The sequence below is a fragment of the Nonomuraea fastidiosa genome, assembly GCF_042751225.1.
GTDB lineage: Bacteria > Actinomycetota > Actinomycetes > Streptosporangiales > Streptosporangiaceae > Nonomuraea > Nonomuraea fastidiosa.
The window spans coordinates 4,430,245-4,485,184 of record NZ_CP170570.1 but is presented as its reverse complement, the minus strand read 5'-3'; the positions used below and the strand labels follow the sequence as shown (position 1 = coordinate 4,485,184).

Sequence of the window (54,940 nt, the reverse complement as noted above, 5' to 3'; positions counted from 1 at the left end):
ACGACGTCAATCTCGAATTATCCCCTGGAATGACGACCCTGATCGGCCCGATGACGGCGGGGAAAACGACGTTGATGCGGGTCGCCGCCGGATTGCAGACCCCCGATTCAGGCCGTGTGCTGGTGAACGGACAAGACGTCACCGGAATGTCGGTGCGAAAACGTTCGGTCGCCTTCGTCTATCAGCAATTCATCAATTATCCGTCGCTGACCGTCTACGAGAACATCGCATCCCCGCTCCGCCTCGACCCCCGTTTCCGCCGCGACGGCGTGGACCGCCGCGTACGCGAGGTGGCCGAGCTCATGGGCATCGCCGGCCTGCTCGGCCGCCGCCCCGCCGAGCTGTCGGGCGGCCAGCAGCAGCGCACCGCCATCGCCCGCGCGCTGGCCAGGCCCGTCGATCTGCTGCTGCTCGACGAGCCGCTCGCCAACCTCGACTTCAAGCTGCGCGAGCAATTACGAGCCGACCTGAAGAGCATGTTCGCCGGCTCACCCGGCGTCGTGCTCTACGCCACCTCCGACCCGGCCGAGGCGCTGATGTTCGCCGCGCCGACCGTGGTGCTCGGCGAGGGCCGGGTGCGGCACGTCGGCGACGTCGCCGGCATGTACGCCCGCCCGCCCACGCTGGCCGTGGCGACCACGCTCAGCGACCCGCCGCTCAACCTGCTGCCCGGCCTCGTCAGGGAGGGCAGGATCGAGGTGCTCGGCAGGTCGATCCCCGCGCCGGGAGCCCACGCCACAGCGCAGGAGGTCGTGCTCGGCGTACGCCCCCACCAGGTGACGATCGGCCACGGCCGTCCCGGCGCGCTCGAACTGCCCGCCGAGATCAGGCTCGCCGAGGTGACGGGCAGCGCGACGTTCCTGCACCTGCGCCTCCAGGACGGCCGTCACCTGGTCGCCCACCTGCCGGGCACCCGGCAGTACACGCCGGGCGAGCCCGCGCTCGCCTACGTCGATCCTGCCCACGTGCTCGTCTTCGACGCGGACGGCGGGCGGCTGCTCGGCACCGGGGCGGCGGAGGTGGGCCCGCATGGCTGACATCCGCCTTGAGGGCGTGGGCCACAGCTACGACGGCGGCAGGACGTGGGCGGTCAAGCCGATGACCTGGACGTGGCGCAGCTCGCGGGCGTACGCGCTGCTCGGCCCGAGCGGCTGCGGCAAGACGACGCTGCTGAACATCATCTCCGGCCTGATCACGCCCACCGTGGGCCGCGTCTACTTCGACGACCGAGACGTCACCGGCGTGCCCACGGCGGGCCGCGACATCGCGCAGGTCTTCCAGTTCCCCGTCCTGTACGAGGAGATGTCGGTCTACGACAACCTGGCCTTCCCGCTGCGCAACCGCAAGGTGCCGAAGCAGGAGGTCGACCGCAGGGTCCGGCAGGTCTCCCACCTGCTCGGTCTCGACCAGGTGCTCGGCCGCAGGTCGCGCCGGCTCGATCCGGGCCGCCAGCAGATCGTCAGCCTGGGCAGGGGTCTCGTACGCTCCCAGGTGGCCGCCGTCCTGCTGGACGAGCCGCTGACCGTGGTGGACCCGGCGCTGAAGTGGACGCTGCGCAGCAAGCTGAAGGAGATCCACCGCGACACCGGACACACGCTCATCTACGTCACCCACGACCAGACCGAGGCGCTGACGTTCGCCGATGAGGTCGTGGTGGTCAAGGACGGCGAGATCGTGCAGGCCGGCGAGCCCGCCGAGCTGTTCCTGTCGCCCGCGCACGAGTTCGTCGGCCACTTCATCGGCTCCCCCGGCATGAACGTGGTGCCCGGCGAGGTCGTCAGCGGCGTCGTCCGCGTCGGCGGCACCGACGTGGGCAGGGCGGGCGGCGGCCTGCCTCCCGGGCCGGTGCGGATCGGGGTGCGGCCGGAGTTCGTCGAGATCGCCAAGGCCGGCGAGTTCCGCGTCTTCCCCGGCCTGCCCGCCCGGGTGACCGGGGTGGACCGCATGGGCGCCTACGACCTGGTCCACACCGAGGCCGGCGGGCACAAGGTGATCGCCAAGACCGAGGCCGGCGCGCCCTACCGGCCGGGCGACGGCGCGTACCTGCACTTCCCGGCCGAGCGCACGTTCCTGTTCAGGGACGAGGTGCGTTGCGGCTCGCTCGCGCCCATGAACGGAAGGGGCCGCGCGTGATCGAGCAACCCGCGACTGACACCACGGACGCCACGGACGCCACGGACGCCACGGACGCAGCCGACGAGCCCCGCGTCACCCCCAAGCGCCGCGACAACCGGGCCTGGTGGCTGGTGCTGCCGGTGGTGGTGTCGGTGGCGTTCACGGCGGTGATCCCGCTGATGACCGTGGTCAACTACTCCGTCCAGGACGTCTTCGGCCCGCACGAGCGGGTGTTCGTCGGCCTGGAGTGGTTCCGGTCGATCTCGCGCGACCCGGAGGTGCGCGGGGCGCTGCTGCGCACGCTGCTGTTCTCCGCGCAGGTGCTGCTGCTGGAGATCCCGCTCGGCGTGGCGCTGGCCGTGGTGATGCCGCGCAGGGGCGTGTGGGTCTCGGTGGCGCTGGTGCTGGTCGCGCTGCCGCTGCTCATCCCCTGGAACGTGGTGGGCACGATCTGGCAGATCTTCGCCCGCGGCGACATCGGCCTGGGCGGCTGGGCGGTCAACAACGTGCTGGGCGCCGACTTCAACTACACGCTCGACGCCACCGACGCCTGGATCACGGTGCTGGTCATGGACGTGTGGCACTGGACGCCGCTGGTGGCGCTGCTCGCGTACGCGGGGCTGCGCTCGATCCCCGAGCCGTACTTCCAGGCCGCGCAGATCGACGCCGCCTCGCCGTGGGCCACGTTCCGTCACGTGCAGCTCCCCCGCCTGCGCGGGGTGCTGACGATCGCGATCCTGCTCAGGTTCATGGACAGCTTCATGATCTACACCGAGCCGTTCGTGGTGACCGGCGGCGGCCCCGGCAACGCCACCTCGTTCCTCAGCATCCTGCTGTCGAAGATCGCGGTCGGCCAGTTCGACCTGGGCCGGCGGGCGCGTTCTCGCTGCTCTATTTCCTCATCGTGCAGGTGTTCTGCTACGTCTTCTTCTCCGTGCTCACCAGGTCGGGGAGGTGAGGGTGATGGCTCGCACCACCGGCCGGCGGCTCCCCTGGGCGCGCACGGTCTTCTGGCTGTACGTGGCCACGCTGATGCTGCCGCTGCTGTGGATGTTCGGCATGTCGATCAGGCCCAACGAGGACATCCTCGGCAGTTTCTCGCTCATTCCGCAGCGGGTGACGTTCGACAATTACGCGGCTTTCTTCAGCGACCCCGCGTGGTATTCGAGTTATCTCAATTCCATCATCTACACCTCGATGAACGCGGTGCTGTCGCTGGTGATCGCGCTGCCCGCGGCGTACGCTTTCTCGCGTTTCCGGTTCGCCGGCGACAGACATCTGTTCTTCTGGCTGCTGACCAATCGCATGGCGCCGCCGGCGGTGTTCCTGCTGCCGTTCTTCCAGATCTATCAGAGCGTCGGCCTGTTCGACACGCATCTCGGCGTGGCCATCGCGCACATGCTGTTCAACGTCCCGCTCGCGGTGTGGATCCTGGAGGGATTCATGTCCGCGATTCCGCGGGAAATCGACGAGACCGCGGCCGTGGACGGCTATTCGCTGCCGCGCTTCTTCATCAAGATCTTCCTGCCGATGATCCGGTCGGCCATCGGCGTCACGCTGTTCTTCTGCTTCATGTTCAGCTGGGTCGAGCTGCTGATCGCCAGGACGATCACCTCGGTCGACGCCAAGCCCATCGCGGCGACGATGACGCGCACGGTGAGCGCGGCCGGCGTGGACTGGGCACTGCTGGCGACGGCCGGCGTGCTCACCATCGTCCCCGGCGCGGTCGTCATCTGGTTCGTGCGCAACTACATCGCCAAGGGCTTCGCGCTGGGGAGGGTCTAGATGTTCGAGTGGATGGTCTGGACCGTCCCGACCGCCCTGGTCTTCGCCGGGCTCGCCCTGCTGCTGGTGATCATGGCGATCTGGGCGCGCATCTCCCCTCCCGTGGCACGGCGGGGCTTCCTGCGCATCGAGACCGATCGCGGTGACCGGCTCTACATCGGCCTGATCAGCGCCGCCGTCGTGCTGGCCGGCTGGATCGCGATCACCGACCTGTCCATGTGGCTCGCGCTCGGCTGCGCGCTGCTCGTGGCGGTCGTGATCGGCATATGGGGATGACAGAAGAGGAGCCGAACGATGAGGCATCGGGCAGGCAGATCCGCGGTCGCGGCCCTCACCGCGATGGTGGTGATGGCGGCCGGCTGCACGCAGAGCGCCGAGCGGCCGGCGACCGACTACACGGAGGCGGAGGGCAGGGCGGCGGCCGAGCGCTGGGTGTCGCAGGAGTTCACCCCGAGCACGCTGACCAAGGAGCAGCAGCTCGCCGAGATGGACTGGTTCATCAAGGCGGCGGCGCCGTACCGGGGGATGCAGATCAACGTGGTCTCCGAGACCATCACCACCCACGAGTACGAGTCGCGCACGCTGGCCAAGGCGTTCACCGAGATCACCGGCATCCGGATCAAGCACGACCTGATCCAGGAGGGCGACGTCGTCGAGAAGCTGCAGACCCAGATCCAGGGCGAGCAGAACATCTACGACGCCTACGTCAACGACTCCGACCTGATCGGCACCCACTCGCGCGGCGACTACGTGGTGCCGCTGTCGGACTACATGGCCGGCGAGGGCAGAGCCGTCACCTCCCCCACGCTCGACCTCGACGACTTCATCGGCATCAGCTTCACGACCGGCCCGGACAAGAAGATCTACCAGCTTCCCGACCAGCAGTTCGCCAACCTCTACTGGTTCCGCTACGACTGGTTCACCGACCCGGAGATCAAGAAGCAGTTCAAGGACGCCTACGGCTACGACCTCGGCGTGCCGGTCAACTGGGCGGCGTACGAGGACATCGCCGACTTCTTCACCAACAAGGTCAACGGCAACGGCACCATCGACGGCAAGAAGGTCTACGGCCACATGGACTACGGCCGCAAGGACCCGTCGCTGGGCTGGCGCTTCACCGACGCCTGGCTGTCGATGGCGGGCAACGGCGACCCCGGCATCCCCAACGGCCTGCCGGTGGACGAGTGGGGCATCCGGGTGGAGAACTGCCGCCCGGTCGGCTCCTCGGTCACCCGGGGCGGCGACACCAACGGCCCCGCCGCCGTCTACGCGCTCACCAAGTACGTGGACTGGCTGAAGAAGTACGCCCCGCCCGAGGCCGCCGGCATGAACTTCAGCGAGGCGGGCCCGGTGCCGGCCCAGGGCCACATCGCCCAGCAGATCTTCTGGTACACCTCGTTCACCGCCGACATGACCAAGCCGGGCCTGCCGGTGGTCAACGAGGACGGCACGCCCAAGTGGCGGATCGCGCCCAGCCCGCACGGCGCGTACTGGAAGGAAGGGCACAAGCTGGGCTACCAGGACGCCGGCTCCTGGACGCTGCTGAAGAGCACCCCGCAGGACCGCCGCGCCGCCGCCTGGCTGTACGCGCAGTTCGTCACGTCGAAGACGGTGTCGCTGAAGAAGTCGATCGTCGGCCTGACGTTCATCCGCGAGTCCGACATCAAGAGCGACTACTTCGCCGAGAACGCGAAGAAGTACGGCGGCCTCATCGAGTTCTACGGCTCGCCGGCCCGCGTGCAGTGGACGCCGACCGGCACGAACGTGCCCGACTACCCCAAGCTGGCCCAGCTGTGGTGGCAGAACGTCGCCACCGCGGTGACCGGCGAGACCACGCCGCAGCAGTCGATGGACAACCTGGCCAGGCAGCAGGACGAGATCCTGTCCCGGCTTGAGCGGCTCTCGCGCGAGCGGCAGGGCTACGGCGGCCAGTGCGCGCCCAAGCTGAACCCCGAGCGGCCCGCCCAGTACTGGCTCGACCAGCCGGGCGCGCCCGTGCCGAAGCTGGCCGACGAACGGGGCAAGCCGCAGACGGTGGACTACGACAAGCTCATCGCGACGTGGAAGCAGGGGAACTAGCGAGGTTCGCGGCCAGCCAGGCGAAGGCCCGCTCCTGCATGGGCACGTCGAAGCAGTGCGGCACGTCGGCGAAGACGGCCTCGTACGCGCCGGGCGCCTCGCGGTAGCGCTCGCCGATGATGGCGTGCGCCCGCCGGATGCCCTCATCGGGGAAGAGGCGGTCGCGGGTGGCGTACTGGACCATGAGCGGCGCGGGTGCGCGGGCGGCCACCAGGTCGGGGTAGTCGCCCAGGCGCGGCAGGCCGGGCGGCCACAGCATCCAGGTGTGCAGCTCGACGTGCCCGCCGAGCATGTCGCGGTAGGAGGAGGCCATGGCGGCCACCACGACCGCGCGCATCTCCGGGTCGAACGCGCCGAGCAGCGCGGCCCGCAGCCCGCCGCCCGACAGCCCCACGCAGCCGACCTCGGCCACGTCGGGGCGCGAGCGCAGGTAGGCCGCCGCCGCGAGGTCCTCACCCGCGACGACGCCCGCGAACGAGGTGCCGAGCGCGGCGCAGTGCTTGGCCACGACGTGCTCGTGGTCGCGGGCGGCCAGGTCGTACCTGTCGGCCTCGCTCAGCCCCTCCCGCTCGGGGAGCTCCAGCGGGAAGCGGCGGCTGCCCCACACGAACACGTCGTGCGCGAGCACCACGAAGCCGCGCCTGGCGAGCTCGTTGGCGAAGGCCCGGCCGCCGTAGAGCTCGTCGCGCAGCCGGCGCACCTCGGGGCTGGGCTCCCCGGGGCCGTCGGCGATCTTCTCCTTGCCCGCCCACTTCATGCCGGCGTGGCAGTGCAGCGCCACGACACCGGGCAGCGGGCCGCCCGCCGCGCGCGGGCGCAGCAGGTACGCCCGCGTGCGCGGCCCGAAGCCCACCGACCAGGACAGCTCCTCGCCGTACAGGTCGCCGTCGGTCCAGGAGCGCTCCACCCGGACGTCGTCCGCGCTCAGGTCGAGCACGCCGATGGCGTCGCGGGCCCGCGCGCGCAGCTCGGGCCCCGGCAGGGTGGGATAGAGCCCGAGCTGCGCGGCGGCGATGGGGGCGAGCTCAGAGAACACGGGTCCCGTCGTCGCCGAGCAGGACCGGGGCGCCGGTCCTGGCGGAGACGTTGGCGGCGTGACCGGTGAGCACGCTGCGGATGCCGTCGCGGTAACCCGCCTGGCGGGCCAGCGGGTCGTCGCCGGGACCGCGGAAGACGTCGTTCAGCAGCAGGCGGTCGCCGCCGCCGTGCCCGCCCGCGCCCTGCTCGATCGGGATCTCCTCCGGCGGGCTCCAGTGGCGGCGCAGCAGCAGCCGCTCGGAGGACCCGGTGGCGTGTTCCTTGGAGGCGGCGCTCGGGTCGATGGCGGCGTGGACGGGCGTCCACTCCCGCTCCACCACGTCCAGCTCCAGCCGGCAGGCCGTGCCGTTGAAGGCGACCCGGTAGCCCTCCCACGGAGCGTGGGCGTGCAGCGAGTACGTCATCACGGCCTGGTTGGTGTAGCGGACCATGACCGACATGTTGTCGTCGATCGTGATGCCCTCGCCGAAGACGTCCTGGTCGCGCAGGTAGCCGTCCTCGTGCTCGGCGTCCAGGTAGAGCCGCTTGAGCCGCTCGTCGGCGGAGATGTCGAGCAGCCACGGGTCGCTGCCGAGACCCGGCGCGCCGTGCGCGCGCTCGGGCCGCTCGCCGAGCCCGCGCTTCCTGGCGTTCTCGGCACCGTAGAAGCGCAGGCCGGTCTGCGCGAAGACCATCTCGGGCGCCGCGTCCAGCCACCAGTTGACCAGGTCGAAGTGGTGGGTGGACTTGTGCACGAGCAGGCCGCCGGAATTGGCCCTGTCGCGGTGCCAGCGGCGGAAGTAGTCGGCGCCGTGGATGGTGTCGAGCGTCCACTCGAAGTGCACCGACGTCACCTCGCCGATCGCGCCCTCCTTCAGCAGGCGGCGCACCGCGGAGTTGCGCGGCGAGTACCGGTAGTTGAAGGTGACGATCAGCTTGCCGCTGCTGCGCTCCGCCGCCGCGGCGATGGCCGCGCAGCCGTCGGCGTCGATCGTGAGCGGCTTCTCCACGATGACGTCGCGGCCCGCGTCGAGCGCCGCGCACACGTACGTCGCGTGCGTGGCGTCGACGGTGGTGACGATGACCGCGTCGGCGAGCTCGAGCACCTTGTCGAACTCATCGGGGGCGAAGCACGGCACCTTCTGGCCGATCCGCTCGACGTAGTAGTCCATGCGGGTCCGGTTGGTGTCGCACAGGGCGACGATGGTGCCGGCGTCGCGCCAATCTCCGAGCAGCGCGTCGACGTACATCTGCGCGCGGTGCCCGAGCCCGACGAACGCGTACTTCATGACTCTCCTTAGCCTGCGATGGAGGCGTTGGCCTCCGTGATGAACTTCTGCGCAGCGTCATCGGGGGTCATGCGACCGAACATGACCTCCTCCGAGTAGCGCGTCAGGATGTCCTCCATGGCGCTCGCGCCCTTCGGCGGAGCGGCCGGCGGGTCGGTCAGCTCGCCCTTGGCCTCGTCGAGGAAGGCGAGCGTCTTCTTGTCCGCCTCGGGCAGCTTGTCCTTGACCGCGGCCAGCACCTTCGAGCTGGCCGGCAGGCCACGGTCGCTGAGGATGATCTCGCCCGCCTCCGGGTCGTTGATCATGAAGTCGATGAACTTGGCCGCCTCTTCGGGGTGCTCGGACTTCGACGAGGCCGCGTAGAACATGGCGGGCTGCAGGAACATGCCGCCGGTCGGGGCGCCCTCCAGCTTCGGCATCCGCAGCAGCTCCAGCTCCTGGCCGGACGCCTTGGTCGCCGCGCCGAGCTGGTTGCTCCACCACATGCCCATCGCGCCGGTGTTGGTGCCGAGCAGCGACTGGTCGATGCTGGTGGCGCCGATCTCGGAGCTCTTGGCGGGCTCGGGGGCGCCCTTGGTCGAGATCAGGTCCTGCATGATCTTCCACCAGTCCTTGATGGTCTGGGGAGACAGGCCGAGCTTGTTGCCCTGGTAGAACTCCTCACCCTTCTGCGCGGCGTAGATCTGCAGGTACGCGGGGTTCCAGCTCAGCTGCGTACCGATGATCTTGCCGTCGCTGCCCTCGGTGATCTTGGCGGACAGGTCGATGAAGTCCTGCCAGGTCCACTTGGTGTCGTCGGGCATCTCGGCCTTGGCCTGCTTGACCAGGGCCGGGTTGACCAGCAGGGAGAAGGCGTTGACGCCCGTGGGGATGGCGAACTGCTTTCCGTCGATGGCACCCGTGGCCAGCACCTTGGCGTCGATGTCGGCCGTGTTGACCTTGCTGGAGAGGTCGGCGAGGGTGCCGCGGTCGGCGTACTCGCGCAGGCCGCGGATCTCCAGGCTGATGACGTCGGGGGCGTCGCTGCCGGCGACCTTGGTGGACAGCGTCTCGTAGTAGGAGGCCCAGTCGGAGAACTCGCCTTCGACGTCGATGTTCGGGTTCTTGGCCTCGAACCTCTTGATCGCCTCTTCGGTCATCTTCTGCCGCGCGTCACTGCCCCAGTAGGAGAAGCGCAGCTTGACCTTGCCATCGGCGGACTCGCCACCGCCGCTTCCGCCGCCGCAGGCCGCGGTGACCGCCAGCACAGCGGTGGCGAGCAGCGCCGCCGACCACATCTTCTTGCCAGAGCTCACGGCTCTACCTCCTATGGGTGTTCGCTGTTGAGGGGGGTGGAGGAGGAACTACTTCAGTCCCGTGGTGGCGACACCACGGATCAGGTATTTCTGGCCCGCCAGAAAGAACCCGAAGATGGGTCCCAAAGCGATGATCGACATGGCGAACATCGGGCCCCACGACGAGTCGCTACTGGCGTCCAGGAACGTGCGCAACGCTACCGGTACGGTGAAGTTGTCGGGGTTGTTGAGATACAAGAGTTGACTGAGAAAATCGTTCCATGTCCAGATAAAGGTGAAGATCGCGGTCGTGGCCAGCGCGGGCATGCACAGGGGCATCACGACCCTGATGTAGATGCGCCAGTAGCCGGCACCGTCGATCTCGGCCGCCTCGTCCAGCTCCCTCGGCAGGGTGCGGATGAACTGCACCATGAGGAAGATGAAGAAGGCGTCCGTGGCCAGCACCTTCGGCATGATGAGCGGCCAGATCGTGTTGATCAGGTCGAGCTTCGAGAACATGATGTACTGCGGCACGATCGTGACGTGCGCGGGCAGCATGATCGTGCCCAGCATGAGCGCGAACCACAGCTTCTTCAGCGGGAAGTTCAGCCGGGCGAACGCGTAGGCGGCCAGCGAACACGCCACCAGGTTCGCAAGCACCGACAGCACGGTGATCACCGCGGAGTTCCACAGGTAGTAGCCGAAGGGGTGCTTCAGCGCGTACCAGCCCTCGGTGTAGTTCTCCAGCGTGAAGGTGCTCGGCCACAGGCCGGGTTCACGGAAGATCAGCTCCTCCGGCTTGAGCGAGCTGGAGATCATCCACAGCAGCGGATAGAGCATGATCAGGCCGAAGCCGATCAGCAGGATGTGCTTGACCACCGGCCCGCCGCGGAAGGGGCGGAACAGCACCGGAGTCGGCCTACTTGGTGTCGCCATAGAAGACCCAATACTTGGAAGCGAGGAAGTTCACCCCGGTCAGCCCGGCGATGATCAGCAGCAGGACCCAGGCCATCGCGGCGGCGTAGCCCATGTCGTAGTTCTTGAAGCCGTTCAGGTAGAGGTAGAGCGTGTAGAACAGGGTGGAGTCGGCCGGGCCGCCCCTGCCGCCGCTGACGATGAACGCCTGCGTGAACGACTGGAACGACTTGATGAGCTCCAGCACCAGGTTGAAGAAGATGATGGGCGTCAGCAGCGGCACCGTGATCGACCTGAACTGCCGCAGCGGGCCGGCGCTGTCCACCGCGGCGGCCTCGTAGTAGCTGCTCGGGATCTGGCGCAGACCGGCCAGGAAGATGATCATCGGGGCGCCGAACGTCCACACGTGCAGGAGGATCAGCGTCGACAGCGCGGTGTCGGGGTCGCCGATCCAGCCGGGCCCCTCGATGCCGAAGAGCGCCAGCACCGCGTTCACCAGGCCGTCGGCGCCGAAGACCTTGCGCCACAGGATCGCGATCGCGACGCTGCCGCCGAGCAGCGAGGGCAGGTAGAAGATCGAGCGGTAGATCGCCAGGCCGCGCAGGCCGCGGTCGAGCACCAGGGCGAGCGCGAGGGCGAAGGCCAGTTGCAGCGGGACCGAGACGACCACGTAGATCGTGGTCACCTTCAGCGAGTTCAGGAACCTCGGGTCCTGCGTGAACATCTTGACGTAGTTGTCGAACCCGACCCACTTGGCCTCCTCCAGGAGGTTGTAGTCGGTGAACGACAGATACAGGGAGGCGAGGATCGGGCCGACCGTGATGACGAGCAGGCCGGCGAACCAGGGGGCCAGGAAGAGATAGGCGGCCCGTGCCTCCCGACGGGACCGTTTCGTGGAGCGGTGGCCGCCGCGCGGGGCGTCAGGCGCCGCCCGCCGGGGTTTCACCGCCGCCGAAACTTCAGTCATCACGGACCTTCCGGCGAGTAGGTGAACGGATAGCGCTTTCCTATAGCTGGCGGGAAAGTTACGTCAACCCTTTGCAGGCGTTACCTGGCTGTTACCGATATATCTTTACGGCGTTTTCCCAGCTAGCGAGCTTGATCGCCGCAGAAGTCTGATGAATTTCGTTTCGGATTAGTACAACCGTTTGCAGCAGCCGCGTCATCGCGGAGCCGCGGTGGAGTCCCTGATCACGAGCCGGGTCTCCAGCGAGGTCGTGGCGCTCACCTCTTGGATGAGCAGATCGACCGCGAGCCGTCCCGCCGCGGCCGTCGGCATGGCGACGGTGGTGAGCTTCGGGCGGTTCAGCCGCCCGGGAACGATATCGTCAATCCCCACCACGCTGATGTCCTCTGGCACGGACAGCCCGAGGTCGCCGAGGCCCTCGATGAGGCCGATGGCCACCAGGTCGTTGTAGGCGAGCACGCCGGTCGCGCCCGAGTCGCGCACGCGCGGCGCCGCCGCGAAGCCGCCCCGCTCGGTGGGCGCGTTGGGGCCGATGACGACCAGCTCGACGTCCGGCACCTGTTCGGCCGCCGTACGGATCTCCGCGCTCGTCCACGACCCCGCGGGGCCCGACACCAGCGCGACCCGGCGATGCCCGAGCCCCGCCAGGTGCTCCACGGCCAGCTTCGCGCCGTGTCCGACGTCCATGAGCACGGTGGCCGCGCCGCGCAGCCGGCGGTTGATGACCACGCACGGCACCCGCTCGGCCAGCCGTTCCAGCGCCTTGTTGGAGGAGCGGGGACTGCACAGCACCACGCCGTCCACCTGCTTGGAGAATGCCTGGATCAGCTCCTCCTCCACGGCCGGCTCCTCGTCGGTGTCGGCCACGAACAGGTGGTAGTCGCGCTGCCTGGCGGCCGCGTGGGCGGCCTTGATCAGCGGAGGGAAGAAGGGGTTGGCGATGTCCGCCACGATCAGCCCGAGATTGTGCGTACGCCCGGTCGTCAGCGCCCGTGCCGCCCGGTTGGGCCGGTAGCCCAGCTCCTCCGCCACGCTCAGCACCCGGTTGCGGGTGGCCGCGTTCACCATGTGCGGCGCGGAGAAGGTCCGGGAGACCGTCGACACGTGCACCCCGGACGCCCGGGCCACATCGCGAATCGTCACTGTCACAGTCGCTCACCCTAACGCAACCGCTTGCAGGAGCCACTAGGGCGATGAAAGCGCTTGCCACACGGCCAGTCAGTCGAGCCCTTCAGGAAGCCGCAGCTAGGCGTGCGGTGACGAAATCACCTCTTGACGCTTCACCCTTCCTGACACAAAGGTTTAGTGCAACTGTTTGCAGTCTTGAAGGAGCCCCACACGGTGAGCAGAGTCCTCGTCACCGGAAGCGCAGGACGCCTCGGCCGCAGCGTGGTCACCACGCTCGCGGCGGCCGGGCACGAGGTCATCGGGGTCGACCGGGCCCCCGGTACGCCCGCGGAGGCAGCGGTCACCTTACCGGCCGACCTCACCGACGCGGGAGAGACGTTCGAGGTGATGGCCAGATTCCGTCCCGAGACGGTGATCCACCTGGCCGCCATCGCGACGCCGTTCAGCCGGCCCGAGTCGGTGATCTTCAAGGTCAACACGCAGCTCGCCTTCAACGTGTGCGAGGCGTCGGTGGCGCTCGGCGTGGCGAACCTGGTGCTGGCCAGCAGCCCCACCGTCATCGGGTACGGCGCCCCCGGCGGCTGGGCTCCCCGTTACCTGCCCATCGACGAGGAGCACCCGGTCAAGCCCTGGAACGCCTACAACCTGTCCAAGGTGACCGCCGAGCACACGATGAAGGCGTTCGCGGAGGCCGGCACGACCAAGATGGCCGCCGTGCGCCCGTGCTTCGTCATCCCGCCCGAGGAGTGGGCGGGCGCGCCCACGCAGTCCGGCCACACCGTACGCGAGCGGCTCGACCGGCCCGAGCTGGGCGGGGTGTCGCTGTTCAACTACATCGACTCCCGCGACGCCGCCGAGATGATCGCCGTGCTCGCCGAGGCGCTGCCCGAGCTGCCCAACGGCGAGGTGTTCTTCGCCGGCGCCGCCGACGCGCTGGCCAGGAAGCCGCTGGCCGACCTGCTCCCCCAGGTCGTGCCCGGCACCGAGGGGTTCGCCGACGGGCTCACCGGCACCACCCCCGCCTTCTCGACCGCCAAGGCAGAGCGGCTGCTCGGCTGGCGGCCCAAGCGCAGCTGGCGTACCGAACTCAAGGATGAGACCGAATGAAACTCAGCGGTGTGCTGTTCTTCCCCGTGACCCCCTTCGACGCCGGCGGCGCGCTGGCCGAGGACGTGCTGGCCGAGCACGTGCGCAGGGGCATGGAGCACGGCCCCGGCGGCGTGTTCGCGGCCTGCGGCACCGGCGAGTTCTCCGCGCTGTCGGAGGACGAGCACGCCCGCGTGGTGCGGGTGGCCACCGAGGTCGTGGCCGGGCGAGCGCCGGTGTTCGCGGGGGCGGGCGGGCCGATCGGCGCGGCGCTGAAGCAGGCGCGCGCCGCCAAGGACGCGGGCGCCGACGGGCTGCTGCTCATGCCGCCCTACCTCGCGCAGGGCCCAGGGCACGGCTTCGAGGCGTACGTGCGGGCCGTGGCCGAGGTGCTGCCGGTGGTCATCTACCAGCGCGGCTCGGTCGTGCTCGAACCCGACGCCGTGGTCCGCCTGGCCGAGATCCCGGGCGTGATCGGGCTCAAGGACGGCGTCGGCGACATCGACCGCATGCAGCGGACCGTGCTCGCCGTGCGCGAGAACCACCCCGACTTCCAGTTCTTCAACGGGCTGCCGACCGCCGAGCTGACCATGCCCGCCTACCGGGGCATCGGCGTGCACCTGTACTCCAGCGCGGTGTTCGCGTTCGCACCGGAGATCGCGCTCGCTTACCTGAACGGCGACGAGCGGCTGCTCACCGAGTTCTACGCCCCGCTCGTCCGGCTGCGCGGCAAGGTGCCGGGGTACGCGGTGTCGCTGATCAAGGCCGGGGTGCGGCTGCGCGGCCTGGACGTCGGCGGCGTGCGGCCGCCGCTGGTCGAGGTGTCCGAGGAGCACCTGGCCGAGCTGCAGGAGCTGATCAAGGTCGGTCTTGACCGGGTGGCGTCATGACGATCGCGGAGCTGCGTACCGAGCTGCGCACGGTCCCGCTGCCCCGCCCGTGGGGCGCGGACGTGCCGTACAACCACGTGATCGTCACCCACGTGACGCTGAAGGACGGGCGCACCGGCACCGGGTTCTCGTGGACGCCGCAGATCGGCGCGCACGCCGTCAAGGCGCTGCTCGACCACGACATCCGCAAGGCGCTGATCGGCGCGCCCGCGCACCCCGAGGTGGTCTGGGACCGGCTCTGGCGGCACCTGCGCGAGGCCGGCCCCGGCGGCGTCACCACGGTCGCGCTGGCCGGCGTGGACCTCGCGCTGTGGGACCTGCGCTGCGGCGAGCAGGCGCTGCCCGACGTGCTGGGGCGGCGGCGCGACGAGGTGCCGGTCTACGGCAGCGGCGTCAACCTGCACTACCCGCTGGAGGAGCTGGTCGAGCAGGCCAGGCGCTGGGTGGCGGCCGGCTACCGCGGCGTCAAGATCAAGGTGGGCCGCCCCGACCTGGCCGAGGACGTCGAGAGGGTGGCGGCGGTCCGCGAGGTGATCGGCCCCGACCGGCTGCTGATGATCGACGCCAACCAGCGCTGGGACCTGCACAGGGCCCGGCGCGCGCTGGCCGCGCTGCGCGAGTTCGGCCTGTACTGGATCGAGGAGCCGCTGCCCGCCGACGACGTGGCCGCCCACGTCGAGCTGCGCCGCTCCATCGACGTGCCGATCGCCGTCGGCGAGAACGTCTACACCACCTACGGCTTCCGCGACCTGCTGGCCGCCGGTGCGTGCGACGTGGTGCAGCCGAACGTGGTGCGGGTCGGCGGCATCACGCCGTTCCTGCGCATCGCCGAGCTGGCCCGCACCTACGATGTGCCGGTCTACCCGCACCTGCTGAGCGAGGTGTCGGGGCAGCTCGCGCTGGCGCTGCCGCAGCCGCTCATGGTGGAGGACGTCGAGGACGCCTCCTTCGCCCGGCTGGGGCTGCTCGCCGAGCCGTACCCGGTGCGGGTGTCGGACGGCGTGCTGCGCGCGGGCGACCACGCCGGGCTCGGGCTGAGGTGGTCGTGATGGCGCCGGCCAAGGTGATCCTCACAGGGGCGCAGGGACACGGCCGCCACCACCTCGGCATCCTGCGCGAGCTGTCCGAGCGCGGCATCGTCGAGCTGGTCGGCATCTGCGACCTGCGGCCGGTCGAGGTGGACTTCTGCGACCCGCCGCAGTCGTCCGACCTGGGCGAGCTGATCGCCAAGACCGGCGCGGAGTTCACCATCATCTGCACGCCGATCAACACCCACGCCGACCTCGCGATCACCGCGCTGCGCGCGGGCACGCACGTGCTGCTGGAGAAGCCGCCCGCGCCCAGCCTCGACGAGCAGCGCAGAATCGCCGAGGTCGTCGCCGAGACCGGCCTCGCCTGCCAGGTCGGCTTCCAGTCGCTCGGCTCGGCCGCCATCCCCCATCTGCGGCGGATCATCGCGGGCGGCTCGCTCGGCCGGATCCGCGGCATCGGCGGGGCCGGGGCCTGGGAGCGTCCTTCGGCGTACTTCACCCGCGCCCCCTGGGCCGGTCGCCGCCGGCTGAACGGCGTGGACGTGATGGACGGCGCGCTGACCAACCCGTTCGCGCACGCGATCGCCACCGCGCTGGCCCTCGTGGACGCCCCCATCGCCGGGATCGAGACCGAGCTGTACCACGCACACCCCATCGAGTCCGACGACACCTCCTGCGTACGGATCCGGCTGGAGGACGGGCTGGTCATCACCATCGCGGTGACGCTGTGCGCGCCCGAGTCGGTGCCCCGGCACGAGCCGTACCTGGTGGTGCACGGCGAGCGCGGCCAGGCCACGCTGACCTACACCAACGACCGGCTCGTGGTGGAGCTGACCGACGGGTCGGTCGTCACGACCGTGCACGAGCGTACCGGGCTGCTGGAGAACCTCATTGACCACGTGCGCACCGGCGCGGAGCTGCTGGCGCCGCTGGCCGCGACCGAGCGGTTCACCCAGGTGGTGGACGCCATCCGGCTGTCGCCCGAGCCGGTCCCGATCCCCGAGCGGCACCAGATCGTGCTCAGGGACACAGGCGGCGAGGTCTCCGGGCGGGTCCTGCCCGGCGTGGTCGAGCTGACCCGGCGCAGCGCGGCCGAGCTGGCGCTCTACTCCGAGCTGGACGCGCCGTGGACGCGGGTGTCGCTGCTGGTGTCGGGCACCGAGGTGGCCGCCTACGACTTCCGTCCCGACCTGCCCGCCACCGACTCGCCGCGCCCGTACCTGCACGGCGTGCGCACGCTGGGCGGCGTGGAGGTCACCCAGGTGCGCCCCGAGGACCACGTGCACCACCTGGGCGCCGGGGTGGCGATCTCCGACCTCGGCGGCGCCAACTTCTGGGGCGGGCGCACGTACGTCAAGGACCAGGGGCCGACCTGGCTGGACAACCACGGCACGCAGCGGCACCTGGCCTTCACCCGGCTGGACGACGACGGCTTCACCGAGCTGCTGGAGTGGGTCGGCCCCGGCGGGCCGCTGGTCCGCGAAGAGCGCACGGTGGCCGCGCGGCCGCTGGGCGAGGCGTGGGCGCTGGACTTCGCGTTCACGCTGACCAACCTCACCGGGGAGCCGTTGAAGATCGAGAGCTCGGCCACCAAGGGCCGGGCCGGCGCCGGGTACGGCGGCTTCTTCTGGCGGGCGCCCGGCACCTCCGTCGACCGGGTCACGCTGCCCGGGGACGAGCAGGCCGTACACGGCAGCAGGGAGCCGTGGATCGCGATGTCGGGCACCACGCCCGAGGGGCGCGACTGGACGCTCGTCTTCGTGCAGGCCGACGGCGACCCGTGGTTCGTGCGGGTGGCGGAATATCCGGGGGTGGGGCAGGCGCTGGCGTGGGACACGCCGCTGACCTTCGAGCACACGCTGTCGCGGCGGGTGGTCACGGTCGTGGCGGACGGCCGGCTGACGGCGGACGAGGCTGGGGCGCTGGCGTCCGCCGTCACGTTCTGACGACCGCCTCAGGGCTCCGGTCCACGCCTCACCGGAGCCCCCACCCGCCGCCCCCGCCTCAGCCGGACTCCCCGGCTGAGGCGGGGGCGCTTCGTGCCGGGCGCGAGCCGTGCGGGGCGGGCTCGCTCATCTCGGGATCCGAGCCGTCTGAAACGGGCCCGCCCGCCTCGGCACACGAGCCCGCCTCGGCACACGAGCCCGCATCAGCGCGCGAGCCCGCATCAGCGCGCGAGCCCGCTTCCGCGCGCGAAGCCGGGGAGCCCTCCGGCTCCTGCGGCGGGCCTCCCGGCGACGCGGACTTGCCGGCCGTCGATCTGAGGAGGCGCAGGGCGCCGCGGGACAGGGCGGTCAGGATGTCGGCCGCCTCGTCGAGATCGGGGTAGCGCCCTTCGAGGTGGCCCATGGCCAGCGCGTTGGTGGCGGCGTTGATGCCCTCGGCGATCATCTCCAGCCGCCGCCTGTCGCGCTCGTCGTCGGCGGTATAGCCGAGCGCGGCCAGGTCGGCGGCGTGATGGTCGCGGTAGGCGTCCGCCGTCTCCCTGGCGAAGTCGCGCAGCGAGGACGAGGGGTCGTGGCGCGCCCTGAGCTGGATGCGCAACAGCTCGGGATGGCGGCAGATGGCCTCCAGCGGGATGCGGAACGTCTCGCGATGGAGGTCGATGTCGCCCGGAGCCTCGCGGGCCTTGCGGCGCGCCTCGCGCATGGAGGCGCGCAGCCGCTCGCCGCCCTCCTGGGCGAGCACCCGCAGCAGCTCCTGCATGTCCTTGAAGTGCACGTAGAAGCTGGACTGCGCGATGCCGGCGGCCTTGGCGACCTTGACCGTGGTGAGCCCGGCCTCGCCCTCCTCGTCGAGGATGGTCAGGGCGGCGCGCAGGAGCCTGCGCCTGGTCAGGTCTTTGGCCTCGCTCCTGGTGAGCGGCGTGCTCGTCATCGGTCGATTCTCCCGCGGGTCTTGTGCGGAATTTCACCGATAGTACTATCGGTGAAATCGCCCTTGGGGATCAGCCGTCCCGCGCATTGGGAGGTACGACCGCATGGCCATCGACTTCACCCTCGCCCCCGAGCACGAGGAGATCCGCAAGCGGGTCCGCGCGTTCATCCAGGGCACGGTCATCCCCGCCATGGACGAGGTGCCCGAAGGAGACCGCGAGGCGTACCTGCGCACGATCTTCCACCTCCGCTCCCTCGCCAAGGAGCAGGGGCTGTGGCTGCCGCACATGCCGAAGGAGTGGGGCGGCATGGGGCTCGGGCACGTCGAGCTGGCCATGGTGCAGTCGGAGGCGGCCAAGACCCGCATCGGCCCGTGGGTGCTCAACTGCCAGGCCCCCGACGAGGGCAACATGCACACGCTGCTGCACTGGGGAAACGACGAGCAGAAGGAGAAGTACCTCCGTCCGCTTCTGGAAGGGCGGGTGATGTCCTGCTTCGCCATGACGGAGCCGGAGGTGGCCGGTTCCGACCCCACCCTGATCCGTACGGAGGCCGTCCAGGACGGGGACGAGTGGGTCATCAATGGCCACAAGTGGTTCATCTCCAACGCGCGCCGGGCGAACTTCGCGATCCTCATCGCCCGTACGGAGAAGGACGTGCCCGAGGGGTCGCGGGGCGCCAACACCGCGTTCATCATCGACCTGCCCAACCCCGGCTGGCAGGACGTCCGCGAGATCGAGACCATGCACGGCTCCACCGGGCACAGCGAGATCGTCATCAAGGACCTGCGGGTGCCCTCCAGCGCCGTACTCGGCGGCCGGGGCAACGGGCACCGGCTGGGCCAGTACCGCCTCGGCCCGGCTCGCCTCGCACACTGCATGCGCTGGATCTCGCAGGCCGAGACCGCCCTGGACATGATGGTGGACCGCGCGCTCAACCGCTACAGCCACGGCTCGCTGCTGGCCGAGAAGCAGGGCATCCAGTGGATGATCGCCGACTCGGCGATGGAGCTCTACCAGTGCAAGCTCATGGTCCTGCACGCCGCGTCCAAGATCGACAAGGGTGAGGACTTCCGTACGGAGGTCTCCATGGCCAAGCACTTCGTGGCCGGCAGCCTCAACCGCATCGTCGACCGCGCCATCCAGGTGCACGGCGCGCTCGGCTACTCCACCGACACGCCGCTGGCCCAGATGTTCCAGCACGCCCGGTGGGCCCGCTTCGCCGACGGAGCCGACGAGATCCACCAGATGCGCATCGCCGAACGCACCATCGCCGCATACCAGGCCACCGGCTCCACCTCCGCGGCCACCGGCGGCCTGCCACTGTAGGCCTCGCCGGGCGCTCGGGGGCTGCGTCAGACGCTCATCCGGCGGGGGGAAGTCAGACGCTCACCCGGGGCGCGGGAAGCGGCACGATCTCCCGGTCGTAGTAGGAGCGGAAGTCCTCACCCGCGGCGAACAACTTGTCCAGCTCACCGTGGCAGGCCTCGATCACCTCCCGGTCGTCGATCCGCCGTGCCCCGCTGTGCGTACCGGTCTCGTCGTACGTCACCTCGTACATCACCACCGTGCCGAGCACCACCAGCTCCGGCAGCCGCCGCCCGCCCTCCAGCTCGGCCACCTCGCCCGCGTCGAGCACCCGCACCTGCTCGACGGTCGCCACCCGCAGCGCCAGCACGTGCATCTCCCACTGCAGGTACGGCGTGACGGGCTGCTCCACGATCCTGATGCGCCTGCGCAGGAAGCTCTCGGCCGGGCGGTCGTACTCCCGCATCAGCCCGCCCCGGCTGTCGAACCACCCGATCGGCTTGTCGTCGATGAGCTTCAGCGACCGGTCCCAGTCGCCTTCCATCATCGCGACCCAGCTCGGCTCGCCCGTCTCCTGGAAACTCTGGATGCGCTCCAGCTTCCAGAACACGTCATCTATTTTCCGGAAATTAGGCCAGAAATCGTCCAGATATTCGTCCGCACTCAGCCTGACGCCCGGTATCTCATGAATGCGCTCAAGCATGAGAGTATCCCTTGTTCACGCAAGCAGCCCGCACGCCGAACGACCGGACATCACGCCAGGACCGGTCGCCGCACTCGACGGCACAAGCTTGATTTCGCAGGTCAAGTCCCTGACTATCACCACGAAGCGCCGCTTGTCGAGCATCCCCCACCCAACCCCGGCAAAAACCCGAAAAACCCTCCCTGCGCCCGCACAAACCCCCACGAATCGAATAATTCCGGCGTTGTGGCCGGAGTGTTGAGCACGCAACCCGCCTGCGACTCAGCCGCGAAAACAGAAAGGCACGAAAGGCAGGAACGGCACGAACAGCCGGCAACGCCGACCCGCCGCACAGTGCCGGGCGCCGATGCCCCCGCTCAACGGGGACCGGCCGCCCCACGGGCCGGGGCGCCGATGCCTCCCCTTTGGCGCGAACCGGCCGCCGCACGGGCAGGACCACTTCCCGTACGGCGGCCGTGCCGCTCGGCAGCCCCGGCCCGAGTTCACCCAACCGGCCGAACGCCGGTTCTCCCAGCGCCGGCGCGGCCCTCAGCACCCTCGCCGTTCCGCTGAAGGCCGCGCCGGCTTCCCTCACCCCACCTCCACCCCTGTCGGCCGCTCAGCACCAGCGCCGACACCCAGCCCTACGCCGACACCCAGCACCCGTGTCGACGCCCGGCCCCTACGCCGGCCCTCCCGCCACCCACGCACCGACGCCTCGGCGCCTGCGCCCGCCCTCTCAGCGTCCGCGCCGAAAGCCTCAGCGCCCTGCGCCAGGTTGCCCCGCCGGCCGCGCCGACCGGATCCCCGGCAACGAGGGCGGGGTCAGCGGGCGTAGCGGGGGGCCTTGGCGGCGACGGTCTGGATGGCCTTGACGGCGAGCTCGGGCTGGTCGACGTAGATGTAGTGCTCGCTCTTCTTCGCCACGGTCAGGCGGCTGTTGCGGGAGAGGGCGAGCCACTTGCGCTGGCCGGCGGCCCACGCCTTCTCCAGCTTCGGCCCGTACGTCGGGATCGCCGCGAGGTACGGCTTGCCGTGCCGGATCACCTCGACCGGGATGCGCCCGGCCGAACGCACCCTGCCGTCGGGGACGACCAGCATCTCAGGGTTCTGCCCCTGGAAGACCGCGAGGTTCTGGGCCCGCAGCTCGGCGGCGGGGCCGGTGGCCGACTTGGGGATGGCCGTCTTGACGTCGCGCTGCATGGTGGAGGGGGTGGCGTCGAGCAGCACCAGGCCCTTGACGCGGTCGCGGTGCTCGGGTGCGTACCTGGCGGCGATGAGCCCGCCCAGCGAGTGCCCGGCGAGGACGACGGGCTGGCGGCCGGCGACCCGGTCGAGCACACCGGTGAGGATGCGCCCGGTGTCGGCGAAGGTCTGCTTGCGGGTCGGCTTGTCGCTCTTGCCCTCGCCGAGCCGGTCGTAGGAGCAGACGCGGTTCTTCTTGCTCAGCGTCTTCTGCAGGGAGGCCAGCTTGTCCAGCCCGTCACCCATGCCGGCCAGCAGCACGATCACCGGCTTGCGGCCCGTGGCGGGACGACCGGAGCACGACACGTTCACCGACTTGCCGGCAACCTTGATCTTCTTGGTGCCGACGAACGGGTCGGCCTTGCGCTTGCCACCGAACGGGTCGAAGTTCGACAGGCCGGTGCCGGCCAGCGGGTCCCACGTCTGCGGAGCGGCGGCGGCCGGTCCGGCGGCGATGCCCATCCCGACGGCGGTGCACAGAGTGATCACGGCGGCTGCCTTGAACGTGCGCTTCATGTCGTCCTCCCAAGCGAGATGTCAGGCCGCCGGGCTGGTCCGGCCGGCGGTGCCGGCGGGCGATTTCGTTGATCGCCGCCGACACAGAGAACGGTATGGTTTCGGCCCCCTGCCGGTCGTCACCGCTCGGTGGACAACCTCCGGTAGCTCTCAAGGGGGACAACCGCCGCATCAGCAGGCCATGGCGGGGATCAGGTAGCGGTCAAGGATCGGGCGCCGGCGGTTGGCGGGCCGGCCGCGCAGGAGGCGGGCGCCGCCGGACTGGCCGATGCCTTCTGCCGCAGGTCAAGAGCACCGCAGCAGGCAACCCTCCCCGCTCCATCTTTGTGCAAGAAGTGACAGATGGGGCGTTTGATGCTGGGTGTCACGGTTAGAGGTCAGGCGATGACACTGTGGGAGTACATCGAGGACAGGTGGGATCTCATCGTCTTCGAGACGTGGCAGCACGCCAGCATGGTCGCCCAATGCGTGCTGGTGGCGGCCGTGCTCGGCGTGCTCATCGGCGTGGCCACCTACCGCCGCCCCAGGCCCTCGGCACTGGCCACGGCGGCGGCCGGGGTGCTGTTCACGGTGCCGTCGCTGGCCATGCTGGGCTTGCTGATCCCGCCGCTCGGCCTGGGCGTGGCCCCTGCGGTGACGGCGATCGTGCTGTACGCCCTGCTGCCCATCGTCCGCAACACGATCGTCGGCCTGCGCGACGTCGATCCCCTGCTGGTGGACGCCGCGCGCGGCATCGGAATGAGCCGCCGCAGGTCGCTGCTCAAGGTGGAGCTGCCGCTCGCCTGGCCGGTGATCCTGACGGGCATCCGCGTGGCCACGCAGCTCTCGATGGGCATCGGCGCGGTCGCCGCGTACGTCTCGGGCCCGGGGCTCGGCGAGCAGATCTTCTCCGGGCTGGCCAGGCTCGGCGGCGCGAACGCGCTCAACGCCACGCTGACCGGCACGATCGGCGTGGCGATCCTGGCGCTCGTCTTCGACGGTGTCTTCGTGCTGATCGGCCGGCTCACCACGCCGAGCCGGCGGCCCGCCTCGGGAGGTGCACGTGCCTGACCAGCGGCCGGCCGCGACGACTCACGGCGTGCCGATCGAGCTGCGCAAGGTGACCAAGGCGTTCCCCGGCGGCGGCGAGCCGGCCGTACAGGAGCTGGACCTGGACATCGCGGCGGGCGAGATCGTGGTCCTGCTCGGCCCGTCGGGCTGCGGCAAGACCACCACGATGCGGATGATCAACCGCCTGATCGAGCCGACGTCGGGCGACATCATCATCAACGGCCAGAACTCCCGCGACATCGACCCCGACCGGCTGCGCCGCCACATCGGGTACGTCATCCAGCAGGCCTGCGCTGTTCCCCACATGACGGTGGCGGCGAACATCGCCCAGGTGCCCAAGATGCTCGGCTGGGACCGCGAGCGCATCGCCGAGCGGGTGGACGAGCTGCTCACGCTGGTGGGTCTGGAGCCCGAGCAGTTCCGCGACACCTATCCGCGCCGCCTGTCGGGCGGCCAGCAGCAGCGGGTGGGCGTGGCCAGGGCGCTGGCCGCCGACCCTCCGGTGCTGCTCATGGACGAGCCGTTCGGCGCGCTCGACCCCATCACCCGCGAGCGGCTGCAGGACGAGCTGCTCCGTCTTCAGGACGACCTGGCCAAGACGATCGTCTTCGTCACGCACGACGTGGACGAGGCGCTCAAGATCGGCGACCGCATCGCGATCATGCAGCGCCCCGGGCACATCGTGCAGTACGCCCGTCCCGCCGAGATCCTCACGAACCCGGCCAGCGAGTACGTCGAGCAGTTCCTCGGCAGCGGCTCATCGATGCGGCTGCTGCGCCTGACCAAGGTGGGCGACATCGAGCTGGACCAGGTGCCGTTCTTCCCGGAGGACCGCGACTGCGCCGACGTGCTGCGCGAGGTCGAGCGCGACGGCCGGGGCTACGCGCTGATCACCGACGGGATGCGCCGCCCGCTGCGCTGGGTGAGCACGGCCGACCTCGAGGGCCGTACGGGTCCTGCCGGCTCGGCGGGCGCCCCCGTGACCGGCACGATCAGTCACCGCAGCACCTTGCAGGACGCGCTGGAGGCGCTGCTCAACGCCGACACCGACATCCTGCCGGTGGAGGGCAGGCGGCGTACGTACGCGGGCGCGCTGTCGCTGAGCACGGTGCAGAACGCGGTCCAGTCGATCAAGGCCCGCGAGCGGGAGCGGCGGCTGAAGAGGAGCGGTGCCGGATGACGGTCGACAGCGCCGCCGAGAGGCAGGCGACCACTCCGGAGCCGCGCATCGGGCGGTCGTGGCGCGCGTTCCTGCCCCCGCTGTGCTACCTGGCGGTGGCCGCCGCGATGGTCGGCTACACGCAGATCGTGCCGCTCGACGGCATCGAGCGGGGTTCGCTGAGCCTGCCGTTCCTGATGCGCCGCACGTGGGAGCACATCCAGCTGGTGTTCTTCTCGACCGTGCTGGTGCTCGCGGTGGCGCTGCCGCTGGGCGTGCTGCTGACGCGGGGCGCGCTGCGCAAGGCCACGCCGGTGGTGCTGTCGCTGGTGAACTTGGGCCAGGCCACCCCGGCGGTGGGCCTGGTGGTGCTGCTCGCGGTGCTGTTCCAGATCGGGTTCTGGACGGCGGTCGCCGCGCTGTTCGCCTACAGCCTGCTGCCCACGCTGCGCAACACGATGGTGGGCCTGGAGCAGGTGGATCCGCGCCTGGTGGACGCCGGGCGCGGCATCGGCATGTCGGCGTCGGGGGTGCTGTTCAAGGTGGAGCTGCCGATGGCGGTGCCGGTCATCCTGTCGGGCATTCGTACCACGCTGGTGCTGAACGTGGGCACGGCGGGCATCGCGGCGTTCATCGGCTCGGGCGGGCTCGGCGACCTGATCACCACCGGGGTGAGCACGCAGCGCAACCTGATCCTGGTCACCGGATGCGTGCTGATCGCGGTGCTGGCGCTGCTCATCGACTGGGGGGCCGGGCTGGCGCAGCGCCTGCTGTCCCCGAAGGGCCTCACATGAGGGCTCTCGCCGCCGCCCTCGCGGTCCTGCTCTGTGCCGCCGGGTGCGGGCTGCGGCCGGCGTCGTCGTTCGTGCCGCCGATCGAGCCGGGCAGCATCCGCCCGATCCCCGATCTGGAGGGCAAGCGGGTGCGGGTGACCTCCAAGGAGTTCACCGAGCAGCTCGTGCTCGGCAAGATCGCCGTGGTCGCCCTCACCGCGGCCGGGGCGGACGTGGTGGACCAGACGAACGTGCAGGGCAGCGTGAACGCCCGCGCCTCGCTGATCCGCGGCGACGCCGACCTGATGTGGGAGTACACGGGCACCGGCTGGATCACCTACCTGGGGCAGCAGAAGCCGGTGGAGGGCGCGCAGGCGCAGTACGAGGCCGTACGCGACCTGGACCTGCGCGAGAACGGCATCGTGTGGCTGCCGCCCGCCCCGCTGAACAACAGCTACGCGCTCGGCGTCACCAAGGCGTCGGCCGAGAAGTGGGGCCTGTCGAAGATCTCCGACATCACCAAGGTGCCGCTGCCGCAGCGCACGTTCTGCGTGGACCACGAGACCTTCGGCCGCGACGACGGCTTCCTCGGCATGCTGCGGGGCTACGGCCTGCAGTACGGCAAGGACGTGCCGAGGGCCAACGTGCGCAGGTTGTCGGTCGGCGTGCTTTACCGATCGGTGGCCACCGGGCAGTGCACGTTCGGCATGGTCACCACCACGGACGGCCGGGTGAAGGCGCTCGGCCTGGTGCTCCTGGAGGACGACCGGCACTTCTTCCCGCAGTACAACGCGGCGGTGACGATGCGGCGGCAGCTCTTCGACGCGCACCCGGAGATCGCGAAGATCTTCGCGCCCATCAGCGCGAAGCTGACCGACGACGTCATGCGCGACCTGAACGCGCAGGTGGACGTGGACGGCGACATGCCCGTGCTGGTGGCCCGCGACTGGCTCAGGTCACAGGGATTCGTCCGATGAGAGGCGTTAGCCATACCTGACCGCGGGCAGCCCGCAGGTCATGTCACAGACACCACCACCCCAGAACCAGCCCTACCCGGGCAGCACCGGCGAGATGGCGCCGGAGCCGCGCGACGAGATGCGCGACTACGTCGGCCGTGACCTGCTCGCCGGCAAGAAGGCGCTCATCACCGGCGGCGACTCGGGCATCGGCAGGGCGGTCGCCGTGGCGTTCGCCAAGGAGGGCGCGGACGTCGCGATCGCATACCTGAGCGAGCACGAGGACGCCGCGCACACCCGCAAGCTGGTCGAGGAGACCGGGCGGCGCTGCGTGCTGCTGCCCGGAGACCTCGCCGACCGCGCGCACTGCGTCTCGGTCGTCGAGCAGACCGTCTCCGAGCTGGGCGGCCTGGACGTGCTGGTGAACAACGTGGCCTACCAGCAGCCGGTGAGCGGCCTGGAGGAGCTGGACGACGAGCAGTGGGAGCACACGTTCGCCGTCAACATCCACAGCTACTACCGCGTGATGAAGGCCGCGCTCCCGCACATGCGCGAGGGCGCGGCCATCATCAACACCTCGTCGATCAACGGCCTGCGCGGCAACAAGTCGCTCATCGACTACGCCGCCACGAAGGGCGCGATCAACGCGTTCACCTACTCCATGGCCCAGAACCTGGTCGAGCGCGGCATCCGGGTCAACGCGGTGGCTCCAGGACCGGTGTGGACGCCGCTCATCCCGGCCACGATGCCGGAGGAGAAAGTGGAGAAGTTCGGCGAGCAGGTGCCGATGGGGCGACCCGCCCATCCGGACGAGATCGCCCCCTCGTACGTGTTCTTCGCCTCCGACCGGCTGTCCTCGTACTACACGGGCGAGGTGCTGGCCCCGATCGGCGGCGAGACGCTCCCCGGTTAGACGCGGCCCGAGTCCTTGATGGACACGATCGAGGCGGTCTGGAACTTCTTGTGACCCTTGCCGTCCCCGGCGACGTTCGCCGAGTAGGTCTTGGTCGTCCAGCCCAGGCTGTACTTGATGGTGATCTTGTGCTTGGTCTTGCACCGGTTGTGCCAGTAAACGGTCACCGACGTGTTCCCGTCTCCCCATGACCAGGCGAAGCACCCGGCCACCCCCCGGTGGACGCCCGCCGAGGCCGGCGTGGCGCCGAGCCCGGCGCCGAGCCCCACGGCGACGGCGGACGCGGCGGCGACGACCGCCGCGCGCTTGCGCAGGCCGGCCATACGAGCAGTGATGGACACAGGAAATCCCCCTTTTTCCGGTGGTGTGAGGAACGCCCGGCGGCACCCCGCTGCCGGGCTCGCTCCTCACCGTGCCATCGAATGGGCCGGATATCCCGCGAACTTTGTCCAGACCTGCGGTTTTGGACAGGCTCTGGACAATTGGACAATGTGTCACTCCACGTAGATCGTGCCTCCGAGGCGGCGGAACTCGGCCGCCTTCGCCGCGTAACCGGCCTGCCTGATGTCGTGGCTGATCCGCATCGAGCAGAACTTCGGCCCGCACATCGAGCAGAAGTGCGCGGTCTTGGCGGGGGCGGCGGGCAGCGTCTCGTCGTGGAACGAGCGGGCCGTGTCGGGGTCGAGCGACAGGTCGAACTGGTCCTCCCAGCGGAACTCGAAGCGCGCGTCCGACAGCGCGTCGTCCCACTCCTGCGCCTTCGGATGGCCCTTGGCCAGGTCGGCGGCATGGGCGGCGATCTTATACGTGATGACGCCGGTCTTCACGTCGTCCTTGTCCGGCAGGCCGAGGTGCTCCTTGGGGGTGACGTAACAGAGCATGGCCGTGCCGTACCAGCCGATCATGGCGGCGCCGATGCCCGAGGTGATGTGGTCGTAGCCGGGCGCGATGTCGGTGACGAGCGGGCCGAGCGTGTAGAACGGCGCGTCGTCGCACAGCTCGCGCTGGAGGTCGACGTTCTCCTTGATCTTGTGCATGGGCACGTGGCCCGGGCCCTCGATCATCACCTGGACGTCGTGCTCGCGCGCGATCTTGGTCAGCTCGCCCAGCGTGCGCAGTTCGGCGAACTGGGCCTCGTCGTTGGCGTCGGCGATCGAGCCGGGCCGCAGGCCGTCGCCGAGCGAGAACGACACGTCGTAGCGGGCCAGGATCTCGCACATCTCGGCGAAGTTCTCGTACAGGAAGCTCTCGCGGTGGTGCGCCAGGCACCAGGCGGCCATGATCGAGCCCCCGCGCGAGACGATGCCGGTCTTGCGGCCCACGGTGAGCGGCACGTGCGCGAGCCGCACGCCCGCGTGCACGGTCACGTAGTCCACGCCCTGCTCGCACTGCTCGATCAGGGTGTCGCGGAAGACCTCCCACGACAGCTCCTCAGGGCGGCCCTTGACCTTCTCCAGCGCCTGGTAGATCGGCACGGTGCCGACCGGGACCGGGGAGTTGCGCAGGATCCACTCGCGGGTCTCGTGGATGTCCGCGCCGGTGGACAGGTCCATGATCGTGTCGGCGCCCCAGCGGGTGGCCCACGTCATCTTCTCCACCTCCTCCTCGATGGAGGAGGTGACCGCCGAGTTGCCGATGTTGGCGTTGATCTTCACGAGGAAGTTACGCCCGATGATCATGGGTTCGGACTCGGGGTGGTTGACGTTCGCGGGGATGATGGCCCGGCCCGCGGCCACCTCCTCGCGGACGAACTCCGGCGAGACGCCCTCGCGTACCGCCACGAACTCCATCTCCTTGGTCACCAGGCCCCGGCGGGCGCAGGCGACCTGGGTGACCGGATGGCCGGCCGCCCGCCGCTCCTCGATCCACTCCGCCCGGCGGCGCGGCAGGCCCCGGCGCAAATCGGGCTCGTAGGAGGGGTCGGTGTACGGGCCCGAGGTGTCGTACAGGGTGACCGTCTTGTCGTTCGACAGGCGCACCTGGCGCATCGGGACCCGGAGTTCACCGCAGTAGATCTTGGAAAAGCGCGCGTCGCTCATCGCGCAAACTCCCTTCGCCGGCATTACCCGGAGCAGGTTCTGGCGGTCGGCGGCTCGCAGCCGTCCTCTCAGCCCGGTCTCCACCGGGCTCCCGCGTTCGGACGGCGCTGATCGTACCCACCCCCGCCAAGGTCCCAAACCCACCCGAAAAGGTTTGGGGGCACTTCTCAGCGGTACGGACCCCATCAGGGGAAACATGATGAGAATCGCCGCTGTCGCAGGACTACTCGTCGTGATGGCCGCATCCGGCGCCACCGCCGCCGCCGGGGACGGCATGCAACAGCACGAGGTCAGCCAGGAGCAGTACGACATCCTGATGGCCCAGTGCCGCTACTCCGATACCGGCAAGGCCAAGTGCCGCGCGAACGTCAGAGAGCTTTACCGCGTCGGCCGTACCGACCCCACCCTCGACTGCCGCACCTACGCCGGCGTGACCGTCTGCGGCACGCTCAAGCTCAGCGCCGCCGAGCGGGCCTGCGTCCGCGACTCCGAAGCCAAGGGGCTGTCGTTCCGGCGCGCCGAGGTGGAATGCTACGTCCAGTCCTGAGGAGCCGAGCGTGATCATCGTTGGTGTGGACGGCTCCCGCCCCGGCCTTGAGGCGGCCGGCTGGGCCGCCACCGAGGCCGCGCTGCGCCAGGTGCCGCTGACCGTCGCCCACGTCGTGCCCGCGTGGGTGTGTGAGGAGGGCACCTCCGTCCGGTACGCCGAGGTCGCGCGGTGGATGCGCGAGAACGCGCAGTCCGTGCTGACCTCCGCCAAGGACCGCGCGCTGCGCGAGCGGCCCCAGGTCCGCGTGGAGACCGTCCTGCTCCCCGGCGATCCCCGCGCGGCGCTGGTCAAGGCGTCCGCCGAAGCCGAGCTGCTGGTCGTCGGCAGCCGCGGCCTCGGCGGCGTGCGCGGGCTGCTCGTGGGCTCCGTCGCGTACGGGGTCGTCGCGCACGCCGAGACGAACGTCGTCCTCATCCGCGACCGCGCCGCCACGCCCGGCGAGGTGGTGGTGGGCACCGACCTGTCCGCCCGCGCGGGCAAGGCGCTGGAGTTCGCCTTCGCCGAGGCCGAGCTGCGCGGGGCGCGGCTGCGGGTCGTGCAGGCGTGGGCCTGGCCCCAGCCGGGCGGCTTCGAACCCGCCGACGACGACAGCGAACAGGGTCACCTGCTGGCGTTGCAGAGCGCGCTCGTCCCGTTGCGCGCCGAACATCCCGGCGTGGAGGTGACCGCCGAGGTGGTGCACGGGCATCCTGTCGAGGTGCTGAAGGAGGCGGCGGCCGGCGCCGAGCTGCTGGTGGTGGGCTCGCGCGGGCGGGGGCAGCTCGCGGGCATGCTGCTCGGGTCGATCAGCCAGGCCATGCTGCACCATGCGCCCTGCCCGCTCGCGGTGGTCCGCGCCCCCGACACGGCGTCGCAGCCCGGAGCACCGGTCTGACGCCTTACCCCGCGCGGCCCCCGCCCCGAGCGGGCCCGGCCCGCGCACGCAAACGTGAAAGTTACATGCGTCTCCCCAGGTCGCCCCGGGTGAGCCGATCATTCCCTTTTCCGCACCCATAGGCGAAATTTACGATCTGCGCGCAGGTTGACGACGGGAGAGCGGACCATGCGCAAGATCGGTGCCGTGCTGGCCGGGATGGTGGCCGTGATCGCGGCCGTGCTGTTCGCGACGACGCCGGCCGACGCCGCGGCCGTACGGATCATGCCGCTCGGCGACTCGATCACCGGCTCCCCCGGCTGCTGGCGCGCCCTGCTGTGGAACCGGCTGCTGAGCACCGGCCACACCAACATCGACTTCGTCGGCACGCTGCCGCCGCAGGGCTGCGGGGTCGAGCACGACGGCGACAACGAGGGACACGGCGGCTACCTCGCCACCAACGTGGCGAACCAGAACCTGCTGCCCGGCTGGCTCTCGGCCACGCGCCCCGACATCGTGCTCATGCACTTCGGCACCAACGACGTGTGGAGCAACATCCCGCCCGCGACGATCATCAGCGCGTTCACCACGCTGGTGAACCAGATGCGGGCGAGCAACCCCAACATGCGGATCCTCGTCGCCAAGATCATTCCGATGAACCCGGCCACCTGCCCCGACTGCGCCCAGCGCGCCGTGGCGCTCAACGACGCCATCCCCGCCTGGGCCGCCGCGACGACCACCGACCAGTCGCCGATCACCGTGGTCGACCAGTGGACGGGCTTCGACACCGCCACCGACACCTACGACGGGGTGCACCCGAACGCCGCCGGCGACCAGAAGATGGCCGACAAGTGGTATCCGGCCCTGGTCGAGGCGCTGTCCGGCACCCCGACCCCCACCGACACGCCCACCGTGCCCGACGGTGACTGCACGGCCACGTACAAGACGACAGGTCAGTGGCAGGGCGGCTTCCAGGGCGAGGTCACCGTCACCAACACCGGCGCCGAGCCGATGACCGGCTGGACGGTGACCTGGACGTACGCCGATGGCCAGCACCTCACCCAGCTCTGGGGCGGCACGCTGAGCGCGGACGGCTCGTCGGTGACCGTGCGGAACGCGGCGTGGAACGGCTCGCTCGCGCCGGGGGCGTCCACGACGTTCGGCTTCCTCGGCTCGTACGAGGGCGCCAACACCGCCCCCACGCCCGCCTGTTCGAGCTAGGCGGACGCCTTCACCACCGGCGGCCCCTCGCTGGCCTGCACCAGCACGAACCCCTGCCCCCTGAACGCGAGCTGCATGGCCTCACCGCTCCCCCGGCCGATCAGCGCGCCCATCTTCACCGTCCGGTTGATGCCGACCTGCAGCGAGGTGCTCCAGCACACCGCCGACTGCCCGTCGGCGTACGTCGGCATGCGCGACGCGTCGAGCAGCACCGGCGTGCCGTGGGTGGTCACCGCCACCCACCCCGTGCCGGTGACCGTGGTGTTGAACAGCCCGCCGGCCGCCACCCCCGCGCCCTGCACCCGCTTGATGTCCCACGACAGCTGCGGCTGGAAGGCGAGCAGGTTGCGGCCGTTGACCGTGATGCCCTCGTTCTCCAGGTAGAACAGGTGGATGTCGTCGGCGTTGTCGGCGAGGTAGAGCAGGCCCTGGCCGCGTACGCGCATCAGCGAGGCGCCCTCGCCCGTGACGGCCTTCTTGAGCAGCTTGCCGAGCCCGCCGCCTTCGTAGTCGAAGTCCATCTCGCCTTGGAAGGCGACCATCGAGCCCTGCTTGGCCAGCACGTCGTCGGGTAGCTGGACGCGCAGCATCTTGGCGTTCTCCAGCGCGAACCCGGGAGGGAGCTGCCGGGGGTCGAGGTTGCCGAAAACCGAACCGCGCACCTGGTGTGAACCTTCCTTCGTCGGGCGGCGTACGTAAGGGATCAACGGCCGCGGGCCTCCCGCCGTTCCCTTCGGTGCGGCTCAGCTTCCCGCGGCGCCGTCGAGCAGGTGCGCGCCGGGCGTGAAGTCGGGCAGGATGAGCGCCGAGTGCGCGGGACGTTCCTGCGCGGCGGGCGCCTCCACCAGCTCGCGCAGCATGGCGTCGCGCCGCTCCATGTCCTCGGCGGTCGCCGGGAAGATGTGGCTGCCGCCGTCGTCCACGAACGCCTGGTTCAGGGTGACGAATTCGCGGGTCTCCCGCTCGTACGCGGCGAAGGCGGCCTCGGGGTCCGGGTACGCGGCCAGCGACCCGGCCAGCATGTACGCCCCGACGAGCGCGAGGCTGGTGCCCTGCCCGGTCAGGAACGACGGCGCGTACGCCGCGTCGCCGACCAGCGCCACCCGCCCCTTCCACCAGCGCGGCATGCGGATCTGGCTGACCGTGTCGAAGAACAGGTCGTCCGCCTCGCGCATGGCGGCCACCAGGTCCTGCACCTTCCATCCCGCGTCGGCGAAGGTCTCGGCCACCAGGTCCCGCTGCGCCTCGGGGTTGCGGAAGGCGTGGAACGGCGGGTCCTTGCGCGCGAAGTTGAGGAACCCGTGCACCTCCTCGCTCTCGTCGCCGGGCGCGTAGAGGACCGCGGCCCTGCCGGGCGTGCTCCACAGCACCGCCTCGTGGGAGAGCCCGAGGACGTTCGGCATGGTGAAGCCGGCGAAAACGTAGCCGAGGTAGTGGTGGAACTGCTCCTCCGGGCCGAACAGCGCCTCCCGGGTGCGCGAGTGCAGCCCGTCCGCGCCGATCACCACCCAGTACGTGTGCCGCGCACCGCTTGCGAAGGTGACCTCCACCCCGTCCTTCGTCTCGGTCATGGTCTTGATGGAGTCGTTGAACACGAACCGCACCTCGCCGCCGGTGGCCGCGAACAGGGCGTCGGCCAGGTCGCCCCGGCGCACCTCCAGGTCCCGGCCCTCCACGCCGCCGTCGATGAGGCGCGGGTTGAGCACGGCGACCTCGTCCCCCTCGGCGCCGAGGAACGTGAAGCGGCGCATGTCCACGTTCACCTCGCGCAGCCGGGGCTCGATCCCCATGCGTCGGACCGCTTCGAGCGCGGTGCCGCGCACGTCGATCGGATAGCCGCCGCCGCGCAGCCCGCCGGCCCGCTCCACGACGGTGACGGAGAAGCCGTACCGGTTGAGCCAGTACGCCACCGCCGGGCCGGAGATGCCGCCGCCGGAGACCAGGATCTCGCGCTTCGCTGTCATGACTGATCTTCCCTTTCTGTTGGTCGTGGCGAGCAGGGGTTGGGCGGTGACGGCCCCGTGGACGAAGCCCGATCCGCGGGTCCGCGGCGCTCACTGCACTACAACGTGCAGTGTAGTTAACACTACAATGGTCAGTGTAATTCCGCTACGATCGGTTCCATGCAGACCACGAAGACCCTGCGTGAGGGCTCGCCGCACAAGCGGGCCGCCATCCTCTCGGCGGCCAGGGAGCTGTTCCTCACCGACGGCTTCGACCGTTCCAGCATCGGCGCGATCGCCGCCAAGGCAGGCGTGTCCACGCGCACGGTCTACGACTACTTCGGCGACAAGCGGACCTTGCTGCGCGCGGTCGTCGAGGCGATCGGCCAGTCGCTGATCACCGCCATCAAGGAGACGCTCGACGACACCCTCATCGACGTCACCCGGCACTCCGACCTGGAGGACGCCCTGGTCACGTTCGCCATGCGGATAGCGACCGACATGCTCGACTCGGCCGAGTACGCGACGTTGCAGCGCCTGGTCGCGGCCGAATCCGCCAACCTGCCCGCCCCCGTCGAGCAGCCCATGTCCCACGTGCCCGAAGAGGCCCTGGCCGAACGCCTGGCCGAGCTCGGCCGCGCCGGGCTCCTCGACGTCCCCGACCCCCGGCTCGCCGCCGACCACTTCATCGCGCTGACGTTCGGCGTCGCGATCAGCAGGCTCGGCTCGGCGAACGCCGCCGAGGACACCCGCGTCCGTCCGCTGATCGTGGAGGGCATACGCGCTTTCCTGCGCGCGTACCGGCCCGCCTGAGGGCCACCGTCACCGTTGAGCGCGCAGCACCGAGAGCTCAGGCCAGGGGTCGAAGCCGTGCTCGATCAGCCACGGCGTGGCCTGCAGGCAGCGCACCGCCCACCACCCGCGGATCACGTCGAGATCGACCTCACCGCCATAGCCCGCGATGACGTCGGGCAGCCGTTCCTCGTGACACAGGGTCAGGGTGGCGAGGTCGAACATCGCATCGCCCTGGCCGCCCTCCGACCAGTCGATCACTCCCGTCACCTCGTCGCCGTCCACGAACACGTGGGTGATCTGCAGGTCTCCGTGCACGAACACCGGCGTCCACGGCCGCAGCGCCGCCTCGGCGATCCGCCGGTTGCGCGTCACCACGTCCGCGCCCAGCACTTCGTTCGCGACCAGCCACTCGCAGGCGGCCTCCAGCTTCGGCAGGATCTCGTCGAGGCTCATGCCGACCCGCTCGGGCAGCGGCGCGTCGTGCAGTTTCCGTACGGCCGCGCCCGCCGCGGCCCACGCCGCCCGCGACGCCGCCGACGGCGCCTCCAGGCGGCCGAGCGCCTTACCCGGCAGGGCGGCCAGCGCCAGCACGGGCGGCTTGCGCCACAGGATCTCGGGAGTGGGGATCGGCGCCATGGCCATCGCCTCGACCTCGGCATCGATCCTGGCCTGATCGGCGTCGACCTTCAGGAACACGTCCCCGACCCGGAGGGTCGTACGCTCCTTATGGGCGACGACGACCTGAACCTCATCCACGTCGCCCATTGAACGCGACGAAGGGCGCGAACGTCGCCTCGTTTTTTCGCCGCCCGGCTAGGGTGAGGCTTTCGCCGCCCCGGCTAGGGTGGAGCCGATGTCGTGGACACTCGAAACGCCGGACGGCGCCTCGCTCGGCGTCAACGCGTGGAACTGGCGGCCGACCGTGGAACTGCTTGAGCGGGCCGGCATCATCGACGCCGAGACGGCCGGTTTGCTGGGCTGCAACATCGACGTGGAATTGTCCGGCGAGCAGGCCAGGCGCATCGCCGAATTCCTGGACACGTACCTCGCGGGCCTTCCCGGCGACGGCCGGGTCATGCTGGACGGCTCGACCACCACGGAGCCCGACACGTACGAACTGCACCGCGACGACCTCAGCCGCAACTACTCCGCGACGGCCGACTGGCTACGGACCTTCCGCGACTTCTGCCGCGCGGCGACGAACGGCTTCACCGTCGGCTGAGCGGACAGTCCGTGATTCGGCTTTTCCTCGTCAGCCGAGACAATCCTCCCCGCCGGATCCGATGCCCGTCACGTGCTGTTCCTGCCCATCGCGATGGACACCGTCTACCTCGCGACGTTCCCCACGATGATCATCCTGGGGCTGGCGTTCGCGCTCGCGTACGGACCGCTGACCATCGTCGCCACCGTCGACGCGGGAGATGTGCTCGCAAAGCTCCCCGAGCTCGAAGGCACGGTCACTGCGTCCGGAGTCTTCCCAGTCGATCAGCCGCACGCAGCGTTCGCGCTCGTCCCACATGGAGTTCGCCCGATTGCCGTCCGCCAGCCCGAGCACGGGCGGGAACGGGTTCGCGGTCAGCTTGTCGGGGTCCGCGGAGGCCAGCCATGCGGCCCCTGCTCGGAACGCCTCCAGCACCACGGGGTCGTCGCCGAGGCCGGGTCGCCTGCCGGCCAATGCCCTGGTCTTGTTCACCGCGACGGCGGGACCCCAAGGCGCGGGGGCGGCGGCTTCCACCGCGCTGACCGGGATCCGGTGCAACCGGGTGAGCGCGGCGGCCACCGCCTTGATCTGCTCGTCGGTGGCGCTCCGGCCCCGCAGGACCGTACCGGGCAGCCTGCTCATCGTGATCGCGGGAGGATGAGCGTCGAGCGCGGCTTCCAGCGGTACGGGCGCAAGGCCAGGCGCGTGCTCGGCGAGCAGCTTCAGAGCCGCCCACTCCCGGCCGGGTTCGCCCCGGCTCCACGAGACGTAGCGTTTGACGACGACGTGGTCTCGGATGTCGAGGCTGTGTGTGCACCGGCCAACCGTCATACGCCCGTCTCGCCTCCTCTTTCCGGAGTACGCGCTCCTCCAGGCATATCCAACGGGCGGGAGGGAAGAAGCCGAGACTACCGCCACGACCGGCGGCGACAGCGGAGGCAGGCCGGCTGGAACGGGCCGCCCCGGTGCCGGACCAGCACCTGCGCCCCATCGGGTGACACACCTCAGACAGCAGAAAGACCTGCCTTTCCGCAGGTCTTGAACCACAGATCGTGAGTGCCCCCTGCAGGATTCGAACCTGCGCACCCGGCTCCGGAGGCCCCGCCACGATCATGCGCCTGCCTGGACTTTCTCCCATCAGCGCTAGCTGTCTGCCCGTGCGCTGCCCGCATCGGGCAGACAGCTATTGAACATGGCAACCCACCATGCTTCACGACTGGTCCTCACCTCGGGCACGATTCATCCGCTCGATCCAAACGTCGTCATAACCGGCCATGCACCGGTGGTAAATGCGCTGAAGCACCTCCACGCTGTGCCCCGCCCACTCCGCGACCTGGGCAGCCGGTACACCCGCTGACAGCCGCCACGTGATACCGGCGTGCCGGAGGTCATACGGTCTCGCCATCAGCGGCGTGCCCAACTGCTCGGTGGAGAGCGTGAGAGCTCGCACCTTCTTCCACAACCGGGAGTAGGTGGACTTCGGGACTGGACGACCGCTCTCTGATCGGAACAGCCTGCCGTCATTGGCAACGCCATAGGTCGCGACGTGGTAGCGCAGCAGCGTCACCAGCTCGGGTGGGATGGGTACCACTCGAACGGTCTTCCTTGAGCGCCCCTTTAATGAGCGGTCGTCGTGCAGCTCACCGCTGTTGGTGTAGTCCTTGCCGACCTCGGGCGTTGACGCCTCCAGGATGAGCTTCCCCCACCCCGACTCAGGCAGATGGCAGTTGGCCAGCCGCAACCGGCTCACCTCGGCCGGCCGCATCATGGCGTAGTACATGCAGCCGAAGAAGGCGACGAAACGTTGCCCCTGGCGGCGGCCGACATAGCTACACGCTGTGAGCGCTTCAGCGACCTGGCGCGGGTTGGCGACCGCGCGAGGGTCTACCGCGTCATCAACGTTGGGCTGAGCCCAATCACTCTTGAGCGCCTTATCGTCCAGCGGGTTAGCGCCCAGCCGTTCCTCGAAGACCGCATACCGCAGTGCGTTGTAGAAAACGCGGCGGCGCCGCCGGTAGTACTCCGGCGAGGCCTCTCTGCCGTCGAGTTGCGTGGCGCAAGCGTTTAGTGCCTTGACGATGACCTTTCGCTCAGTCAGAGCGCCAAGTGGCAGAGATGCCTTTTGCAGCCATCGCAGCGCCTCCCGCACATCGTCCGGTCTTTCCTCTTCGGGCCTAGACGGGATGAATACCCAGCGCAGCGCGTCGCGCAGGAGCTTGTCGTCAGGCGCATTGCGACGGTCACGGACCAGCACCGGCGTTAAAGCGATCATGCTTTCGACGATGGACCGGCGAGAGTGAGCGGACGCTTTCGGCCACTTGTTGGCGACGTAGTCAAGCGCGTGTTGAAACCAGGTGATGCCCTGGTGTTCCCGGTGCATCGCCTCCGGCAAGCCCGTTTCAGTGTCGAAGGGCATCCCCTTACGCGCCGCCGTCATGAGTTCGGAGCGGTAAGAGTCGGCCAGGCCTGAGGTCGCGAAGGACCGGTTGAACTCGGAGCCAGCAACAACCCATCGGACGAGGTACGGCCTTGCTCGGCCCTTACGCTGCTGGATCTTCCAGATCCGGACGTCGTAGCTTTTCACGCGTCCTCCTGGGCTTCGACCCACTCGTCGAGCCAGTCACGCCTGATCCTGATAGGGCCGTTGCCTGCGAGCCGCTTGGCCCGAGGACCGGTGCCTCTGGATCGCCAGCGGTCCCAGGAACGACGCGAGATACGCAGTTCCTCGCAGACCTCCTCGACGGTGAGCCACTGATGGCGAGTGGACCGGGGGGTGGACCGATGCGTCATGATGAAGGCGCTCCTTCGAGTCATTCGGCTGCTGGAGTGCGGTCCCGGGCGTTGTGCTGCCAGGCGTAAGGCCCGGGACCAGCCTTATCGGGGGTTCGAACCGAACCCCGGTGGTGCACACGTATTGCCGTATGCATGTCTCAATTGTCTTGACTGTCGCAACATTCGTTACAGCAGAGACAGGGACACTTTAGCGCAGTGCGCACTTTTGTCCAGCATGAGAAGTCAATTCACGTCAGAATGTGTTCGCGAACAAGTAGGCCACATGTCGCATTTGTCTCGGACTTCTGATCCTGTCTAACGCCGGTCCTCTCGCGTAAGCCACACGACCATCGACGCAGACGACGCCACGAGGGCCGACGCCCACCCCACGCCCCAGGTCAACACCGCAAGCAACCACGCCGACGACACCGTCAACACCACAGGCACCACCCGTCCGCCGACATCGAGCACCAGCACCAGCGCCGACGCCAGCAGCACCGCCACCGGCACCACCCACGCCAGATCAGCACTCACCCCCATCAGGGCCGCCCCCGCCTTCCACGACAGCACCCACCCCGCCACTAGCAGAGACCGCACCACAACGCCCATCACGCCACCCTCTCCTTGTCCGCGATCACATACCGGTCACCGTCCACCCGCACCCGGCCCTCCTGCGCCAGGGCCTGCGCCACCCGGAACACCACCGGCAACGGCAAACCCGACCGCACCGTCAGCTCCGGCCCCGCCAGACCCTCCTCACCGGCATCCGCCAACAGCGACAGCGTCGCCCTGCGCGCCGCGGCGACATCCTCCTTCTCCAGGGGCGGCATCTGCGCAGGCACATCAAAGTCGACGACCTCGACCGCCGGCGCGCGCCGCCCCTTGCCCCTCTTCCGCCGCGTCGCCGGCGCGGCCTCGTCCTCGCCCTCGACCACGACCTTGGGCAGCTTCACCGTCATCACCGGCACGCCGCGCATGACCGCGCCCATCCTCGGGATGTGGCGGGCCCGCATCATGACCGGCCGGTCGGTGGCTCCCAACAGGTAGCCGCATCCCTTGGTCACGGCCTGCGTGCCCGGGAAATGGATCTTGATGAGGTGCGGGTAGGCGCTCATCCGCTCCCCGAACGTGGCCGAGGCGATCCTGCGGTCCGACACCCGCAAGACCACGACGTTGCCCGACGTGACCAGGGACAGGATGTCGCCGCCGCCCATCCCGGCCACGTAGACGTTCTGGTCCAGCGTCCATACCGTCATGCCGCACTTCGACCCTTCGGCGAGGATGTCGTGCACGATCGTGGCCAGGTCCTCGTGCCTGGCCACCAGGTGGAACTCGTCGATGGCGATTACGAGCATGGGCATGCCGTGCGCGCCCGGGTGGTCGTAGGACTGCACGCCCCGATGCGTGACGCCGTCCTCGTCGGTCCACTCGATCTGCGCCAGCAGCGCGCGGCGGCGTTGCATCTCGGCCTGGTAGGCGTACAGCCTCTCCCGGATCGTGTCGATGCCGAGCGCGTGCGGCACGTGCGGCAGCAGCGACGGGCAGCTCTGCCCGTCCTGCGGGTCGAGGTAGTCCAGCACGATCCGGCCGCCCGTACGGGCGAACTCGGCGGCGGCGATCTTCAGGATCGAGCTCTTGCCGGTGCGCATCGCGCCGAAGATGCCGACCGGCAGCGGGCCGGAGCCGGGCTCCCACACCTGCAACGCGGAGTCACCCCAGCCGTCCTCGAACGGCCCGATCGGCAGGACCCCGGTGTCCATGTCGAGCAGCGGCTCAGTCCACAGCTCCGGCTCGACCACGGCCAACTTCTTCAGGAACGTGACCACTGCGGCGTTCTGCGCGCCGTCGTCCGGCTCCTCGATGTGCACAAAGTTGATGGCGACGCCGAAGTCGCTGCAGATCCGCTTGCGCGACTGCATGGCCTCCTCGGTCGTCTGCCCGTCCAGCACCACCCGGTAGCGCACGCCTTCAGCACCGCCGCGCGCGAACTCCTCGCGGCCGACCAGCGTGGACCCGGGCAGCGCTCCCCTCGTACCGGCTGTCTTCTGGGCCCACCTGGTCACGATCGGGTCGGCCTCCAGCTCCTTGGCCTTCGCGGCCTCCAGCGCGTGCCGCTTGCGCACCGGCCGCGTGATGTAGTTGCGGTTGCGCCACACGGCCGGGACCGTCCACAGACCGGCCGCCGCGAAGTACACGCTCTGCATCAGCCCGGTCGCACCGACCTCGGCCGCGACCGGCAGCCACAGACCCGCGCCGACCTGCCACCAGCGGCCCGTCAGCACCGTGCGCGTGGTCGGGAACAGGGCACGCACCGTCGCGGCAGCGGCGGCGATGCCCGCCTCACCGACGAGCACCTGCCAGGCAGGCGTGTCGGCCAGGTGGAGGAGCGCGCCCGCGCCCCACACGCCGGCGGCGGTGGCGTGCGGAGCGATCGCACGACCGTAGCGATGCACAGTCTTGCGGGCGAAGGAGCGGGCGGCCGCGGCGAGGGCCGCGGCCTGCTCGTCGTCGTTCCGGTCGTGGTCGGACTGGTTGTCGGGCTGCTGATCAGTGGTGGTGTGGCGGGCCACCTGGTGCTCCCTCAGTTCTCGTAGAAGGTGATCCGGCGCACGACCCGGACGGGCGCGGACCGCACCGCGCGGGCGATGTCGCCGTGTCCGTAGTCGAGCGCGCTGATGACGGCGGCCACCGTGGGCTGGCCACCGCCGCACGCGACCACCAGCCGCGCGGTGGCGTGGGTGACCAGCGCGGCCGCGTTGGCTTCCTGCTCAGCGGTGGCCAGCGCCTCCCACATGCGGGTCACCGTCCGGTTGTCCAGCCCGTCCGCCTGTACCGCGTGGAACGCCTGCAGGGCGAGGTTGTACTTGTTGCGGGCGCGCTTGGCCACGTCCATCGCGTCCTCGTGCACGTTGCGGGCGTCGGCTTCGAGGTAGCCGCTGGACCGGAAGAAGGCCCGCAGCCAGGCCATGAACCTTTCAAAGCCGCCCGTGGCCAGCGCCTCCTGGAGCTGGGGCACGGTGGGCAGGCGCATGGTGGTGCCGTCACCGGCAGGCGCGAGGGGAGCCTGCGACATGTCGATCCCTTCGAGTTCGAGCGGAGGGGCGGGTGCGATGGGCTGCTCGTCGGCCGGCGGCGCCGCGATGGCGGACGGTGGAGCTGCGATGGCAGGCGGTGCGGACCGCTCGACGACGACCTCGACCTGCGTCGTGCTCGCCGAATCGACGACCGGGGTGTCACGCCGCGGCGGGGGTGGCGGCGTTTGGGGGCGCGTCCGCTCGATGCGCACCTGCTCGTCAGGCTCAGGCTCGGTCGGCTGCGACTGCTGACCGCCGCGGCGGTCGTCCTGGTCGCGCCGCCGCCCGGGTGCGAGCGCCTGCTTGATGAACGCGATGGCGACGTTCGTGGTCGTGGCCGTCCATGTCCGTTCGACGGTGAGATCGACCTGGGCGGGCTGGTCGGCATCCGGCTTGCGGAAGTAGAACCAGCCGCCGACGACGAACAGCGCGAACGCCACGATCACGGCGAGCACCGCCCCCACGGCGTCGCTCACGACCAGCTCTCCACGGTCTGGCGCATCACCTCAGCGGTGAACGCGTCGTACTCCAGCGGGCCCCAGACCGACCCGAACGCGATCCCGCCGAAGATCCACAGGATCGAGCAGGCCACGAAGGTCGGCATGTCCGGCTTGCTGTCCTTGGCGATGTCCTTGACCACCGCGCCGGCCATGAACGCGAACGCCGAGGCGAGCAGAAACAGCACCACCGACCCGATGAGCGTCGAGATCGCGCCGCGCGTGGCCATCTCGACCAACCACGCGCCGAGGTTGACGCACAGGCGTCCGACCGGCAGCAGAAACATGCTGGCCGAGAACATGAGCAGGAGGCAGACGGCCAGCACGCCGAGCGGCTTGCCCGGCAGCTTGTCCTTCTTGCGGATGCCCGCGAAGACCCAGCCCAGGCCGAACGAGAACCCGCCGCCGAGAACCAGAGTGATCATGAGGGGATGTCCTTTCAGGCGAGGAACAAGAGGGGAAGGGCGATCATCAGCAGGTAGGCGGAGACCGTGATCGGCCCCCAAAACTTCAGGCCGGGCCAGCACACGGCGGACCAGAAGGCGACCCACACGCGCGGGAACCCCGACAGCGACTTGAGCCTCGGCAGCTGCGCGCGGGCCAGCCCTGGCAGGCCCTCCTCGCGGAACTTCCGCCAGCGGCGCCGGTAGTCACCGGCACCGAGGAACGCGATCGCCGTGCAGGTGAAGCACCAGGTCACGGCGAACCAGCCGTGGACGCGGGCGAACACGTCGAGCAGACCGGCCTCCCACGGCACGTACTCGCGTGCCCGGTGGTAGGCGCGCACCGTGGCCACCGAGGGCAGCCGCGCCGTGCGCAGGCCCGGCATGCGCGCCCGCTCCTCCAACAGTTCGATCCACGACGGCCGGGCAGGCGTCGGAGCCGGCTCGGGCTCGGGGGCTGGCCGTTCCGGCTCCTCGCGCGGCCGATCGGCGAGGCCTTCCGGCGGCACGAACTGGAACGTCATTGCTGCGGCCTCTCCGCGTCCTCGACGTTCAGCTTCTCGGCCATCTTCTTGGCCTGTTCGCGCAGATCAGCAGCGATGCTCGCAGCCCTGGACGGGTCGTGCTCGGCGAGCTGCTTGATCTCGCTCGCCAACCACTCGGCGGCGCGGAGGAACTCCGTCCACGGGTGGCGGGCATCGGCGATCCTGCGCTCGGCGTAGGCCAGCCGATTGGACGCTGACACAACTCCTCCTTGATCACTGTGCGTGAGGGTGTTACGGTGGGCCTCGCGCGCGCCGCGCGCGGCGCGCCGCGCGCCCACGCGTTGGAAGCCCCGTACGACCGGCCCCGACCGGGCCTGCGGTGTTACGAGCCCGCCAATGCGGTCACAGACAGTCACAGCGAGTCCTCGGCGCACGACCGCACGAACGCGTCCCAATCGAGATCGACGTCTGGCAGCGACTCCAGATGCCAGGCCAGCAGAGGCCGCGAAACCCGCAGCGCGATCGGCTCACCATCGGGCACGCGCACATCCCAGCGGGCGTACTCCTCATCCAGCGGAAACGCCGACAGCGCCGCGCAGTCCGCGCGACCGTCCAGGCCCGCGGTGAGCACGTCCAGCGGCACGTCCACGCCGGCGCCGCCTTCGACGCTGAGGCGGACGAGGTACGGGTCGTCGGCGCGGTGCTCCAGTTCGACCATGACGACGGTGTCATCATCGGCGAGATGGTCCCAGGCGGGGATCAGCATGTAGCGGACGGCGGTGGTCATGGGGTGTCTCCGTGAGGCTCGTCGGTAGTGGTGTTGTCGGTGAGGACGGGACGAGCTTTCGTCCCCTCCTCGTCCTTGTCGTCCTCCGAGGACGGGCGGCCGTTCGTCCCCGGCTCGTCCCCGGCCGGGGCGGAGGACGGTCCCCCGTTCGTCCCCTGGGGACGGTCCTCGGGCGTCGTCTTCAACGGCGGCTCGGCAGGGGCCTCGGCGCGCAGCCTCTGCAGGAGGACCGTGGCGCGCTGCGTGGAGATCGGTGTCCCCGAAGCGCGGACGGCGTCCCGGAGCGTGTCGCGGGTGAGGTTCGTCCCCGCCTTCTTCAGGTCGGCGACGATGCGCCACCCGAGCGGCATCAGCTCGTCAACGCTGTCCCACTCGGGGGGACGGCTGCCTGCTCGTCCCCTGGTCCGTCCTCCTCGGGGACGGGGGACGGTCCTGTCTGTCGCCCTCCGCCTCGTCCCCGCCCGCGGCCGGGGACGGTCCTCGGTCTTCGGCGGGGACGGAACCTGTTCCGTCCCCGTGTCGTCCCCGCCCGACCGAGGGGACGGGACCGGCGTCGTCCCCGGGAACGGAGAGGGGACGGATGTGGCCGCCGGCAGGTCCTTCGTCCTCTGCTGCGGCGGGACGATCGGGGGACGGGCGTCTCCTTCGCTGGCTCCCACGGCGAGGCGGGCTTGGCATCGATGAGCGCCGAGGTGTTGTAGAGCGCGGCGATCTGGGCCAGCAGGGCCTCCTGCCGGGACTGATCGACGGCCAGGCCGGTGTGCTCGACCGCCTGGTCCATCGCCTTATCGAGCTTGGCGAGCGCGGCGCGGATCTTGCGCTCGGACGCGCCGCCCTCACGCAGCATCTTGGCCTTCTTGGCGGCCAGCGCGACCCTGGTCAGACGGCGGTGGGCGTCCACCTCCTGCGCGGTGCGGTCCCTCGTCTCGGCCAGGCCGAGCCTGACCAGCATCCGCTCGGGGGTGATGCGCCAGTTAATACGGCCGGTACCGCGAATGCGGTGACGCTCGATGGCCATGCCGCGCTCCCACAACCAGGCGGCGACCAGCGGCGCAGCCAACCGGAACACAGCCTCGGGCAGGGTACGCGCGTCCATGGACGACAGCACGGCGGTCAGGCAGGTCAGGGCCCACACGGCGATGCCGTCGAGGCCGGCGGAGTAGTTCTCGCGCATGTTGCGGCGGGCGCGCACGGCGCTGGTGATGATCGCAACCTCGATGAACGCGAACAGTAGCAACCGCAGCGGACCGTCGAGCCCCAGCACGTCACCGGAGAAGCGCCACATGCCCTGGGCGGACACGCCAGTGGCGATGGAGGCCGCCACGATGGTCAGCACGTCCTCGACGGGGCGCGGGGCGACGTACCTGGCCCACAGCCAAGAGACGACGCGCCAGACCAGCCTGAGCACCCGGATCGCCAGGACGAATACGACCACACCGGTCCCCGCGATCACCATCGCGAGGACCGGGTGTGCCTCGGCCCACGCGATCACGCGGAAGATGTCCATGAAAGGGGTCTCCTTAAAGACAAGCGGTACCGCTGTCGCTTTGAGTAAGGTGTCAAGCTGCGCCCCGGGCGGCCTCGGCCGTCCGACTGGCCTCATCGTCGGCGATCGCGTCGAGGACTTCCTTCACCAGGGGCGCGCGGGCCGGCCCGGTGAGGCCGCCGCGGGCGCCGTGCAGGCTGTGGACCGACCCGCCAACGGTGCGGATGACCAGGGCCTCTTCGATGACGGCAGCGCGCAGGCAAGCCGTGCGCACCGGGCAGGGCTGACACAGCAGCCGTGCCCGACGTCGGGTCAGTCCCGCGGCGAACCAGGCCGCAGGGTTGGCGCGGGGGCAGATGCCATGCTCGGCGACCGTCGCGTTGAGGCTGCGGACCTCGGCTTGGAGCCGATGCTCGAGCGGGGATGTCGGCGTCTTGGAAGCGGTCATTGGTCACCCGGTTTCCGCCTGAGCGCTCTTGGGCGCGCTGGTTGTGGCTGGAGGGATTTTCAGAAGGGGGCAGGCGCGGCAGCCGCCTGCTGGTAGGTTCATGGTAGGGCTACCACCGTGGTAGTGCAAGCCGTTGATGCTACGGCACACTCGGGGGACCGGATCATGACCTCTAAGGTGGGACCCGACCACGGAGCACATGGAGAGATCGCATGCCGATGCCGCCTGCGAAGGCCCAGGCCATAGCGGATGAGCTCGCCGCCGCCATCCGGCGCGGCGACTACCCGCCAGGCAGCTGGCTGCCCTCCGAACGCGACCTCTCCCGGGCGCACGAGGCTGACCGGTCCACCATCCGAAATGCCATCGCCCAGCTCGTCAACCAGGGCCTCGCCGAGCGCGTTCCCCGGCAAGGCACACGGGTCTGCGACCCCGCTGCCCCACCGGCGCCCCGGCCGGCCCAAGCAGACCCTGATTCCCAGATCGCTTGCGGATCACCGCAGCGCTGCCTCACCCTGGCCGGTATGACGTCATGGCTGGCATCGCAGGACAGGCTGACGCTCGTCCGAGTCGCGGACATCGCGACGGTGCAGGTCGTCGTGCCCGGCGAGTCCGACCCTCGCCTGCATCCGTCCAAGCGCCTGCAGCGCGCCGAGGAGGTCCAGGTGATGGTCGGCAGCTCGGCCGGCGTCACGATGTGCGCGGCCACCTGCCCCGGCCGTGACGCGCTGTGGGCACGGGAGGAGTTGCTGCGCCTGGTGAGCAGGCTGCGGCGGACCCCCGCGGGCGATGAGGAGATGTACGTGCTCGCGCCTGCATCGTGGCCGCGCAGGCGGCCGGAGCAGGCGTGGATGATGTCGCCCGAGCTGCCCGATCCCCAATAACAACATCACCCATTTACTAGGAAAAGCTGTATGGTGACGGCATGGCTCGTCACCATAAGATCGCCGACGACATCAAAGCCAAGATCCTCGACGGCACCTACCCCGTCGGATCAATCCTCCCCGGCAACCGCGACCTCCAGCTCATCTACGGCGCAGCCTCCGGCACGATTTACAACGCCATCCAGAACCTCAAGGCAGAACAGCTCATCCGCCTCAGCGTCGGCGAAGGCATGGAAGTCCTGCCGCCGCCCACCGTCGTGGACCTCATCCTGCACGGCGACCACGGGCACGGCCCGCTCCCCTGGGCCAAGTGCTGCGAACGCTCCGGCGTTGACGGCGCGATGGTCACAGGCAAGGTCACCACCAGCACCGCCTCCCCCGACGTCGCCGAGCTCCTCGGCATCAACGAGGGCGACGAGGTGGTCATCCGCAACCGCCGAGCCATCGCCGGCCTAAGCGTTGTACGGGTCGATCAGGCGATCTACCCGCTTGAGCTCGTCCGCGACACTCCCCTCACCCAGCAGGGCCAGGTCCAAGGCGGCGTATACCGCGCTCTCGCCGACGCGGACATGGAACCGTACGCCATCGCGCGGCGGATCATCTCCACACGGCTGGCGACCGACGCCGAGGCCAAGACGATGAAGCTCGTGAAGCGGTCGATGCTTCTCACCTACGACCAGGTGATCATTGACCGGGAAGGGCGGCGGATCGAGCTGCTGCGCTTTGCCGCCAACCCTGCCCGCGTCAGGTTCGTCGATGAGGAGATGCCGCTGTAGGTCCCACTGAATGGCGGCGACGTCAGCTATTGGGCCGACGTGCGCGCGGCTTCCCTAAGGACCTTCTCGACCCGGATAGGTTCGCCGTCGATTCGGGCCCGCTCGTTCCGCAGCGTGGACAGGGCAGCGAGACGATCGTCGCGAGCCTGTGCAAAGGCTTCCCGCTGCTCCTCGGTGACCTCCGCTTCTCCGGAGGCGAGCGCCGTGCTCGGCGGCAACTGGCTCACGAGCTTCCGCACCCGCTCGTCGGCCGCGTCGTAGGCGCGTTGCGCCTCGATGGCCGTCTCCGTGATCTCGATGTCCGCCACGCTTGCCTCCCCTTGTTGGTGCAGGACGGATCTTCCGGACACCGGCTGCAGGCGATCTTGTGAGGGGCGACGATGTGCCCCATGAAGGCACACGAGGATGACCAGGCCAAGGCTGAGCGGCGGCTATAAGAAATGCTGGAGGAGCACATCGAGGCGGTGGAGCAGCCGCCTGAGGAACTGAGAGAGCAGGTGCGGGCGATGTTTTCGCAGCGCTGAGACCGCCCACCCGCCGCATAGGCAAGAACGGAGATCTTAGGTCCGAGGGCATCGTCCGACTTGGAGGTGGGGCGATGCCCTCTTTACGCCCACGCTTCGCGGCCGCGGCCGGGGAATGCGACAACTTCGACGAGGTCAGCCAGATCGACGTGCTTGGTCAGCTCGGCGATGGTGGCGCAGTAGCCGAGCAGGTACTTCCGGCCGTTGACGGTCTGGGTCACTTTCATGAGCGCGCGGGAGTCCAGTTGGATGACCTCCACCGTGATGCCGCCGGGGCCGCTCCATACCGCCACGAGCCAAAAGCTACATAAATAGGACCCAAGCTCACAATTCGGGCTTGGGCGGTGCGATGGCGGCCTGCCGCTTCATGCGGCCGGACAACTCCTTCAGGGCGTGGCGGAGCTGGGCAACAGCTTCAGCATCCGGAAACGAGCGCTCCAGCGCCAGGCAGAGCGAGCTGGAGCGCGCGGCGATCGCCGACGACAACCGAGGCGTAGACAACGCGATCATGCCGTGCTCAACAGCGCGCTCAGGGTCACCCAGCTTCAGCCACGCCATCCCACAGTCCAAAGCGGCGATCGCCAGCCGCGTCGGCGAGATGCTGGGGTCCTCCTCATAGATCGCCAACGCCTCCTGCGCGCACGCCTGCGCCTGCTGGTGCTGCCCCGTCCACAGATTCGACGACGCGGCGATCGACCAGGCCCGCGCAGCATCCGCAGTCCACAACCCGCGCACATGCACCGGCTGCTGGTCCGCCTCACGACGCAGATCCGCCAGGGCCGTACTCGCCGGCTCGACCTGACCGAGCCTGGCATGAGCCCGTGCCAGCTGCCCGAGCAGGCGCACATAGGCGGGGCTGCCGACCGGCGCCAGAGCCAGACCCCGCTGTACGGCGTGCAGCGACCGATCCGGCCGATCGTCATAGAAGTAGATAGTCGCCTCTACGTCCCACGACCACGCCTGCGCCTCCGGATGGTCGGCCTGATCGGCGTGATGGCGCGCATCCGCGGCGTACGCCAGCGCCGGCCGCACCTCCCCGCGGTCATGAGCCGCCCACGCCAGCACCAGCGACAGCCACGCGGCATCGATATACAGCTCCCGACGCTGCTTGAGCGTCATCCGATGCTCAAGCAGCCGCGCGACATGACGCCGATCACCGCCGGCTCTCTCCCACACCTCGTCCGCGTCGTAACGCGCGTAGTGGTAGCCGTAGTAGTCGATGGCCTGGCGCACCTGGTCCAGCGTGCTCGATCCGATCTCGGTCTCCTCGCTGCGGCGCGTCAGCTCACGTGCCTCGTCCTCGCTGCCTCGCAGCACCTCCGGCGCGGCAAAGGCGGCGATTCCCAGACGCAGCGCGTCACGACGGTTCGTACGATCACCCCCCGATCGCGGGCTGTAGTCCACGCCGAACCCGAGCTGGACCGGCCCGGTCTCGAACAACCGACATAAACGATCTTGGTAGTCCGAGTCGCAATGCCCTCCGTTCTCCCACCGCCGCCAACCACGCTCCGAAGCGCCCCGCGGAGGCAACCCCGCCGCCTCCGCAGCCGCAGCAAGCCGAGCGACGGCCTGCGCCACACTCCACCCGCGAGCCAGCCGGTGGCCTTTCAAGAGACTGTGCCCGCAGCAGTCGTGTATCGCCTGAGCGATCTCCTCCAGCGCTGCCGCCGGCAATGACTCGCCATGCACAGCCAGCGCCTGTCTGCGGAACTGGGCGGCATGGTCCTGGTGAGACGTGGGCACGCGCCCCCTCCCGGAATCGGGCAGTCCTCTACCCCCAGCCTTCCCCGGCTTCCCGGACTGAGCAAGAGGTCATCTGGTGTCCGCACCCCGGACACCAGCCGTCCCACCCCTGACTCCACTTGCCACCTGGTGCGTCAGCACGCCCTGGCGCACAGTGCGCACATGGCTCAGCTCAAAATCCCTGCCACCGCTCTGACCGTGCGCGGCGGCCGCACCCTGTCAGGCACAGTGATGGTGGACGGGTCCAAGAACGCAGCTCTGCCGCTGCTTGCCGCCGCAGCCGTACTTGGCAAGCCGGTCACCGTCACCAACTTGCCCGCTTCATCAGACGTGGTCGCGCTCACCACTCTGATCGCTTCAACCGGCGTCCTGGCGAATACATCTGGCCCCCACACCGTGCACTTCACCCCCAACGGCCGTGTCGGCCGCATCGACCGGGCCCTGGCCGCGCGCATCCGCGCCTCGTACTACTTAGTGCCAGCTCTCCTGGCACACGGGGTCGCCGACCTGCCCTGGCCGGGCGGCTGCAATGTCGGGGAGCGTGGTATGGATCTGCACTTCACCGTCTATGAGGCTTTCGGCGACACCGTCCACACCGACAGCAACGGCTACCGGATCATCCTCGGCCGAGCTCGGGAACGCTCGCTCGTCGAGATCAAATTGCCGTTCCGGTCTCGCGGCACAACCGTGGTCGCGCTGCTGCGGGCGCTGGTCGCTCAACGTCCGCTGCTACTTCATTCGCCGTCCCTGTCCCCTGAGGTGACCGGTCTCGTCGAGGCCCTGGGCCTGGCCGACCATTACGCGGCCTACCTGCCTGATGGCGCCCTGTACGTCGAGCCTGGTGCAGCCTGCCCCGTCCGCTGGAAGGTCCCCGGTGACAAGATCGAGGCCGGGACGCTGCTGTGTGCGATGGCTGCAACCGGCGGTCACGGCCGTGTCCTCGGTGTCGATTCCCGGCACCTCACACCGCTCACCACTCTTTTGACCACGGCCGGCTTCCCCATCGCCATCGTCAACGGTGGTGTCGAACTCGCCAGAGGTGTCAGCCCTACGCAGAAGCCCATCAGACCCATCAAAGCGATCGCGTCCCTTGAGTCTCTGTCCGACCTCGACGCCGACTTCGAGCCGCCGTTGATGGCGTTGGCTCTAACCCGCACAGGCGAGCACGCGTTCGCCGACGAGATCAATCCTGGCCGGCACGCCAACCTGCTGAGCCAGCTGCGCCGCCTCGGCGCGGTCATAGTCGAGGATTCCCCCACCGCCTGCCGGCTTACCGGCCCTCAGACGCTGACCGGCGCGCGCGTGGAGGCCCTTGACATCCGCACCGGAGCCGCGCTCATGGTCGCCGCCCTGGCCGCTGAAGGAACCACGGTCGTGACCAGGGTGGATCAACTGCGTCGAGGGCACGCCGACCTGCCCGGCAAGCTCCGCCTCTTGGGAGCCGACATCATCGACGGTCCCCCCGAGGGCTGAGCCATGGTAACGACCGCGGCCGCAGGTCGGCTCCCGGCTCGATCTGTGCAAGCCATCCTCGCCACCACCGACGTGCACTCCGCACTGGACAACGCTGAGCCGCTGCTCAGCCACCTGCATCACGCACGACCGACGACGCTCATCGTGGACTGCGGCGACTTTTTCGAGGGCAGCGGCTACTACCTGCTCGGCGGCGGCGCGCTGGAGCGACAGACGCTCATGCGCCTGTACGACGTGCTGGCCCCAGGCAATCACGGCTGGCGCCACCACCTCGCACCAGACCTGCGTGCGCTGACCGTGTGTGCGAACATTAACCAGGCTGGGCTGCCGGTCTTTCATCCCTTCCGCGCCGTAGATATCGACGGCCAATGCGTCGCTGTCACCGCAGTCCTCGGCGAGCAGGCGTTCGCCTGCCTGCCAGCCGACTGCCGCTCCGACCTCACCTTCATCCCGCCTGACCAGGCGCTGCACACCCTAGCGAACCGCCATCGGGCAGACTCCTGGGTTGTGCTAAGCCACGCCGGCTACGAACACGATCTGAAGCTCGCGGCGGCGTGCCCGCATCTAGACGTCATCTTCTCCGGTCACTGCCACAGCGACCAGTACGGGCCCACGACAGTCGGCACCACCGTGGTGGTCAAAGGGCGCGAGCTGGCCGAAGGCTACGCTGTGGCCGCCCCGGACGGGGCAGGCTGGCGTGCTAGCGTCCACACCTTCGCGCCGTCCTCCGGCGTCCCTGAGACGCTGCAGGACATCGCAAACGGCATCGACCGCATCCGCGGCCGCCTCCGCGCGCCGCTCGGCGTGCTGGCACCCCGCTATCGCCACCGGCAGCTGGACAGGTCATGCCTGCTGCGCGAGGTAGCCGACTACCTGCTGCGCAGCGGGACAGAGGCGGTGCTGCTGAACGAGACCAGTCTGCGCACCATCTACCTTCGCGAATACCTGACCGTGGGCACGCTGCTGGGCATCGAACCTTTCGACAACCAGCTCGTCACCACACCGCTGCCCGGCACCTTCGCCGGCCGCCCTCATGACCTTCTAACCGATCTGACCCGATGGATGGGGCCGATCATCACCGCCCCCGATCCTCTGCCTGGGCACCTGCGTCAGGTCGTGACGACCCGTTACGTGGCCTCGTCGTTCTTCGACACTCCGGTCCTCACCCACGGCCAGCCATTCGCCGACGTTATCCGCCATGTGCTCCGAACCAACCGCCCCTGATGAGAGGAGAACATGATTCTCACCGGCCCGGAGATCAATGCCGCAGTCGCAGACGGCAGAATCCGCATCACCCCCTACAGCCCCGACCAGGTCAACCCGAACAGCTACAACGTCCGGCTCGGCGAGACACTGGTCACCTACGCCACGCCCATCATCGACGCTTACCGCGTCAACCCGACCTGCACGCACTACATCGACTCGACCGGCTTCGTCCTGCAGCCCGGCGAGCTGTACCTCGGCCACACCCAGGAAGAAGTCGGCAGCGACGTGTTCGTGCCGCTGCTGTTCGGACGCTCCTCGGTCGGGCGCCTCGGCCTGTTCGTCGAGATCACCGCCCCGATCGGAGACGTGGGCTTCCACGGCCAATGGACCCTGATGCTGTCACCCGTCCGGCCACTACGTGTCTATCCGGGGATGCGGATCGGCCAGATCATGTTCTTCGTGTCGGTCGGCCACATCGACCCCTACCACGGTAAATACCAAGCCTCCTCTGGGCCGCAGCCGTCGCGGCTGTGGCGCGACGCGCGGACAGCAGGAGTGCCAGCGTGATCCTCACCGGCCGGGCCATCGCAGCCGCCGTGGCGGCAGGCGAAATCACCATCACCCCATACGACGAGAATCGCCTCTCGCCGAACGCCTACGACTGGCGGCTCGGCGAACGTCTACGCGTGTGCGACCACGACCTCGACGCCGCGCAACCAGCGGACTTCCCTGAAATCGTCATGCCACCGCAGGGATTCGTGCTCAAACCCGGAGTGCTATACCTCGGCCACACCCTAGAGCGAACCGCCTCCGAGCGGTACGCCCAGTTCCTCAACGGCGATCGCACCATCGGCGGTCTCGGCATCTGGGTCCACGTGTCCGCGCCACTCGGTCACGCCGGTCATGCCATCCAGTGGACGCTGGAAATCCGGGTCGCCCGCCCCGTGCGGGTCTACCCCGGAATGACCTGCGGAAAGGTCATCTTCCTCCAGACCTTCGGCGCCTCCGCCAGCTACCAGGCCCTCGGCCGCAAATACACACGATCCTGCGGGATCGACGTCTCCCGCCTGTACGAAGAGATCGGACGACACCCATGACCGACGAGCTGCTCGGCGGCCCTGTACTGACCGCGCTCGACATGCCCGTGGCCAGCCCCGGAGGCAGTATCGAACTGCTCTATGACCTGTACACCGGGCTCATGCCGCTGATCGACGCCACGGTCTACATGCTGCCCGGAGACCCGCGCGCTCACGTGCCCGCTGGCGTTCGACTGGTCAACGCCCACGGTAAATGCCTCGACGGCGCGCAGTTCTGGGAGTATGTGGATCGGCTCCGCGCCACGCTCGCGGAATCGGTCCGCCCTGACGTGATCGACGTCGTCCACCTCCAGCACCTGACTTTCGGCGCGACGCCCGCTCTCATCCGGTTACTCCCCCGCCACCCGGCTATCGCGCTGGTCCACGGCACTGACCTTCTCACCGCCGCCGCTCACCCGACACAGCGGCACGTGCTCGCCGAAACCGTCAGCGCCAGCCGAGCGGTCGTAGTGCCAACGTCGGCCATGGCCGACCGCCTCATCGCGCTCCATAACGAAGCCCGGCGAGCCCGGATCGAACACATCCCGTGGGGCATCCCCGACAAACTGATCCACACGCCGCCGCTCCCCACCAGGCCTCCAGACGGCACGCTCCGTGTCCTCTACGCAGGCCGTCTCAGCGCCGAGAAGGGATTCAACGTCATCTACCGTGCCGTCACCGCCATCGACGGGGTGCATCTGTCCATCGCGGCGCCACACGACCAGTACGCCGCTCACCCCATCAGAGAGCACCGATCCCGATGCCCGCACACCTACCTCGGCTGGCTGCCCCGGCGCTGGCTGTGGAAGATCTTCCCCGACCACGACGTGCTGATCGTGCCGTCCACCACCCTGGAAGCCTTCGGCCTGACCCCTGTGGAGGCGCAGGCGTGCGGCCTGCCCGTGCTCTATCACCCCGCGCCCGGCCTGAAGGAAGTGCTCGGCGACTCCGCGCTGGGCGTCAACATGACCAACATCCCTGCGCTGACCAGGGTGTTGCGCGGCTTACAAGCCGACCCAACGATCCTGCATGAGCTGCGCGAAGCCGGCCGACGCAACGCCGCCCGCTACCCGCTGTCGGCCACCGCGGCCGAGCTGCAAAAGCTCGGCCGCGACATGTGACGATCGCCGCGCAAGCACAGACCGATCACTACGCTGGCCAGTGAACACCCGCCTCCGCACAAGGACCCATCATGGACGACACCTACGCGTCAATCACCCAGTTGCTTGAGCAGGGAGTGCGCAAGCAGGTGTTCCCAGGCGCGGTCTGGGCGATCGGCAACGCCGCAGGCATACTGGACTGCGGAGCGTACGGGCTGGCCGACCCTCGCGACCCCGGCTCAGCGATGCAACCCGACACGATCTTCGACCTCGCCAGCCTGACGAAGATCGTCGCTGTGTGGTCCGTCATCGGCAGCCTGTGGGAGGACCAGCGGCTGCCGCTGGATGAGCCGCTGGCCACATTCTGGCCCGAGGTATCGGGCCGTCCGCTCGGCCTCGTCACCGCGCGCCACCTGCTCACCCACACCGCGGGCGTGCCACTGCGGGCCAGGCTCAAGGCGTCGTACGGCACCGACCCCCGCGCCGTCAGGGAGGGAGTGCTCCGTGAAGCACT

57 protein-coding genes, 3 pseudogenes and 1 riboswitch (2 of these 61 running past the window's edge) are annotated in these 54,940 nt (G+C 69.4%); of the genes and pseudogenes, 30 read left to right on the top strand and 30 right to left on the bottom strand.

Annotation, left to right across the window (positions count from 1 at the left end; genetic code table 11):
- From ACFMQL_RS20920 to ACFMQL_RS20895, 6 genes and pseudogenes are all read left to right on the top strand, one after another.
- Positions 1-1,037, top strand: partial view of an ABC transporter ATP-binding protein gene (locus ACFMQL_RS20920; protein ID WP_378786691.1) — the 3' portion only. The gene continues 55 nt to the left of window position 1, outside the view; only the last 1,037 of its 1,092 coding nucleotides appear in the window; its start codon lies beyond the left edge, outside the window; its stop codon occupies positions 1,035-1,037.
- The gene (locus ACFMQL_RS20915; RefSeq protein WP_378786689.1) at positions 1,030-2,133 is read left to right on the top strand and encodes an ABC transporter ATP-binding protein; all 1,104 of its coding nucleotides are present in this window, start codon (positions 1,030-1,032) and stop codon (positions 2,131-2,133) included. The genes ACFMQL_RS20920 and ACFMQL_RS20915 overlap by 8 nt, the downstream gene beginning before the upstream one ends.
- Before the next feature lie 161 nt (positions 2,134-2,294).
- Positions 2,295-2,888 (top strand): annotated as a pseudogene (locus tag ACFMQL_RS20910) (carbohydrate ABC transporter permease); the annotation flags it as partial.
- Between the two features lie 259 nt (positions 2,889-3,147).
- Positions 3,148-3,900, top strand: coding sequence for a carbohydrate ABC transporter permease (locus tag ACFMQL_RS20905; protein ID WP_378790186.1), 753 nt, complete (start codon positions 3,148-3,150; stop codon positions 3,898-3,900).
- On the top strand, positions 3,901-4,176 hold the full coding sequence (locus ACFMQL_RS20900; protein WP_364060625.1) for a DUF2160 family membrane protein: 276 nt from the start codon (positions 3,901-3,903) through the stop codon (positions 4,174-4,176). It abuts the gene before it with no gap.
- 18 nt (positions 4,177-4,194) lie between these two features.
- Positions 4,195-5,979, top strand: a complete 1,785-nt coding sequence (locus ACFMQL_RS20895) for an ABC transporter substrate-binding protein (RefSeq protein ID WP_364060622.1) — start codon at positions 4,195-4,197, stop codon at positions 5,977-5,979.
- Here ACFMQL_RS20895 and ACFMQL_RS20890 read toward each other — a convergent pair.
- The 6 genes from ACFMQL_RS20890 to ACFMQL_RS20865 all read right to left on the bottom strand — a co-directional run bounded on the left by ACFMQL_RS20890 (position 5,951) and on the right by ACFMQL_RS20865 (position 12,590).
- Complete coding sequence (locus ACFMQL_RS20890) at positions 5,951-7,015, bottom strand: dienelactone hydrolase family protein (RefSeq protein WP_378786687.1); 1,065 nt, start codon at positions 7,013-7,015, stop codon at positions 5,951-5,953. The genes ACFMQL_RS20895 and ACFMQL_RS20890 overlap by 29 nt on opposite strands.
- Complete coding sequence (locus ACFMQL_RS20885; RefSeq protein ID WP_378786686.1) at positions 7,005-8,285, bottom strand: Gfo/Idh/MocA family protein; 1,281 nt, start codon at positions 8,283-8,285, stop codon at positions 7,005-7,007. The genes ACFMQL_RS20890 and ACFMQL_RS20885 overlap by 11 nt, the downstream gene beginning before the upstream one ends.
- An 8-nt stretch (positions 8,286-8,293) precedes the next feature.
- Positions 8,294-9,580 carry an ABC transporter substrate-binding protein gene (locus ACFMQL_RS20880; RefSeq protein WP_378786684.1) on the bottom strand — a complete coding sequence of 429 codons (1,287 nt, stop codon included), beginning with the start codon at positions 9,578-9,580 and terminating at the stop codon, positions 8,294-8,296.
- Between the two features lie 48 nt (positions 9,581-9,628).
- Positions 9,629-10,399: a carbohydrate ABC transporter permease gene (locus ACFMQL_RS20875; protein WP_378790185.1), complete on the bottom strand. Its 771-nt coding sequence runs from the start codon at positions 10,397-10,399 to the stop codon at positions 9,629-9,631.
- A gap of 79 nt (positions 10,400-10,478) precedes the next feature.
- On the bottom strand, positions 10,479-11,441 hold the full coding sequence (locus ACFMQL_RS20870; RefSeq protein ID WP_378786682.1) for a carbohydrate ABC transporter permease: 963 nt from the start codon (positions 11,439-11,441) through the stop codon (positions 10,479-10,481).
- A gap of 195 nt (positions 11,442-11,636) precedes the next feature.
- Positions 11,637-12,590, bottom strand: a complete 954-nt coding sequence (locus tag ACFMQL_RS20865; protein WP_378786680.1) for a LacI family DNA-binding transcriptional regulator — start codon at positions 12,588-12,590, stop codon at positions 11,637-11,639.
- A 192-nt stretch (positions 12,591-12,782) separates the two neighbouring features.
- Here ACFMQL_RS20865 and ACFMQL_RS20860 point away from each other — a divergent pair, with 192 nt between their 5' ends.
- The 4 genes from ACFMQL_RS20860 to ACFMQL_RS20845 are packed head-to-tail and all read left to right on the top strand — an operon-like array spanning position 12,783 to position 17,522.
- Entirely contained in the window at positions 12,783-13,676 is an 894-nt protein-coding gene (locus ACFMQL_RS20860; protein ID WP_364060600.1) for an NAD(P)-dependent oxidoreductase, read from the top strand.
- The gene (locus tag ACFMQL_RS20855; RefSeq protein ID WP_364060597.1) at positions 13,673-14,545 is read left to right on the top strand and encodes a 5-dehydro-4-deoxyglucarate dehydratase; all 873 of its coding nucleotides are present in this window, start codon (positions 13,673-13,675) and stop codon (positions 14,543-14,545) included. Before ACFMQL_RS20860 ends, ACFMQL_RS20855 begins: the two co-directional genes overlap by 4 nt.
- The gene (locus tag ACFMQL_RS20850) at positions 14,542-15,594 is read left to right on the top strand and encodes a mandelate racemase/muconate lactonizing enzyme family protein (RefSeq protein ID WP_364060594.1); all 1,053 of its coding nucleotides are present in this window, start codon (positions 14,542-14,544) and stop codon (positions 15,592-15,594) included. Before ACFMQL_RS20855 ends, ACFMQL_RS20850 begins: the two co-directional genes overlap by 4 nt.
- A complete protein-coding gene (locus ACFMQL_RS20845; protein WP_364060591.1) occupies positions 15,594-17,522 on the top strand; it encodes a DUF6807 family protein in 1,929 nt (642 codons plus the stop codon). The genes ACFMQL_RS20850 and ACFMQL_RS20845 overlap by 1 nt, the downstream gene beginning before the upstream one ends.
- Before the next feature lie 58 nt (positions 17,523-17,580).
- On the opposite strand, the gene ACFMQL_RS20840 is transcribed toward ACFMQL_RS20845, so the two are convergent.
- The gene (locus tag ACFMQL_RS20840) at positions 17,581-18,453 is read right to left on the bottom strand and encodes a TetR family transcriptional regulator (RefSeq protein WP_378786676.1); all 873 of its coding nucleotides are present in this window, start codon (positions 18,451-18,453) and stop codon (positions 17,581-17,583) included.
- 103 nt (positions 18,454-18,556) lie between these two features.
- Between ACFMQL_RS20840 and ACFMQL_RS20835 the strand changes: the two genes are divergently transcribed.
- A complete protein-coding gene (locus ACFMQL_RS20835) occupies positions 18,557-19,780 on the top strand; it encodes an acyl-CoA dehydrogenase family protein (protein ID WP_364060585.1) in 1,224 nt (407 codons plus the stop codon).
- A 52-nt stretch (positions 19,781-19,832) separates the two neighbouring features.
- Here the strand turns inward: ACFMQL_RS20835 and ACFMQL_RS20830 are convergent, their stop codons facing one another.
- Together ACFMQL_RS20830 and ACFMQL_RS20825 are read right to left on the bottom strand one after the other, a co-directional pair.
- Positions 19,833-20,462 (bottom strand): DUF6879 family protein, encoded by a 630-nt coding sequence (locus ACFMQL_RS20830; protein WP_364060582.1) that lies wholly within the window; start codon positions 20,460-20,462, stop codon positions 19,833-19,835.
- A gap of 804 nt (positions 20,463-21,266) precedes the next feature.
- Complete coding sequence (locus ACFMQL_RS20825; protein WP_378786673.1) at positions 21,267-22,202, bottom strand: alpha/beta fold hydrolase; 936 nt, start codon at positions 22,200-22,202, stop codon at positions 21,267-21,269.
- A 384-nt stretch (positions 22,203-22,586) separates the two neighbouring features.
- Between ACFMQL_RS20825 and ACFMQL_RS20820 the strand changes: the two genes are divergently transcribed.
- Genes ACFMQL_RS20820 through ACFMQL_RS20800 form a run of 5 tightly spaced genes read left to right on the top strand, consistent with a single transcriptional unit; the run spans position 22,587 to position 27,053 of the window.
- Positions 22,587-23,252, top strand: coding sequence for an ABC transporter permease (locus ACFMQL_RS20820; protein WP_364060576.1), 666 nt, complete (start codon positions 22,587-22,589; stop codon positions 23,250-23,252).
- Positions 23,245-24,432 (top strand): ABC transporter ATP-binding protein, encoded by a 1,188-nt coding sequence (locus tag ACFMQL_RS20815; protein WP_378786671.1) that lies wholly within the window; start codon positions 23,245-23,247, stop codon positions 24,430-24,432. The genes ACFMQL_RS20820 and ACFMQL_RS20815 overlap by 8 nt, the downstream gene beginning before the upstream one ends.
- Positions 24,429-25,205, top strand: a complete 777-nt coding sequence (locus ACFMQL_RS20810) for an ABC transporter permease (protein WP_364060570.1) — start codon at positions 24,429-24,431, stop codon at positions 25,203-25,205. Before ACFMQL_RS20815 ends, ACFMQL_RS20810 begins: the two co-directional genes overlap by 4 nt.
- The gene (locus tag ACFMQL_RS20805) at positions 25,202-26,161 is read left to right on the top strand and encodes a glycine betaine ABC transporter substrate-binding protein (protein WP_364060567.1); all 960 of its coding nucleotides are present in this window, start codon (positions 25,202-25,204) and stop codon (positions 26,159-26,161) included. The genes ACFMQL_RS20810 and ACFMQL_RS20805 overlap by 4 nt, the downstream gene beginning before the upstream one ends.
- Positions 26,162-26,201: 40 nt before the next feature.
- Complete coding sequence (locus tag ACFMQL_RS20800; RefSeq protein ID WP_364060564.1) at positions 26,202-27,053, top strand: SDR family oxidoreductase; 852 nt, start codon at positions 26,202-26,204, stop codon at positions 27,051-27,053.
- On the opposite strand, the gene ACFMQL_RS20795 is transcribed toward ACFMQL_RS20800, so the two are convergent.
- Together ACFMQL_RS20795 and thiC are read right to left on the bottom strand one after the other, a co-directional pair.
- Positions 27,050-27,394 carry a hypothetical protein gene (locus ACFMQL_RS20795; RefSeq protein ID WP_364060561.1) on the bottom strand — a complete coding sequence of 115 codons (345 nt, stop codon included), beginning with the start codon at positions 27,392-27,394 and terminating at the stop codon, positions 27,050-27,052. The two genes, ACFMQL_RS20800 and ACFMQL_RS20795, sit on opposite strands and share 4 nt — an antisense overlap.
- A gap of 153 nt (positions 27,395-27,547) precedes the next feature.
- Positions 27,548-29,092, bottom strand: coding sequence for a phosphomethylpyrimidine synthase ThiC (gene thiC, locus ACFMQL_RS20790; protein ID WP_378786667.1), 1,545 nt, complete (start codon positions 29,090-29,092; stop codon positions 27,548-27,550).
- Positions 29,085-29,197, bottom strand: a riboswitch (TPP riboswitch). It overlaps the preceding gene by 8 nt.
- Before the next feature lie 91 nt (positions 29,198-29,288).
- Here thiC and ACFMQL_RS20785 point away from each other — a divergent pair.
- From ACFMQL_RS20785 to ACFMQL_RS20775, 3 genes are all read left to right on the top strand, one after another.
- A complete protein-coding gene (locus ACFMQL_RS20785; protein WP_378786666.1) occupies positions 29,289-29,639 on the top strand; it encodes a hypothetical protein in 351 nt (116 codons plus the stop codon).
- Between the two features lie 10 nt (positions 29,640-29,649).
- A complete protein-coding gene (locus tag ACFMQL_RS20780; protein ID WP_378786664.1) occupies positions 29,650-30,516 on the top strand; it encodes a universal stress protein in 867 nt (288 codons plus the stop codon).
- A 168-nt stretch (positions 30,517-30,684) separates the two neighbouring features.
- Positions 30,685-31,716: a cellulose binding domain-containing protein gene (locus ACFMQL_RS20775; protein ID WP_364060552.1), complete on the top strand. Its 1,032-nt coding sequence runs from the start codon at positions 30,685-30,687 to the stop codon at positions 31,714-31,716.
- Here ACFMQL_RS20775 and ACFMQL_RS20770 read toward each other — a convergent pair.
- Both ACFMQL_RS20770 and ACFMQL_RS20765 read right to left on the bottom strand, forming a co-directional pair.
- Positions 31,713-32,378, bottom strand: a complete 666-nt coding sequence (locus tag ACFMQL_RS20770) for an AIM24 family protein (protein ID WP_364060549.1) — start codon at positions 32,376-32,378, stop codon at positions 31,713-31,715. The genes ACFMQL_RS20775 and ACFMQL_RS20770 overlap by 4 nt on opposite strands.
- Before the next feature lie 81 nt (positions 32,379-32,459).
- Complete coding sequence (locus ACFMQL_RS20765) at positions 32,460-33,680, bottom strand: FAD-dependent monooxygenase (protein ID WP_364060546.1); 1,221 nt, start codon at positions 33,678-33,680, stop codon at positions 32,460-32,462.
- Between the two features lie 159 nt (positions 33,681-33,839).
- Between ACFMQL_RS20765 and ACFMQL_RS20760 the strand changes: the two genes are divergently transcribed.
- Positions 33,840-34,472, top strand: coding sequence for a TetR/AcrR family transcriptional regulator (locus ACFMQL_RS20760; protein WP_364060543.1), 633 nt, complete (start codon positions 33,840-33,842; stop codon positions 34,470-34,472).
- Between the two features lie 9 nt (positions 34,473-34,481).
- On the opposite strand, the gene ACFMQL_RS20755 is transcribed toward ACFMQL_RS20760, so the two are convergent.
- Positions 34,482-35,210: a phosphotransferase gene (locus ACFMQL_RS20755; protein ID WP_364060540.1), complete on the bottom strand. Its 729-nt coding sequence runs from the start codon at positions 35,208-35,210 to the stop codon at positions 34,482-34,484.
- A gap of 97 nt (positions 35,211-35,307) precedes the next feature.
- On the opposite strand from ACFMQL_RS20755, the gene ACFMQL_RS20750 reads away from it, so the two are divergent.
- Entirely contained in the window at positions 35,308-35,676 is a 369-nt protein-coding gene (locus ACFMQL_RS20750) for a hypothetical protein (protein WP_364060537.1), read from the top strand.
- Between the two features lie 30 nt (positions 35,677-35,706).
- Here the strand turns inward: ACFMQL_RS20750 and ACFMQL_RS20745 are convergent, their stop codons facing one another.
- The 13 genes from ACFMQL_RS20745 to ACFMQL_RS20685 all read right to left on the bottom strand — a co-directional run bounded on the left by ACFMQL_RS20745 (position 35,707) and on the right by ACFMQL_RS20685 (position 45,647).
- Entirely contained in the window at positions 35,707-36,486 is a 780-nt protein-coding gene (locus ACFMQL_RS20745) for an aminoglycoside phosphotransferase family protein (protein ID WP_364060534.1), read from the bottom strand.
- Between the two features lie 379 nt (positions 36,487-36,865).
- Positions 36,866-38,239 carry a tyrosine-type recombinase/integrase gene (locus ACFMQL_RS20740; RefSeq protein ID WP_378786662.1) on the bottom strand — a complete coding sequence of 458 codons (1,374 nt, stop codon included), beginning with the start codon at positions 38,237-38,239 and terminating at the stop codon, positions 36,866-36,868.
- Positions 38,236-38,445 (bottom strand): helix-turn-helix domain-containing protein, encoded by a 210-nt coding sequence (locus ACFMQL_RS20735; protein ID WP_378786661.1) that lies wholly within the window; start codon positions 38,443-38,445, stop codon positions 38,236-38,238. The genes ACFMQL_RS20740 and ACFMQL_RS20735 overlap by 4 nt, the downstream gene beginning before the upstream one ends.
- 297 nt (positions 38,446-38,742) lie before the next feature.
- Positions 38,743-39,039, bottom strand: coding sequence for a hypothetical protein (locus tag ACFMQL_RS20730; protein ID WP_378786659.1), 297 nt, complete (start codon positions 39,037-39,039; stop codon positions 38,743-38,745).
- Positions 39,036-40,997: a hypothetical protein gene (locus ACFMQL_RS20725; protein ID WP_378786657.1), complete on the bottom strand. Its 1,962-nt coding sequence runs from the start codon at positions 40,995-40,997 to the stop codon at positions 39,036-39,038. The genes ACFMQL_RS20730 and ACFMQL_RS20725 overlap by 4 nt, the downstream gene beginning before the upstream one ends.
- A gap of 11 nt (positions 40,998-41,008) precedes the next feature.
- Entirely contained in the window at positions 41,009-41,977 is a 969-nt protein-coding gene (locus tag ACFMQL_RS20720; RefSeq protein WP_378786655.1) for a hypothetical protein, read from the bottom strand.
- Positions 41,974-42,423: a hypothetical protein gene (locus ACFMQL_RS20715; protein WP_378786654.1), complete on the bottom strand. Its 450-nt coding sequence runs from the start codon at positions 42,421-42,423 to the stop codon at positions 41,974-41,976. Before ACFMQL_RS20715 ends, ACFMQL_RS20720 begins: the two co-directional genes overlap by 4 nt.
- A 14-nt stretch (positions 42,424-42,437) precedes the next feature.
- Positions 42,438-42,965: a hypothetical protein gene (locus ACFMQL_RS20710; protein WP_378786652.1), complete on the bottom strand. Its 528-nt coding sequence runs from the start codon at positions 42,963-42,965 to the stop codon at positions 42,438-42,440.
- Positions 42,962-43,186, bottom strand: coding sequence for a hypothetical protein (locus tag ACFMQL_RS20705; RefSeq protein ID WP_378786650.1), 225 nt, complete (start codon positions 43,184-43,186; stop codon positions 42,962-42,964). The genes ACFMQL_RS20710 and ACFMQL_RS20705 overlap by 4 nt, the downstream gene beginning before the upstream one ends.
- A 152-nt stretch (positions 43,187-43,338) precedes the next feature.
- The gene (locus tag ACFMQL_RS20700; RefSeq protein ID WP_378786648.1) at positions 43,339-43,713 is read right to left on the bottom strand and encodes a hypothetical protein; all 375 of its coding nucleotides are present in this window, start codon (positions 43,711-43,713) and stop codon (positions 43,339-43,341) included.
- Positions 43,710-44,063, bottom strand: coding sequence for a hypothetical protein (locus ACFMQL_RS20695; RefSeq protein WP_378786646.1), 354 nt, complete (start codon positions 44,061-44,063; stop codon positions 43,710-43,712). The genes ACFMQL_RS20700 and ACFMQL_RS20695 overlap by 4 nt, the downstream gene beginning before the upstream one ends.
- A complete protein-coding gene (locus tag ACFMQL_RS20690) occupies positions 44,063-45,220 on the bottom strand; it encodes a hypothetical protein (protein WP_378786644.1) in 1,158 nt (385 codons plus the stop codon). Before ACFMQL_RS20690 ends, ACFMQL_RS20695 begins: the two co-directional genes overlap by 1 nt.
- Before the next feature lie 52 nt (positions 45,221-45,272).
- The gene (locus tag ACFMQL_RS20685) at positions 45,273-45,647 is read right to left on the bottom strand and encodes a WhiB family transcriptional regulator (RefSeq protein ID WP_378786642.1); all 375 of its coding nucleotides are present in this window, start codon (positions 45,645-45,647) and stop codon (positions 45,273-45,275) included.
- Positions 45,648-45,859: 212 nt separating this feature from the next.
- Here ACFMQL_RS20685 and ACFMQL_RS20680 point away from each other — a divergent pair.
- The 3 genes and pseudogenes from ACFMQL_RS20680 to ACFMQL_RS20670 form a co-directional block, all read left to right on the top strand.
- A pseudogene (locus ACFMQL_RS20680) lies at positions 45,860-46,057 on the top strand (winged helix-turn-helix domain-containing protein); the annotation flags it as partial.
- A 111-nt stretch (positions 46,058-46,168) separates the two neighbouring features.
- Positions 46,169-46,528: a hypothetical protein gene (locus tag ACFMQL_RS20675; protein ID WP_378790284.1), complete on the top strand. Its 360-nt coding sequence runs from the start codon at positions 46,169-46,171 to the stop codon at positions 46,526-46,528.
- A 41-nt stretch (positions 46,529-46,569) separates the two neighbouring features.
- Positions 46,570-47,304, top strand: a complete 735-nt coding sequence (locus tag ACFMQL_RS20670) for a GntR family transcriptional regulator (RefSeq protein WP_378786640.1) — start codon at positions 46,570-46,572, stop codon at positions 47,302-47,304.
- Between the two features lie 26 nt (positions 47,305-47,330).
- Here ACFMQL_RS20670 and ACFMQL_RS20665 read toward each other — a convergent pair whose 3' ends face one another.
- The 3 genes from ACFMQL_RS20665 to ACFMQL_RS20655 all read right to left on the bottom strand — a co-directional run bounded on the left by ACFMQL_RS20665 (position 47,331) and on the right by ACFMQL_RS20655 (position 49,268).
- Positions 47,331-47,612 carry a hypothetical protein gene (locus tag ACFMQL_RS20665; protein ID WP_378786638.1) on the bottom strand — a complete coding sequence of 94 codons (282 nt, stop codon included), beginning with the start codon at positions 47,610-47,612 and terminating at the stop codon, positions 47,331-47,333.
- 299 nt (positions 47,613-47,911) lie between these two features.
- A complete protein-coding gene (locus ACFMQL_RS20660; RefSeq protein ID WP_378786636.1) occupies positions 47,912-48,121 on the bottom strand; it encodes a hypothetical protein in 210 nt (69 codons plus the stop codon).
- A gap of 31 nt (positions 48,122-48,152) precedes the next feature.
- Positions 48,153-49,268 (bottom strand): hypothetical protein, encoded by a 1,116-nt coding sequence (locus ACFMQL_RS20655; protein WP_378786634.1) that lies wholly within the window; start codon positions 49,266-49,268, stop codon positions 48,153-48,155.
- Positions 49,269-49,733: 465 nt separating this feature from the next.
- Here ACFMQL_RS20655 and ACFMQL_RS20650 point away from each other — a divergent pair, with 465 nt between their 5' ends.
- The 6 genes and pseudogenes from ACFMQL_RS20650 to ACFMQL_RS20625 form a co-directional block, all read left to right on the top strand.
- Positions 49,734-51,044, top strand: a complete 1,311-nt coding sequence (locus tag ACFMQL_RS20650; protein ID WP_378786632.1) for a hypothetical protein — start codon at positions 49,734-49,736, stop codon at positions 51,042-51,044.
- 45 nt (positions 51,045-51,089) lie between these two features.
- Positions 51,090-52,268, top strand: coding sequence for a metallophosphoesterase (locus tag ACFMQL_RS20645; protein WP_378786631.1), 1,179 nt, complete (start codon positions 51,090-51,092; stop codon positions 52,266-52,268).
- Between the two features lie 12 nt (positions 52,269-52,280).
- Positions 52,281-52,817, top strand: coding sequence for a dCTP deaminase (gene dcd / locus ACFMQL_RS20640; protein ID WP_378786629.1), 537 nt, complete (start codon positions 52,281-52,283; stop codon positions 52,815-52,817).
- A complete protein-coding gene (locus ACFMQL_RS20635; RefSeq protein WP_378786627.1) occupies positions 52,814-53,347 on the top strand; it encodes a hypothetical protein in 534 nt (177 codons plus the stop codon). Before dcd ends, ACFMQL_RS20635 begins: the two co-directional genes overlap by 4 nt.
- Positions 53,344-54,447 (top strand): glycosyltransferase family 4 protein, encoded by a 1,104-nt coding sequence (locus ACFMQL_RS20630; RefSeq protein ID WP_378786625.1) that lies wholly within the window; start codon positions 53,344-53,346, stop codon positions 54,445-54,447. Before ACFMQL_RS20635 ends, ACFMQL_RS20630 begins: the two co-directional genes overlap by 4 nt.
- Before the next feature lie 71 nt (positions 54,448-54,518).
- A pseudogene (locus tag ACFMQL_RS20625) lies at positions 54,519-54,940 on the top strand (serine hydrolase domain-containing protein); its annotated part runs 256 nt beyond the window's last position; the annotation flags it as partial.

Excerpts from the sequence above, each read along its gene's own strand:
- ACFMQL_RS20915 (WP_378786689.1), top strand. The coding sequence starts at position 1,030 with ATGGCTGACATCCGCCTTGAGGGCGTGGGCCACAGCTACGACGGCGGC.
- ACFMQL_RS20905 (WP_378790186.1), top strand. The coding sequence starts at position 3,148 with ATGCTGCCGCTGCTGTGGATGTTCGGCATGTCGATCAGGCCCAACGAG.
- ACFMQL_RS20900 (WP_364060625.1), top strand. The coding sequence starts at position 3,901 with ATGTTCGAGTGGATGGTCTGGACCGTCCCGACCGCCCTGGTCTTCGCC.
- ACFMQL_RS20895 (WP_364060622.1), top strand. The coding sequence starts at position 4,195 with ATGAGGCATCGGGCAGGCAGATCCGCGGTCGCGGCCCTCACCGCGATG.
- ACFMQL_RS20885 (WP_378786686.1), bottom strand. The coding sequence starts at position 8,285 with ATGAAGTACGCGTTCGTCGGGCTCGGGCACCGCGCGCAGATGTACGTC.
- ACFMQL_RS20875 (WP_378790185.1), bottom strand. The coding sequence starts at position 10,399 with ATGCTCTATCCGCTGCTGTGGATGATCTCCAGCTCGCTCAAGCCGGAG.
- ACFMQL_RS20870 (WP_378786682.1), bottom strand. The coding sequence starts at position 11,441 with ATGACTGAAGTTTCGGCGGCGGTGAAACCCCGGCGGGCGGCGCCTGAC.
- ACFMQL_RS20855 (WP_364060597.1), top strand. The coding sequence starts at position 13,673 with ATGAAACTCAGCGGTGTGCTGTTCTTCCCCGTGACCCCCTTCGACGCC.
- ACFMQL_RS20850 (WP_364060594.1), top strand. The coding sequence starts at position 14,542 with ATGACGATCGCGGAGCTGCGTACCGAGCTGCGCACGGTCCCGCTGCCC.
- ACFMQL_RS20845 (WP_364060591.1), top strand. The coding sequence starts at position 15,594 with ATGGCGCCGGCCAAGGTGATCCTCACAGGGGCGCAGGGACACGGCCGC.
- ACFMQL_RS20840 (WP_378786676.1), bottom strand. The coding sequence starts at position 18,453 with ATGACGAGCACGCCGCTCACCAGGAGCGAGGCCAAAGACCTGACCAGG.
- ACFMQL_RS20835 (WP_364060585.1), top strand. The coding sequence starts at position 18,557 with ATGGCCATCGACTTCACCCTCGCCCCCGAGCACGAGGAGATCCGCAAG.
- ACFMQL_RS20830 (WP_364060582.1), bottom strand. The coding sequence starts at position 20,462 with ATGCTTGAGCGCATTCATGAGATACCGGGCGTCAGGCTGAGTGCGGAC.
- ACFMQL_RS20825 (WP_378786673.1), bottom strand. The coding sequence starts at position 22,202 with ATGAAGCGCACGTTCAAGGCAGCCGCCGTGATCACTCTGTGCACCGCC.
- ACFMQL_RS20820 (WP_364060576.1), top strand. The coding sequence starts at position 22,587 with ATGACACTGTGGGAGTACATCGAGGACAGGTGGGATCTCATCGTCTTC.
- ACFMQL_RS20810 (WP_364060570.1), top strand. The coding sequence starts at position 24,429 with ATGACGGTCGACAGCGCCGCCGAGAGGCAGGCGACCACTCCGGAGCCG.
- ACFMQL_RS20805 (WP_364060567.1), top strand. The coding sequence starts at position 25,202 with ATGAGGGCTCTCGCCGCCGCCCTCGCGGTCCTGCTCTGTGCCGCCGGG.
- ACFMQL_RS20800 (WP_364060564.1), top strand. The coding sequence starts at position 26,202 with ATGTCACAGACACCACCACCCCAGAACCAGCCCTACCCGGGCAGCACC.
- thiC (WP_378786667.1), bottom strand. The coding sequence starts at position 29,092 with ATGAGCGACGCGCGCTTTTCCAAGATCTACTGCGGTGAACTCCGGGTC.
- ACFMQL_RS20785 (WP_378786666.1), top strand. The coding sequence starts at position 29,289 with ATGATGAGAATCGCCGCTGTCGCAGGACTACTCGTCGTGATGGCCGCA.
- ACFMQL_RS20775 (WP_364060552.1), top strand. The coding sequence starts at position 30,685 with ATGCGCAAGATCGGTGCCGTGCTGGCCGGGATGGTGGCCGTGATCGCG.
- ACFMQL_RS20765 (WP_364060546.1), bottom strand. The coding sequence starts at position 33,680 with ATGACAGCGAAGCGCGAGATCCTGGTCTCCGGCGGCGGCATCTCCGGC.
- ACFMQL_RS20760 (WP_364060543.1), top strand. The coding sequence starts at position 33,840 with ATGCAGACCACGAAGACCCTGCGTGAGGGCTCGCCGCACAAGCGGGCC.
- ACFMQL_RS20750 (WP_364060537.1), top strand. The coding sequence starts at position 35,308 with ATGTCGTGGACACTCGAAACGCCGGACGGCGCCTCGCTCGGCGTCAAC.
- ACFMQL_RS20745 (WP_364060534.1), bottom strand. The coding sequence starts at position 36,486 with ATGACGGTTGGCCGGTGCACACACAGCCTCGACATCCGAGACCACGTC.
- ACFMQL_RS20735 (WP_378786661.1), bottom strand. The coding sequence starts at position 38,445 with ATGACGCATCGGTCCACCCCCCGGTCCACTCGCCATCAGTGGCTCACC.
- ACFMQL_RS20715 (WP_378786654.1), bottom strand. The coding sequence starts at position 42,423 with ATGATCACTCTGGTTCTCGGCGGCGGGTTCTCGTTCGGCCTGGGCTGG.
- ACFMQL_RS20710 (WP_378786652.1), bottom strand. The coding sequence starts at position 42,965 with ATGACGTTCCAGTTCGTGCCGCCGGAAGGCCTCGCCGATCGGCCGCGC.
- ACFMQL_RS20700 (WP_378786648.1), bottom strand. The coding sequence starts at position 43,713 with ATGACCACCGCCGTCCGCTACATGCTGATCCCCGCCTGGGACCATCTC.
- ACFMQL_RS20695 (WP_378786646.1), bottom strand. The coding sequence starts at position 44,063 with ATGCCGCTCGGGTGGCGCATCGTCGCCGACCTGAAGAAGGCGGGGACG.
- ACFMQL_RS20690 (WP_378786644.1), bottom strand. The coding sequence starts at position 45,220 with ATGGACATCTTCCGCGTGATCGCGTGGGCCGAGGCACACCCGGTCCTC.
- ACFMQL_RS20685 (WP_378786642.1), bottom strand. The coding sequence starts at position 45,647 with ATGACCGCTTCCAAGACGCCGACATCCCCGCTCGAGCATCGGCTCCAA.
- ACFMQL_RS20675 (WP_378790284.1), top strand. The coding sequence starts at position 46,169 with ATGACGTCATGGCTGGCATCGCAGGACAGGCTGACGCTCGTCCGAGTC.
- ACFMQL_RS20670 (WP_378786640.1), top strand. The coding sequence starts at position 46,570 with ATGGCTCGTCACCATAAGATCGCCGACGACATCAAAGCCAAGATCCTC.
- ACFMQL_RS20650 (WP_378786632.1), top strand. The coding sequence starts at position 49,734 with ATGGCTCAGCTCAAAATCCCTGCCACCGCTCTGACCGTGCGCGGCGGC.
- dcd (WP_378786629.1), top strand. The coding sequence starts at position 52,281 with ATGATTCTCACCGGCCCGGAGATCAATGCCGCAGTCGCAGACGGCAGA.
- ACFMQL_RS20630 (WP_378786625.1), top strand. The coding sequence starts at position 53,344 with ATGACCGACGAGCTGCTCGGCGGCCCTGTACTGACCGCGCTCGACATG.